This window comes from Paenibacillus doosanensis, from assembly GCF_025060755.1.
GTDB classification, from domain to species: Bacteria; Bacillota; Bacilli; order Paenibacillales; family NBRC-103111; genus Paenibacillus_S; species Paenibacillus_S doosanensis.
Window position 1 is genome coordinate 57,672 of sequence record NZ_JANYUY010000027.1, and the last position, 46,302, is coordinate 103,973.

Consider the following 46,302-nt stretch of genomic DNA (forward strand, 5'->3'; position numbering starts at 1 on the left):
TTGGACTGACGTACATTGCAGCTCCGCTTCGCCCATGCGAAGCCGAAAGCTCGCTTATAGTCGTCGGGCCGTTCCTCAGACAGCTTCCTGATAAAATAACAGCGGAAGGCGGCGCCATCGACCGCACCAACGCCATCGTTTTGAACAAACTGATGCAAAATATGAAGATCATGAGCTCGTCCCAAATTCAGACGGTGGCCAATCTGCTGTACCGGTTGGATGCTATAGAGCACGCGCCCCTGCACGTCGTCGAGGCACCGGGGAGCGCTGCGGCCAGCGGCGGAGGGGCCCGTCGCGCTTCGCGGCTGCATGAGCCTGACGATAACCAAGTGGAGCTGATCGGGCTGCGCTACCGGATTCAGAAAAAGCTGAGCCATGCGGTAGCATCGGGTCATAAAGCGGAGGCGCAGCGTATTATCGAACGCAGCCGTCATCTGTTCGACTTCTCCGAACGTTTTCCCGGACAACCTGTACGGGCCCTGAAAAATACGAGCATCGTCAACAACACTTTACTGCGAATCGCAGCGGAGAAAGGCGGAGTCCCTTCCTTGTATTTGCATCTGACCTCCGAATATTTCGCCATCCGGATTGAGAGCGCCGACAAGATCGCCGTGCTGGAGCTGCTGAACCGGCAAATGCTGGACGAATACTGCGATCTGGTTCAAACCCACTCGACGGCCCGGTATTCCCCTACGGTGCAAACCGCGGTCCAGCATCTGGCCGTCTATTATAACAAGCCGCTGCAGCTGCGGCGGCTGGCGGATGCTTGCGAAGTTCACCCCTCTCATCTTTCGCGGATATTCAAGCGGGAGACCGGTCTGACCTTAACCGAATTCCAGCATCGGCTGCGGCTGAACGAGGCCAAATTTTTGCTCAAGACCGAGGTTTGCTCTATTGACGATATCGCATGGCAGGTGGGCTTCGAGGACGCGAGCTATTTCTCGCGCGTGTTTAAAAAGCAGGAAGGAATATCTCCAACCGAATTCCGAAATTCGGAAACGAACAAAAAGGGAGAGCCTTGAAGGCCCTCCCATTCGCGGTTTGCCGATAATTATTCTTCCCTCTCAGTTTGCTGTCCCCAGCTTCCTCCCCAACCAGGCTGCTGTCCCCAGCCTCCGCCCCAACCGGGCTGCTGTCCCCAGCTTCCGCCCCAACCGGGCTGCTGTCCCCAGCCTCCGCCCCAGCCGGGCTGCTGTCCCCAACCTCCGCCCCAACCGGGCTGCTGTCCCCAGCCTCCGCCCCAGCCGGGCTGCTGTCCCCAGCCTCCGCCCCAACCGGGCTGCTGTCCCCAGCCTCCGCCCCAGCCGGGGTGCTGCCACCAGCCTCCGCCCCAACCGGGCTGCTGCTGTCCCCAGCCTCCGCCCCAACCGGGGTGCTGCTGTCCCCAGCCTCCACCCCAACCGGGATGATGCTGTTGTCCCCAACCTCCGCTAGGATGCTGCTGTCCCCAGCCTCCGCCTTGACTGCCGCCTTGGCCGGTTCCATGACTGCCCCCAGTAGTTCCAGTGCCGTGGCCGCCCCAATGTCCTACTCCGCGTTCAACCTGCTCTGTGAATGGGAAATCACTCATCTTGGTCACATCCATTCCTTGGAATCTGCTTTCATGGTTAAAAATATATGAGGACTTCTTGTACACATTGTCATTTTTTTTTTGAAAAAAAGCTTCCAATCGCAATCAAAGCGAATTGGAAGCTCATGGAAGACCGCGTCTGTCGCCCGATTGTCGGGCTACCTGCGCGGGGACACGGCCGTCTCCGAGGCGAGGCTCCAGCCTCCCGTCTCTTGCTGCAGCCGCCACAGCCTTGCATACAAACCGTCTTGAAGCAGCAGTTCTTCATGCCGGCCTTGCTGGGCGATGCGGCCCTGATCCATCACGATGATGTTGTCGGCTTTTTTGATCGTCTTCAGCCTATGGGCAATGACAATGACGGTCCTTCCCTTAATCAACCGGTCGATAGCCTTTTGAATCTCAGCCTCATTCTCAGGGTCGAGGGACGCCGTAGCCTCGTCCAGCAGGACGATCGGCGCATCTTTTAGAATGGCGCGGGCGATGGAAATCCGCTGCTTTTCGCCGCCGGATAACGTGCTGCCGCCCTCTCCTACGGGCGTATCGTAGCCTTGGGGCAGCCGCATAATAAATTCGTGGCAGCAAGCCTGCTTCGCGGCCTCCTCCAGCTCCTCGCGGGTTGCATCGCTTTTGCCGAACCGGATATTGTTGCCGATCGTATCTTGGAACAAGTAAACGTCCTGGAATACCATCGATATATTTCTCAATAGCGCTTCCGGCTCCATGTCTCTGACCTTCTCGCCGCCCATCAGCACTTCTCCCTCCGCAGGATCGTAGAACCGGGCGATAAGCCGCAGCAGCGTGCTCTTCCCGCTGCCCGACGGCCCGACCAATGCCGTAAGCGATCCCTCAGGCATCCGCGCGCTAACGCTGCGTAAAGTCACGTTCTCGTTATAGCCGAACGTCACGCTTTGAAGCTCTACATCATGCTTGTTCGAAGGAGGCGTCCGTTCTCCGGACATAACCGGCTGTTCGAGCAAACGGACGATCCGCTCGCCCGCCTGCTCATGATAGCGAAACTCGACATAGTTGACGAGCGCCGTCGTGAGCGGGTCGAACACCCGCGTCCCAATGATCAGGAACGTGACGAACACCGTCAAGTTCAGACTCCCGCCCATCAGCAGGTGAACGCCGGTCAGCGCCATCACCGTCAGCCCGGCCCTGAGGCAGGCGATAGCGCTCAGCACAATCGGGCCGAGCAATCCTTCAATCCGGATGCTGTGGCGCATCAGTTCCTTGAAGGACATCTCCAGCCGGACGAAGCTGTCCCCGGTCATATTATAAGCTTTGATCACACGGATGCCGTTCAAATACTCCTGCAGCCGGTTGGCCGCATCAATCTTGGCGCGCATGTGGCGGGCGCCGAGCTGCCTTTGAAAGCGCGAGGTGAATGCGAGCAGAAGGGCCGAGACCGGCAGCGCGGCGAACATGGCTATCGCCATTCGCCAATCCATGAACGCCAGTCCCGCGAAGGCCAGGACAGGCAGCACCAGCGCGCCGATCATCTGCGGCACCAGATGAGAGATGCCGTGTTCGACCATGGTGAAGTCGCCCATCATCATATTGGCGAGGTCGCCGGGATCTCGCTTGTTCAAATAGCCGAGCGGCAGCCTCCGCAGATGCTCGGCCAAATTGGTGCGCCCCTCCGCGGCGGCGCCGTAGGCTTCGCGGAATTGCGACCGGTAGGCGGGAATCTCCGCCCCGTACAGCAGAAGCAGCGCGAGAACCATGCCCGCGCACAGCCACCATAGCGCCGCAGTTTGCAGCGGCTCTCCCGGATGCATGAAGGGGGCGAAGATCAGTCTCGCCGCCGCCACCAGCAGTGCGAACGGCAATATGCCCGCTATGTTGGCAAGCAGCGTATACAGCACCGGCTTGATCAGCTTGCGGGGGTTGCCCGCCGTAATGAAGTGCAGCATGCTCATTGCCGGACACCTCCGGCTTCAATCTGCCACTCTGTCGCATCCGTGTACGCATGCCACATTCGGAAATACAAACCTTCGGCAGCGACCAGCTGCGGGTGCGTGCCTCTCTCCGCCAGCTTCCCTTCGCTCAGCACTAAAATCTGATCGGCATCCCGAATCGTCGACAGCCGGTGAGCGATGACGATGACGGTCTTATCTTGCATTAATTCTTTAAGCGCCAGCTGCATTTCCCGCTCGTTCTCCGGATCGGCGAAGGCCGTCGCTTCATCGAGCACGAGCACGGGAGCGTTCTTCAGGATCGCCCGAGCTACGGCCAGCCGCTGCTCCTCGCCGCCCGACAAGTAGACGCCCCCCTCGCCTATCAGCGTCTGATAGCCATGAGGCAGCTTGCTGATGAAGTCGTGGCATTGAGCCGCCTTGGCCGCCGCAATCACGTCCTCCGTGCGGGCATCCGGCCGTCCCGCCGCGATATTGTTATAGATCGTATCGTAGAACAGAAACGTCTCTTGAAAAACAAAAGCTACGGTGTTCATCAGCGCCTTCGTCTCCATGTCCCTAATATCAACGCCTCCGATCCGGATCGCCCCCTTCTCCACGTCCCAGAACCGCGGAATCAGATTGGCCGCCGTCGATTTGCCGGAGCCGGACGGCCCTGCCAGCGCCGTTACCTTGCCCTGCTCAGCGGTAAACGCGATTCCGGAGAGCGCCTCGGTACGCGAGGCGGAGCCGGCTCCTTCCGTCGCATAGCTGAAGGAAACATTGTCGAACGATACATCGTAAGCTTCGGGAACGGCCGGCTGCTCCGGTTCCTTGACGGGCTCGACCGCCAATATCCGGTCGATCCGCTCCACCCCTTCGTTAATGTCGCGCAGGGAAGAGGCCATATACATCAATTTGAACATCGGAGCCGATATGCCCGGGCTCATGACGAGAAAGAACAGCAGCACCGAAGCAAAAGCGATGTTGCCCGGCTCCCTGCTCAGCAAATATACGCCGACAGGAAGAACGAAAGCGGCAAAAGAACCGAGTGTGACCTTAAACAGCAGGTAACCGTTTTGAAACTGATCGGTGTACTTCAGGCAATAATCGCGGTAACTGATCATATCGGCATAAAATTTGCGGAAGGAATGAACCGTCTGTCCGAATACTTTGACCGCCGGCATCCCTCTGACGTACTGCACCGCCGAACCGTTCATTCTCTCCAGCGAGTCGTAATACCGCTTTAAGTTTTCCTTCGTCTTCTCCCCCGACATCAACCGCATCTGAATGCCGAACCCGAGAACGATCGGCAAAATGCACGCCAGCGCCAGCCAGACGTTCAAGTACAGCATCACGCCGATCATGACGACCGTTGTAACTATGGCGTGAATCAGGTCGGGCAGCTGATGGGCTACGAAGGTTTCTACCTTCTCGACGTTATGCTCCAGCGTCTTCTTGACGGCGCCCGTCGACGTCCCGTTCAGCCAGCCGAGCGGCAGACGTCCAATGTGGGCCGCCAGCTTGACGCGAAGCCCGAACAATATCCGGAACGCCGCGATATGCGCCGATAGGCCGCCCCCGTACATCATGAGCAAGCTTCCGATCAAAGAAAGCAAAGCGGCGACGCCCCAGCGGATCATCCGCTCTCCGTCCGCAGCCTCCGGCCGGGCGGCATGCTCCAGCAGCTCCTTCAAGATAAAATAAACGGAAACGTACGGCAGCAGCATCAGCAGCGCGCTTAGGGCAGAGAGTATGCCGGAGCAGATCAGCAGCCCCCGTCGTTCTCCTGCAATATCCAGAAGTCTGGCCATCCCCGTCTTTCGATGGTTCATCTGCATCATCCCCTTCTTATCCTCGCATCCGTTGGAGCGGTATTTCCACACGACCTTTGGCATCGATGACGGTTCGCATCAGCGGAGCGTCACCCCCTCCCGCCCCCTTCGGCGCGCAGCCGAACAATGAAACGAGCAGCACGACGGCCGAACAAACCTTCCAGCATGTTCCAAGCTGCACATGGTATCCCCTCTCGTTCGATCGATAATGGTTCTCATTTGAACATAACAGAGCATACTTGATCTGACGGGGAAGCCGCTACCGCGCGGCGGATCGCATTGCGGTTTGACGGATCATTTATGAGATTACTCGTAATAACCGCGGACCAGATCGGAAGGATTGATCCCGTACCGTTCGCGGAATATTTCGGCAAAATGACTAAAATTGGTGTATCCTACCATACCTGCCGCTTCGCTGACGCGAAGACGCCCGGAGAGCAGAAGATCTCTGGCCTTTTCCAATCGTTTGTCGCGCAAATAGGCGAAGGCGCTTTTTCCATACTCTTCCTTGAAGCCGATCTTCAGCTTGTAATCGTTCAGACCGACCATACGCGACAGCTCGATAAGCGAAGGAGGATGCGCCATCCTGCCGATCAGCGTCTCCTTCGCCTGCCGCACCTTTTCCCTGTCGCTTTTCGATAATGCCGCTTGGCGCGAGGAAGGAGAATCCGCGGGACGCTCGAATAAAAAAGCTTGCAAATAGAAAGCAAGCAGCTCCAAAGCTTTGCTCTCGACATACATGCTGCGCATCGCATTCGAATAGGGGCAATCCTTAAGCTGACGAAGGATGGCCAGCGTCCGCTCCCCAAGCGCGGTCCGAAAAGTTCGGAAAGCGGAGGAGCCGAGCAGCCCGGCAAAGGAAACTTGTCCCCTGGGGCCGGGAAATCCGGAAACCGCCTGCTTCATGTAGTCGTCGAACAGCGGCACCGGGATGCCGATGGCCAAGCTTTGAACGGCCTTTCCTTTTTTGTACAGAAAAGAAGCTTCGAAATTGCTCATCAAATGAAGGGAGCAGCTGCCCGGCCGAATATCGTGCCTCGCTCCCGAAACCTCGAACTCCCCTTCTCCCTGCATGCAAAAGCTCAACTCCATCATAGAGGCGTCCGATTGCAGCTCTATCGTGCGGTCGCTGCTAAAACGGCAGTCCGATTCTATGACGATCAGCCCCGAACGCGTCACCTGCCAATTCATATAGCCTTCGCCGACACGGGTGCCGACGGCTATCCGCTGCATCGCCTCGTCCGACAAACGGGGCAGCGACAATGCGTCGAAATAGCTATCGTAGATGGAATGAGTTACTGCGGCGCTCATGGCTTTTCGCCTCCTGTCTTTAATCCGGTTTTCCCATAGCGTTTACGATTTCTTCGATCCCGTCGATTTTGGCCAGTGCCATAGGACCTGCGATCGACGGATCGCTCAAATAATAGACGCGGTCGTTTTTAACCGCCTCGATGCTGTTCCATACTTTGTTGTCCTTTAGCGCCTCCTTGACGCCGCCTTGGATCGGATTCGACCAATTGTTAATGACGAACAGATGGTCGGGCCGGAGCGAAGACAGGCTTTCGAGGGATAACGTCCCGCCCTTCGCAGCGCCGGGGACCGGCTTCAATCCAAGCCCGCGGTAAAAAGGCTCGAAACGCTCCTCGGGCCAGCTGACGAACTGCTCTTTGCCGTTGTACATGACGAACAGCACCGACTGGTCGCTGCGGAAAGCGAGCTTCGCTCTATACTGCTCCGACTTGCGGTCGAATTCGGCAAGCACGTCGTCGGCCTTGGCTTCTCGACCGATCACTCGGGCGATCTGCTTCAATGTCTCCCGCCATTCTCCCGCCTGCGGCAGTACGACCGTAGGCGCGATCCGGCTCAGCTGCTCGTACTTGTCCGACATATCGTCGGCGGCTATAATGATATCCGGCTGCGATGCCAGCAGCTTCTCCATATCGACCTCCATACCGAGATCCATAATGGAATGGCCGGCCAGCCGTTTGTTCAGATTGGGAAAGTTACGGCTTACGGCCGTCATTCCCTGCGCCGCGACCGGGTACGTATCGAGCACCGCCAAATAATCGACGAAGCCGACGTAAGGCACGGCGATGTTGACCGGTCTTTGGGCGATCTTCGTATCTCCGTTCAGATGGTGAATAGTCCTTGCAAAAGAATCGGCAGACGCTTCCGAATTCGGCGCCGAGACCTCCCGATCGGCCATGGCCCCCGTATCGCGGACGCCGCTTCCGTCGCAGCCTGCCGCCAAACCTGCGGCGATTATAACCGCCGTCAAGCCGCTCCATTTCGTTCTTTTCCCCCGCATTGTTCACGCAGCTCCTTCTGTATGTTATCACCGCTGTTGCAGCGGGTTCGCGCCCGGTTCACAGCAAGCGAAACGCCGCAATCGAGAATAGTTCTCATTCAAGACGGCTTTATTAGCTTACTACGTTGCGCCTGAAGCGTTCTACCGCTGGAGGGAGAGCCCGTGACGGTTATACGGAGCCGCGCTTATCGTACGGAAGGAAAATCCGGTCTGCTTGGAGAGCCTTCGCCGCAGTGACGCCGCCGGACGAAAGCGCCAGGGTTGATTCCATACTTTTCCCGGAATGCCTCGGCAAAATAGCTCGGATTGGAATACCCTACCTCGCAGCACGCTTCGGTTACGCTCATCGATTCTTGCTGCAGCAAATAATAAGCTTTTTCCAGCCGTTTTTCCCGTAAATAACCGAACAAGGTCGTGCCGAACATCTCTTTGAAGCCGGCTTTCAGCTTGAAATCGTTCATGCCGATCATGCGGGCAAGCTCAAGCAGCTTCGGGGGTTCGGTCATGCGGCGCAGCAAAATGTCGCGGGCTTGCCGGATTTTTGCCATATCGGTCTTGGTCAGACCCGCGGCTTGCGCCTCCTCTTTGCCGTCGAACAAAAAGCGGCCGAACGCCGACGATAACAGCTCCAATATGCGGATCTCCAGTTCGAGGTTCCAAGTCTCCCCCGCGCACACCGCTTGCAGCAGCCGTCTGAGCACGACCGCAGGCGTTGGCTCGATCGGCCCGCTGAACATCCTGTACGAGCCGCCACCCGTAATTCGCCCGAAATCGAGCGTCCTGCCTCGGTCCGCTCCATCGATAAAATGATGGAAGGTCGCAGCCGGAATGCCGATTCCTACCATCGAAAACGGGACGCCGGCGCCAAATTCGAAGCGTGCCTCGGCGGAATCGACAAATTGCAGTATGCAGCTGTCCTGCGCATATTCGTAGCGCTCTCCGGTAATATGGGCGGTCCGCTCCCCTTGAAAGCAATAGCTCAGCTCGACCATGGGCGAATCCGTCTGGAGCTGAAGCGTATGGTCCTGATGCAACGTATAATCGGAGACGATCAGCTCCATATCGCAGCGGGGCACATAGCGGTATATCGCCCCCTCTCCGAGTTTCGGGGCAATCGGCATCGTTTCCGTGCGGCCGGTATGACGGCGCTGCAGCCCGAGGCTGTCAAAAAAGCGGTTAAAATTATGATGAAAATCCGCAGTTTGCTCCAATAGGGTTCACTCCAGGTTTTTATTTGAGAATGATTCTCATTCTTTTTCATTATATCGAATCCATTTCGGTTTGACTAGAAATCGAATTGCCTTAACGGTAAAAAAGACATCTTCGCAAGCTGAACTTCAGCTTGATCGAACGATGTCTTTTCAGTGCCTTTCCGTCTGACTTTCTAAGCGAAAAGCTTGCGCAGCCCTTCCGGAACCTCGCTGCTTTTGCGCGATTCGACCCCGATCGTCACTATCGTCACGGCGGCATCCGCGCACAGCTCCTGATGCTGATTATAAAGCTCCTGCTTCAGGACGAAGCTCGTCCTTCCTATTTTCTCGGGAACCGTAACGATAGTCAGCTTGTCCCCTTGCCTGCATTCTTTGCGGTAATTGATATTAATATTGACCGTCACCGTCTGAACGCCGAGCTCCTTAAGCACCTCATAATGCAGCCCGGCCGTATCGTACCATTCCTCGCGCCCCCACTCCAAATATTCCAAATACTTGGCGTTGTTGACATGTCCGTTTACGTCGATTTCCGTAGAGCGGACTATGATTTCCAGACTGACCTTCATCGCTCTCTGCTCCTTCGAGACTTGATAGTTGAGTAGTATTCGACCGTTCGGCCGCCTACCTGTCTTATTGTACTGCGAACGGAGCCGAAACGGAAAGTCGCAGCCGAAAGCCTCCCTCACACCGGTCCGACCTTGGGCCACGCAAGCTCGATTCCTTTGGCCGTCAACAGCTGCTGCAGCCCCTCCAATTTGCCGGAGTCCGCGCGCACCTCTCGCGGCGTGTATCCGTTATCCAGGCAATAGGCCGCCGTATAACCGGCCGCTTCGCCGATATTCCACTCCACGGGATGGAGCCTGTAGCAGCCGTTGGTGATGTGGGTCGTCCCGATATTTTTGCATGCCGCCAGCAGGTTGTCCACTCTTTTCGGAATGAGGCTGCCGAGCGGTATCTGGAACGGCACGGACGAAATATCGAGGAAGCTGCGTCCGCTCATGCTCGGATGCAAATCGATCCGATAGCAGCCGATGCCGACCGTATCGTGGAACGGCTCGGCTCCCAGGTCGCCGCGGACCTCCGTGCTTACATGCTGCTCCAGTACGGTGAATTCCGCCTGGATGCGTCTTGATTCGCGAATGTACGGGGCCTGAGCCATCCCGTCCTCGCTGCCCACGACATCGGGCCTCAGCCGCAGCCCCGGATAACCGTGCTTCCCGTCCGGCCGCGGAGCCTCGGTCTGAAGCCAGTACAGCAGCGAGTAGCTCAGCTGCTTGGCCGCCTCCAGATGCTTCTTCCTCTCCTCTGCCGGCACATCGTAAATGTTGCCGCGAAAATAATCGTTCTGCGCCCAGTTGACCAGCGTAATATCCGATGAATACGTTCCGGGAACAAAATTGCTTTTATCGGTAATCCGGCGATAAATGAACAGCGGATATTTATCCGTGCCCGGAAACAGCGTCTCTTCGGTCGGCTCCAAGGTCCGGGGATCGGGCGATATCCAGCTAAGCTGCGGATTCGGCCAGATGTCGGGCTGGTGCGTTCGCCAGAAATGATAATCTCTGGGCTTGTCTATCGTATGGTTTTCGCCTTCGAAATAATCCATCGCGAAGCAGTACGTGAACGCCTGAATATCCCGGGGATCGGGTTTCCCGTCCAACGCATGAGGCTCGCCGGTCTGGCTCTTCGCTTCCGCCCCTGTGACATACTCGACCCCGGCGAGCGGAAGCATGTCGCCGCATTCCGTCGCGTCCAGGAAATACGGCGCATGGATCGTCAGCTTATCGCCGCACCCGCTGCGGACCGTCACGGACCGGATAACGTCGCCGTCGGTCTCGGCTTTGACGATTTTACTTAACGTTTGAATCGTCAGCAAGCCGCTGTTAATGTAAGGAATGAGCATAAGCTGCAGCACGGCCAGCATAATGCGGGGTTCGGCGCAAAGCCGGCTGACTCCCCCGTTGCCGGGGTTCAGATAGAAGGCTGCCCGGCCGGAATCGGACAAGGGAAAATATTGTCGATAATAGCTTCTCACATGCTCGCGAAACAATCGGAAGCTTCGGGTGCAGCCGAACTGCTCGATCCATTTATGCTCGTCCGGCGGCACGGCCTGGCTTGTGAACTGACCGCCGATCCAATGATATTCCTCGGTCAGATACACCCTCTTGCCCATGCTGCAGGCCGCTAAAGCGGCCGCGCAGCCGCCGACGCCGCCTCCGATGATCGCGATGTCGACATGTACTTCACTGTTCATCACAACTCCTCCTTATCCCAATTTTGGTTATTTCATCCTTCCTTATTTTTAGACGCAAGCAGTCGGGTAAAGGTTGCACAAGTCCGAAGTCCGGATGAATTCGAAGCCAAATCCGGGGCTCTGCGGCCGCCGCGCCGTGCTCCCCGGACTTGAAGTGCTTCAGTGAAACGATCTCCAGAAGGAGCCGTTAACCGCGATCATATCCATAATCTCGCTGAACGGAATCGTGAACGTCGGGAAGCCGGCGACATACGGAGCGATATCGTACGGCTGGAAGTAAAGATGCAGAGCGTGCTCGGTGACATAGAACGGCTGATCCGGTTTGATGCCTTTATACGAATCGGGAAATACATAGGAGTACTGCGGGTCTTCCTTAATCTGCCTGCCGACGATTCCGCTGAGCACCTCCACATACGGACTGCCCGGTTTGAACAAATCTTTCAAATCGTATATCGCGCCGTCGGTCAGATCGATATGCGAATATACTTTTGTCGGCATGCCGTGAGCGGCTCCAAACGGGAAATTGTAGCCGTTGATCTCAAGCACGAGCAGATTTTTGCGAAAAAACGCCACATCGAAATCGCCGTTAAAAGAAGCATCCAGCTGCGTATGCGCAGGAACCGGCTTCACCTGCGCCAGCTGCTTCAGCCTCGCATTAACCTTCTGCTGGGCAGGCTGATCGCCCATTCCCTCCACCTGCGGATAATAAACCAGATAATCTTTATTCGGTTTATACTTCTCCTCCCGTACCCGGTAAGGCTCCCTTAACGGAATAACGGTGTTGGTCCGCCAAATCACTTGCCCCGCACGGTTCAAGTACGACAATCTGCGGTCTACGTTCGCCTGAATCAGATCGTCTTGAAGCGAGACGGTGCCGCTGCCGTTCAGGCGCGGGTAGCCCTGCGCCGCATGTCCGCTGCGGTCGATGAAGAACGTCTGGTTCCGGTCGTATACGGAAGCGAGTCCTTGATGATAATCTTCCACGTCGTAGTAACGGAAGTCGGTCAGCATCCGGCCGTTCAAATCGGCCATTGCATAGATCGAACCGAAAAAAGTCCGGTTGGGATCGATCGCCTTGCCGAGCGCCAGCCTCCCCTCGCCGGGCTGACGAATGTCGTTGTAGCCGGGCTGGACGACAAAGCGCCCTTGCTTATCGATGACGCCGTAGCGGGCGGTGTAGTTCTCCCCCGTATTGACGACCGCGCGCCCTTCCTGGAACGGCAGCGCTCCGGTATAAGCCGGCTGGAGGACGACCCGGCCCTGCTCGTCGATATAGCCGTATTTGCCGTTGACCGTCTGCTGAAACGGAAGCAGGCCGTCCCCCAGCCCTCCGACGAATGCGTAAGGATACGTCGCAATCCGGTTGCCGTTCAGCCCGATCAAGGCATACTCGTTATCGCGGATTTTGACGACCGCCTTGTTGCGGTAGAAATCCCCCGCATCCTGAAACTGCGCGGGAATTACTTCATTGCCTTGGGCGTCCAAATAACCGTATGTACTTGCCTCGACGCCCGCCTGCGGCACATGCGTAAACATCGCCCGGCCGTTCTGCATCGAGGCGATATATGAGTAAGCCTTCTTCGTGACGATGCGCCCGGATTCGTCCATCAGCTTGAAGCCCTGGCTGTCGATGACAACCGACCGTCCTTCGGAGAACTCGCCGATCGAATCGTAGATCGGCTGCACGACGTATTGCCCGGCAGCATTGATAACCCCGCTATGGCCGCGCACCTGCACGCGTCCCAAGCCGTTCTCCTGAAAATCGGAGGCATAGTCGTACTGCACCGGAATCGCAGGAGCTCCCCGGCCGTCGATATATCCCCATTTCGTCCCGTGAATCGTCTTGTACGAAACCGGAAACCGTTCGATCCGCCGAGTCTGCCTGTACGCTTCCAGCTGAAGCCGGATATCCCGGTCAAGCTGCTGCAGTTTTTCTCCGGCGACGGCCGCACCTCCCAGCCGATAAGCGCGATCTGCCGAGACGAGGGCCGCCTCGGTCATTCCGGTCCAATGCTGGGCTTCCGCCAAGTAATACCAATACAGCGGATGATCCGGCTGCTTGCGGACCAATTGTTCGTAGTAGCGGACAACCTTCGGATAATAAAGCGGGTATTTGTCCACCGCCGATATCCGCTGTCCCCGCCTCCACCGAATGATATCCACTCTGTACGCTTCCTCGCTGTCGCGTATCCAGAGCGCCAAATCGGCAAGCGAGGGCTGTCCGTCCCTCTCGGGCGTCGTCATCACTTCCATGAAGCTGAAATAGACGTCTTTGCCGGCGGTATCCTTCAGCCCTTCCTCCGTCCATTCGTAGACGGAAAGCCTGGATAGATCCGAATCGGGCTCTTCCTGCCAGCCGACGATCAAATTGCTTCGGTCCAGACTCAGCACCGGAGCGGCGGTCAGAACGCTGACCCGGCTGTACGGAAGAGCGACGTCGTCGGCCGCTCCCCAGCCGTAACCCAAATATTTCAACGCCAAAAGATGCAGTTCATGATCCAGACGGTATACCGCGGATATTTCCTGCATCTTGTCTCCGTCCAAATCCGCAGCGCATATCGCAGGAAGAGGATAGGAGCGTTGGGTCGTCACAAGCTCGGCGCCTTGCGGCAAGTACGCTCTGACGAGCTGTTCGATTTGCTTCTCGTTCGCGTTCATCATGGCACCCCTCTGCAAATTTCCCGTATTTCTGCTAATAGTATGCGGGTATGGGGGATATATGCATTGGAGCGGCGACAAGCGGGCCCAAACTTCTAAAAGCTGCGGGAAACCGGCGGCGCATGCCATTGTCCGCTTAATACCGAAGCTTGCGGCCAATAAAGGCGCAGCAGCAAATTGAACGGCCCCTTAGGCGCAGGCAGCCAGTTGGATTTCATATCCGCTTCAGGCTCCGCATGTTGGATGTACAGCTCAAGCGCCCCGTCCGTATTGTACCGGAGGCTGCCGAGATGCGGGCTCAAGGCGTAGCGCCCGATGCCGTTTTTGACGAGAAAGCCCTGCTCGTTATATAGGGTTAGCGACCAGAAGGCGGATACCGGAGGGAGCTCTGCGCTTTCGAAGCGCATCGTATATTGGTTGTTTCCGTTGAGCGGATTGCCGCTGCCGTCGATAAAACTGAAAGCGTATACCGCATCCTGCGGCACGTTCGCGCCGAAAATCTGATCCGCCGCCACCGCCCGGGCCAAATAATCCGTTCCGTAAGTGCCTATAGCGCTCAGCGGCATGCTCCAGCCGCCGGTCTGACTCTGCTTCACCCATTTGCGGGCCGCTTCCTCCAACGCTTCGGGCGCTTTCTCCGCCGCGCGGCGCAGCGCCTGCTGTCTTGCCGGGTCAAGACGGCTCATGTGAAAATCGGGCGAAGGAACAAGCCCCAGCGCCGCCAGCTTCGATGTCATCTGTGCCGTCTGAATAGCCGGATACGGGGGATTTCGATCCATAACGGACATCATCAGGTTGACAAACGATGCGGCATCCATCGATGCCACCAGCTCTTTGGGCGGATGACGGCTTATAATCATATGCCCCTCGGGCGCAGGATGCGAGATCGCGGAATGCTGCAGCCGGACGATATCAAGCTGCTGCTGCAGCGCGTGAACCTCCGGGGCATCTTGCGGACCGTTCGTCTGGATGCGCCCGATGATCCAGACGGTCCCGGTCGGCGCCTGGATGACGGGAATATTCGGCGGAAGCCGGTCCTTCCCTCCCGGTCCCGCTATGACGAAGTACTGCTCCCCGCCGCCCGTCGTGCGGGAGCCTATCGAAGCGAACACATTCGACCAGGCGTCGAGCATCGACAGCATGTAATAACGACCCTTCATATCCGGGACGTGCAGCAGCATCGGCCCTCCCTCCAGTTCCAGCCAGGCGGACGAATACAGCGTATCGACATTGGGCCGCACCACTTGCGTAAATTTAGGGGAAGCCGGTTCCTTTTGGTGAACAAACCGATTTTTCTCTGCCGTACTGACCGCTCCCGCTCTTCGCGTCACATCCATGAGCACCGGCGGGAAGCCGTAAATATATGCGTCCACGGCCATCGAATCCAGCGATTCCCGGGACAGCGCTTCATCCTGGGGGTGCGCCGGCGGCGCCGGACGGGCTGCCGCAACTTGTCTTTGCCAGTTCGTCAACATACTTGTGCATTCGCCTCCGCTCTTCGTCCGGATCAATTCACCGGATTTTTTTCCAGCGGATCGTACACCTCGAATATTTTGACGACGGGCGTCTCTTGAACCGCCGGCTCGACCTTTTGCTCGAACATCGGACCGAGAATCAAGCTGGCGGCATCGGCGTCCATGGCGGAATTCCAATAATTAATGGCTCCATACTCCCCTTTGGAATCGTCGGAAAAATAGACGTTGCCCCGGAATCCTTTTTGCTTGCGCGAAATGACGTTCAATTCGTCGAACAGCTTCTCCGCCGACTCTTTGCTGCCGGGAGCAAGGGTGAACAGAATGAGACGTACGTTCATAGCGACTCTCCTTTGATTCAAAATGACCTCGATGGTTCCTTCTCATCATACGCCGGTTGAAATGGGTTGGTGAGTTGGCGAAGCATCATTTGAACCGCATAAGACCGCCTAATGCGCAGGAGGCTGGACACTGACTTATACCCATACGGCGAACGGTTGCTCTTCACCAGCTTGTGCTCGCTTAGCGATTTTGCTTTATCGCCGTTTTTTTAGCGGCGGGAGCGTTCCAGCGCAGGCACAGGCTCCTCCGACTTCGCGGAGAGCAGAAAAGAAGGAAGCTCCTCGCGCAGCAGCCAGGTGATGAAGCACTTGCGGCGAGCCGTCTCCATCTGCTGAAACAACGTGTAGGCAGCATGCTGGAAAACAGCCGCAGGGTCTTCCTTGCCGTACACATGCTGCTCAACGCTCCACCGCACATCCTTCATTTGATCGAGATGCTCGGCCCAGTAGCGGTCGAGCATGTCCATATACGTCTGCCGCCACAGGGGAAGACGCTCTGCGGCGGCGGGATCGGCGGTCACCGCATGCCAGATGTCTCCCCATATCTGCAAGAGGCCCGGTACCCCGTGCAGCGCCCCTCTTCGATCTTCGGGGGCAGGCGAACCGCTCCGTTCAACCAGCTTGCGCAGATGCTCCAAATCCTTCTGAACGGAATGGGAACCGAGCCGCTTCATCTCCGATATGCCGAACTGAACATACCGGTCGAGCAACGGAAGCACTCGCTCCTTGAGCCACAGCTCGTCGCGAACGGAGTAGACGGTCTGCATCTGCTCACGGACCACTTCGTCGAACCATATTTGACGGCTGCGCGAACGCCCGGAAGCATGATGCAAACTGGCATGAAGCCGGTCGAATAATTGCCGGATTTCCTTCTCCGCTTTGCGGATCGGTTTGCGCGATTGCTTGTACATCTCTCTTTCCTCCTCGGCCCGCTCTTCGATCAGCGCGTCTTCGAGCGACAGAAACTTGCAGAATCGCCCGGGAGTATCCGGTCCACCCGAACAGGACTTCAGCCTCTGCAGCGTTCTGGCGCTTGCATGCATTTCAGCGGCTATGACGAATAAACCGCCCGCCGGGGCGTCCGCTTCCTCCTCCGGGGCCGCGGCGATACCTCCGACCGCCTCGCTGGCTGCCAGCGTAATCGCGCCCTCCCTGACGGCAGTCTTAAGCCATGCCGCATTATCGGCAGCGCCGGAAGGATAGAGCGCTGCGAACGGGAGCTCCGCTTCTCGCAGCCGCTCAGCCAGCAGCACCGCTTCGCTCAGCGTAGCGATCCCGATCAGCACCGGCTGTCCGCTGGCGTGGCGCCCGGCGACTTCCTCCACAAGCGCGGAGCGCTTCTCCTGCGCAGTCACGAAGATCCGCTCGGGATCTTCCTCCATCCTGCAGCCGGACTCGGACGGAATGGCGACGCAGCTCAGCTTGTACCAGCCGCTGATCTCTTCCGTTCCCTCTCCGAGCGGCCCTGTCAGTCCGGTCGCCTTTTTATACTGCGTAATATATTGATAAGCGGTCATTTCCGCCCGGATCGCGGACGGGCTTTCCTCCGGGGACGCCTCCGTGACCGTAACGGGCGTGAGCGCCTCGTCGAGCAGAACCGCGTCCGCTTCGTGAATAATCGCAAAAGCGGGCGGCCGCTGCACGCGCCCGAGCAGCGTAAGCGACAGATGATCGCGCAAATAATCAAGTCCGAACTGGCGCCAGTCTCCGTACGTCATGCTTTGCCTGTATGCGTTCTTCTTATCCGCCGGGGACAGCTCCTTGCCGTTCAGACCCGCCGTCAACCCGAGCAGTTCATAAACCGGGCTCGCCTGAGCATAATCCCGCTTTGCCGCGCACTCGCTTTCCGACATGACATGGACGCCGCAGTTCAACAAAGAATACCATGAAGCGGGAAGGGTCGCCGTGAGCGCTCTGTTCATTCCCGCGGGAAGCTCGGCGCAGTAACCCAGGGACAGCATCCAGCCTGCGGCCAGCTGCTGCTCCTGCAGCTCGGTTTGCCATACTCTGCGCATCGCTTCCTGGATCGAAGCGAACAGAACGTATTTGTTCTCCAACACAGCCCTGCTGTCGGGAAGCACGGCCCTGAGACCGGTCACGAGCTGAGACAATCCTCTGTCGTTGACGATTTTCAAACGAAGCTGCTGCTCGTGAATCCGGTCCAGATGATCGTCGATTTTTTCCTTTTTTAACCCCGCTGTCTGTCTAACCCATGCTCGCATGAAAAAACCATCTCTACTTTCTACTTATTGATCTGCCTGATATTGCGGTCTGCTTTTCATTATAACAACCGTTTCTAAACAAATTCTGAAACTAGAGAAGCGAGCGGATAACGAAATGGCGGCCGCTTCTCAGACCTATAATCTGAGGCGGCCGCCATTCTTGTTTTGCTGTTTCGTTAAACCTTGGGTTCGCGGGGATTTACCTTGCGATTATTTGAACGAAGCGTAGCCTTGGTCAGCCATAACGACGCTTCCGTTAATCGCTTCCGCTTCGTCCATTGAGATCAGGTAGACGGTATTAGCTACGGTTTCCGGCCGGGTCAGCTCGCCGCCCATCACTTTTTGCTTCATGCTTTCAAGCATGCCCTTATCCTTGAATCCTTGAATGATCGGCGTATCTACGGCGCCCGGAGCTACCGCTACGACGCGGATGCCGTATGGAGCCAATTCCAGCGCGGCCGACTTGCTCATCATGATGACAGCGCCTTTGGTCGCATGATAAGCGAAGGTTCCCGGCGACGCCAGAAACCCGAATACCGACGCCGTGTTAATAATGACCCCGCGGATACCCAGCTCCTTCATCGCTTTGCCCGCCGCTATAATGCCGTAGGCTACTCCATGCTGATTGACATTGATCGTGCGGTGGTACAAATCCATATTTTGCTCCAAGACAGGGCCCGCTCCGCCGATCCCGGCATTGTTGAACATGACGTCGATACGGCCGTATGCGGCGACGGCTTGCTGAACGAGGGCCTCCACGCTCTCCTGCTTCGATACGTCCACTTGAACGAATAGAGCTTCTCCGCCTGCCTGCTTGATCATTTCCGCCGTCTCCGCTCCGCCGGCTTCATTATAATCGGCTACGACGACTCGGTCTCCTTTTCGCGCGAAGGTCAGACAAGCTTGCCGCCCGATCCCGCTGGCTCCCCCTGTAATTACCGCTACACGCTGCGTTGCCATGCTGCGACGCCTCCTTCAAATCGTTATGTGATTATGGCTACATTGTATCCCTGATCACAATTTAAGTAAATTTATGCTTAGTTAATATTCATTAAGTTATATTTAAGTGAACAAATCCCCCAAACGTGACGTGATGCTCTGAAGCTTATTCCAATTACTTTCGGGGGAGCCCCCGGATACCCACAGGATATTGCTGCGCATCATTTCCTAAACAACAAAAAAAACAGACCCTCGGCGGATCTGTTCGTAAACGAATAACGGCAGCGGCGGCCGGGGATTCTATGAATCAGCGCGATTACAGCTTCTGCAGTTCGTGCTTTAATTTGTTGACGAAAATTTTGGCCGTGTTGGACAACCGCTTGTCCTTGGCTCCGACCCAGCTTAAATGAATCGGCACTTGAAGCGTCGGTTCCAGCTCGATGATGACGAAATCGTCCCGCAGATGCTCCGGCTGATTATAAAATGAGAAATCGATCCCGACGGTAATCGCCGCGCCGCCCTGTACCGCAATACGGATGGCGTCTTTATTATTGGTCGAAAACAGGATTTGCACCGGTCCGTAACGCTGCTCGATGCGTTCCATGTACCACTTTAAATAATCGTCGTTATACAGCACCAGCGGATGCTTGCTCAATTCTTCGGGAGAGATGCTTTTATTTAGGGCAAGCGCGGATTTGCGGCTGACGCACGCAACCATTCTGCCTTCCAGAAGCGGATCGATCGTTAACCCGGCGTGCTTCTCCCCGTGCTCCTCGAACATAATAATAAGCCCCATATCCAGCTTGTTATGGCGAATATCGTCGATAATCTCTTGCGTGCCTTTCTCGAAAAGCTCCAGCCGCACGTGCGGGTAATCCTTTTTGTAGCCGATTATCGCGTTCATATACAACGTCAGCGGCCCCGGAATCGTAGCCAGACGAAGCTCCCCGCGCTGCACGTTCGAATAGCTGACAGCCTCTTCTTTCAGCTCTTGAAGCTTGCCGAGCACCTCAAGCGCCTTGCCGATAATAACTTCTCCTTCGGCCGTAGGAGCCGCTCCCAGGCGGGATCTGGTAAACAGGGCAACTCCCAGCTCGGCCTCCAGATTCGAGATCGACTGGCTGACTGCCGATAACGTCACGTGAAGATTGTTCGCCGCCCCGGTCAAGGAGCCCGTCTTGGCCACTTCCACTATACATTCCAGCTGTTCCAAGTGCATTCTAGCCTCACCCTTTAGCCTAGCTTAATATACGATCAGCAGGTTTAACTGTCACTTCACTATAAATCAGTTGTACACTGATAGCAAGAACGTTATACGCAGTTCGTTCATTCGGCATTTCAGAGAGGAGACTTAAACTATGGTCGTCATTCATGCTCCCGTCAAGAGGAAGGCAATATCGGATATCGGCTGTTTGAAGCCGTCGATCAGGAGAACGCCGTTCTTTTTGTAGAAACATGGGCCGATTCGGCGGCGCTGGAACGCCATGCCCGAAGCTCGCATTTTACCGGTTTTGTCCAATCGGTTCAAGCCGATCTGGCGGGGCCCTTCCAACCCGAAATTTTTCATGTGGTCCGACATTAAATAGTTTCCGCAAGCCGGGCTCCGGTTCGATCCGCCCGCCGCACGTGGCGGCAGGCGGATATTCCCCGTACGTTAATTCATCTCATGGAGTAAAGCTTCTGCGTCGCGAATCAGATAGGAAGCGGCCTCGCTCGATATATGCTTTCCTTGCTGAGCTTTCACAAATTGGATAAAGCCGCTCAAATCATCCCGATCCAGCTTATGGCTTAAGCTGTCCGAAGTTCCGTTCGCTTTGATCCAGCCTTTATCGACGAACTTGCCTATGAGGGCTTGAATCGACTCCCGGCTTGCGGCGGTTTTGAAGCTTACGCTTTTGATGCTTTCATTGCCGGCAGAATCGGCCGCGTGGACGGTAAACAGGTGCTCTCCTAGCGGAAGCGCGAACATCTCTATATTATCCAGACTCTGAACATTTCGGCCGTCCAGTTGAATCAGGGCGCCGTTTTCTTGTACGCCGGACAAATTGTCCTGCACGCTGACCTGAAACGTTGCCGCCGAGGCGTCGCTAACGTACACCGAGTCTGTAACGGTCGAAGCGATATCGATGTTCGGCGGCGCAGTGTCGAGGTTGACCGTCAACTCCTTGACCGCTTCCGCATTGCCCGCGGCATCGGAAGATTTGTAAAATACGTGATACGTACCGTCCTGACTGAATGTAAGCGGATCGCGGTAAGCGGTCCATTCCGCTTCATTGTTGATCGTATATTCGGTGGATTGCACCCCCGATAAATCATCCTCGGCCTGAAGGCTGACCGTTACGGGCTTCACATACCAGCCGTTCAACCCTTCGGAGCCGCTTGGCGCGATAACCGCCGTCGTTTGCGGAGCCGTAAGATCTTGCCGTCCTTCGTCTCCATAGACGATAAACTCATAGCAGGAAGCGCTTCCTCCGCTGTAGCTGGAGCCGGTTACGGTCACTCTGACATACCGGTAAGTCTCGTCAAAGCTATCTGTCGTCAAGCCCTGGGTCGTATTCCCCGTCCTGTCCAGAATGGTCGTATAGGTCGCATCGTCGTTGCTGCCCTCGATAATATACCGGTACGACCTAGGGTAAGTCGTGCTGTTATACCAGTAGCTTTCGAGCTTCGTTATATTCATGCTGCTGCCGAGGTCGACCTTCCACCATTGAGGATAGCTGTTCGTAACCGCGGCCCATCGGGTAGCGGCATTGCCGTCGTTGGCGTTGCTGACAGCATTGCCCGCTTGCACCGAGCTGGCCGTAGCCGTCTTGCCCTGCGATACGATACCCGACCGGGTCGCCGCGCTGACCGGCACACTCCATATGCCCGCCCCGGCGCTGTTTGTGGCCCTTACCTGATACGTGTGGGCGGAGTTGGCCGCAAGCCCCATATGCGCATAGGGGCTACTTACGCCGCCGACTACCGCTCCGTCAACCAATAAGTCATAGCCCGCGGCTCCCGCCGACGCGTTCCAGCTAACATTAATCTGCGACATGCTCGCCGGCGCCGCCGTCAAACCGGTCGGCGCGGACGGCAAATTCGATGCCGCCGGAGCGATCGTAACGACCTGAGGATTGCCGGCGCCGAACTTCATGCCCTGCAGAGCGGCTTGACCCGCGACAAATTCGACGCCCAACGCGCTTGCGCGATTGACCAGCCTGTATTGGGCAATCCCGCTCAAGCTTGTGTTCGTGGCCGCAGCAATCACGGAAGAAGAAGACGCAGGCGTAAGATAGGCCGGAGCGGCGTTGCCGACTGGAAGAAGATACCACTGATCGCTGCCGGCTGCCGCTCCGTTGCCCCCGTTGGCGCCTGGATCGGCATCCGCGTCCGGCGCGCCGGAAATAACTGCCGCTCCCATCGCCCGCGTCGTAGCCGCCGAAGTCCCGGACACCTTCAGAACCATTCCCGTATCGACGTTCTGCAACCTGTAAAACCCGCTAGGCTTGGAAGGGTCGAATTCATCGGGGACGGGAATGAATTGCCACCGGTCGGACAAACCGTCCTTGAGCGCATGTCCGCCAATCGAAAGCGTGTAGGCGGCAGACGGAGTAATAGCGGCGTCATCCTGGTCCTTCGGCGGATTGTAAGCCGAGTAGTACGTCTGTCCGGGGCCGGGATCGGCGATGGAATAATTGATTTGTTTGCCGGACAGATCGGAGATCGTCCTGAACGAGTAACCGCTGACTTGCTGATTGGTCAAGCTGCCCGTGTCGATTTGTGACAAGTAGCTGCCTACGGTCGCGGGAAGTTTGCCTACGATTTTGAACGTATCCGGAGCGCCCAAATCGTCGGTCTCGTATACGTATCCGTCATAGCCGACGGAGCGGTATTTGCCGCTGTATACGTTAAAGGAAAAAGCGTTCTCGTATTGCGTGTTGACCGGAACGAACAGCCTTTGGGTCGCCGTATTTTTAAATATCGGGGTGCTGCCGCCGGGCGTTACGGAAGCCAGGTAGCCGGTCGAGTTGTTTTCTTGCTTGATGCTTATTTTGCCGCCGTCGACGGACACGGTCACGGCAGCGTCCAGAGCGGGGTCGGAGTAAGAAACGGAAGGAACGCTGTCTCCGTTCGCATTTTTTATCGTGCCGCTGACGGTATTGGCCGTATACGCGCTGCCTGCGGCATCTTTGAACGTAAAGACTCCGCCGCTCGGAATTTTTTCGTAGCTGATGTCAAGAGGCGAGCCGTCCATTCCGGTCCCCGTAAGCGTAAGACTGTCGGTCTCCGGTATATAGTTGACTGTAAGATTATGGTCGCTGCCGGCGCCCATCGGGCTTCCGATCCATCCTGCGTACCCTTTCAGCGCGGAGCGGGTCCATGTCCCGTTATACCATACATCCCATGAGCCTTCGGCCATCTTGGCGCTTATCGGAGAACGGGCGAGGCTGAAATAGGTCAGAATATTGCTGTAGCCCGGTTTCCAGTTGATATGGTTATTGTAGAGAACATAGAAGTACCCGTTGACGTTGTCGACGAAAAAGCGGGTGCCCGCTACGCCGTAAGACCAGGTTGAGCCCGGAAAATTACTCGCGGTGGCCGCTTCGTTGCCGTCGTTCCACGGCGAAGTGGCGACCTGGCCGATCAGCTTCCAGGTGCTGCCTTTATCGGTCGAGTAGGCGGCCAAGACGCGGTTGTTATGGAGGCCCGAGGCAATTCTCTCGTTCGTCGTCGGATTGCCCGCGGCAAACGGGTTGAACTGGTATTCATCGTTGGTCAGCGCATACCAATACCCCGTATCCGGGTCGATCCAGACGCCGATCCCGTCGTTATGGTCATCCTGATAAGGGGTCGGAATGCCGTATGTTTCGTCGAGTTTGTAATTGATCGTTCCCGGTCTGTTCCAGTAGGAATTATAGGTTGTGGCAGCGCCCCAATCGGTATTCAATGCTCCCAAGTCCGTATGGGTGTTGGATTTGATCCAGGAACCCCCGCTATCCGATTGCTCGTAATTCGCTACCGAGTACATCCAATGAAACTCTCCGTCCTTGTCGACGAAAGCCGAGCCCGCAATATCGGCTTTCCCTGAAGCGAGACCGGGAACTGTCGCTTGCTGCACGTAAGTCGGAAATTTCTCCGCCGCCGCATAAGCGGCGGGCAGCCCTCCCGCCGCCGGAACCGTTAGGAATGCGGCAAGCACCCATCGTGCCGCCAATTTCAGTTGTTTCGGAATACGCATACGATTACCTCCTCGTACAGTCATTGTCGAAGGCGCCTTCGTCGTCCTTCGTTTCGTTCCTCCGGCGGAGCATAATTCGGCTCCAAATGTCTCTGTCCAGACACGGCCGGCTATGCCCTGTTTGCTTGAGTCCTTCCGCATCACCTCCTTTCGGCGCTTCAAATCACAAATAAGGATAATTCTTGTTGATGACGAGCACGTTTACCCTCCATGGCAAACCCTCGCATGATCGGAACCGTATCATCGCAAAACCGTCATTCCGCTGCGTAAGAGGCAGCATATCCGTCGCATACTCGCCCGCTTTCAACGCTTTGTCCGGCTTCCAAACCATCTGCCCCGGGATCTCCGCCATCGTATAAGACGGCTCGGCGTTGTCCCCGGACACGATCAGCAGATCATATCTGCCCTTCGGCAGCTCGACGATTAATGCCGCTTCGTCCGTTCCGCCGATGAAATCCCGGCGAAGCAAATCCGGTTCTCCGCGGTCCGTCGCCGTGATCTTATCCGCGCTTTCCCAGCCGATGCCGCTGCGGGGCGTAAAGACGGTTTCCGCAGTTATTTTACGAAACGTTTGACCGGGCACGCCTTCCACGTGAATTTGACGCGGCAACGCCCGGTTATAATCTTTGACAAGCAGCTCCGGCTTGAGGCCAAAGTCGAGCCGATAGGCGGCGAGCTTCGACACGCGGGCGTTTCCGGCATAATAATCGAACGTGAAATGATCGAGCACCCGATAGTGATGCGTGTCCCGGTCTTTGCCGAGAAACACTCTCCGGCCCGTGTGCGCCTCGCAGACGCGCGGGCGGCTGCCTACTGCTGCTGCTGCGGCGCCGTTATCCGTTCGCGCCAACGGCTCGTCGAACAGGACTGCACTCGCCCGAGAATAAACCAAATACTCGCCGTCCCGAACCGTATCGAAGCGCAGGCATCCGTCTTTGCGGACATGCTCCGCCGCCGCTCGCGTCATCCCGTTCAGACGCATAACGATGACGTCCTCTTCTTCGCCGAACGGGCTTCGGAGCACGACTTCGCCGCCGGCTCGGCTGCGTATTCCGACCCAGGCCGTTCGTCCGTCTGTCATCCGGGCGCTAACCTCGAACCCTCCGACGGCCAACAATCCCCTGAAGGCGCAATCTGTCCACGGTCCGTAAGCACGAGACTTCTCCCCGGCATGATGATCGTACAGGCCGGCTGTGCGTTCCCGCTCGATCACGCCTTTCGGAACTGCCGGAAACGCCTCGATCACGCCGCCGACGCTTTGCAGCAGCATCTCGTTTACGGCGGCGACGATTTCGCCGGAAGCCTCCATCATGTGCGGATGGTACAGCGGTTCATTCGTGATGTTGCAATAATTCATCCAGCGCTCCGTCTCCTCCGCGAACAATCCGTTGCATCTCAGCGACAGGTCGATGCCTTGCTCGTACAGCAGTCTAAGCGCGGTATCTCCTTTGCCCAGACGCGAGGCGGCGCAGGATAGCCAGCCGAATTGGAACATGCCGAACTCCGTGTTTTCCTCAGCATAGCGAAGCGTATTGGCCGCCCGCTGCCGAAGCGCCGGCGCGCTGTAACGATTGATTTCCCCGATCGGATAAATCGGCATAAGCAGCGACGGATGGCGCAGATGCAAGTCGGCCGGCGCCCACTCGGAGTCGAGCAGCACGTCGCCGTAACGCGCGGAAACGGCGGTCGGATAAGGGGCGAGCCGCTCGGCGATCGCCTTCCATCGGCGCCGGTCTTCCGCCGCCTCACCGAGCCGCTCGTTCGCCTCCGCCGCCATATGCAGCAAATACTTGACCGACGACAGCGTACATGTCGAGTTGCGCGTGAGCGGTCCCTGCTCCGGTGAAATATCCGGGAACATATCATACCGATCCCTCCCGGCGTCATATTGCAGATAGCCTTCGAAAAACCGCGCAATCCGCGCGAACAGCGGGTATGCCTTCTCCCGCAAAAAGCTCTCGTCCATGCTGTAACGGTAATAATCCCATACCAACTGCGCGCACCACGGCCATATGCTGAAATACAGCGCATGCGGGTAATCCCCGGCCAAGCCGTTCAGTCCGTAAAACTGCTTCGCCATCCGCTCGGCATTGTCCGCATAAGTAAACAGCCCTTCATGGAACGCTTCCGCGATTTCCAAATGGTTGGCCGTATACAGCGGCCAAAAAGCGGCTTGAATGTTGACGTCCCAATACCACATGCTGCCCCATTTGGTCGGCTGCTTGATGTCCCACAACCCGTTTAGTCCGCATGCCTGCTCGCGCATCGCGCCTCCGTTGCCGCTGCTGCAGGCGATCGCGTACAGATTAATATGCCATAAGTCCTCCAGCAGCTTGTCGGGCAGTTCCACAGACGAACGCCGCCGGAAGCTCCGCCAGTACTCCCGATGATGCGCCTTCATGTCCGCAACCCTCCCGGCGGCCCGATTCAACCGCTGCAATGCGGTATGCAGCAGATCGTCCGCCTGCTCCTCCGTCACCACCGCGGTAAGCAGCGTTATGCGTTCCCCTGCTTCGCGAAGCTGTATACGGATGCCATCCGCTGCGCATTCCGCGCTTCCCTTCGCTCCGATCAGCTTCATCATCACGATGAACGAGAACGGTCCGTAGCGGTCCCGGTCCTCCCCGTCGGGATAGAAGGAGCCTGTGTAGTAAAAGGCTGACTCGTCATACGAATGATAGGTCACGCTCATGTCCGCATACCGCCGCACCGGAATCGTCAGAACGACCGTGTCTGCTAGCGTACAGGCAGTTTGTCTGATTTCGGTCACGACGATATCGTTATCCTGCGCAACGATCGTGCTAACCTCCAGCTTCTTGCCCTGCTTCTCCATAATGAAGCGCACGTCCGCTCGCTCCGTATCAAGCTGCAAAGCGTACGAATCCGGCTCCTCCAGCTCCGCCGACGGATGCAGACGGATTTCGCCGGTCGGATAATGGGAGACGCCTCCGGGCGGCTTGCCGTATTGGCGGTGCATGCTGCTGTCCGACAAGGCGTCCCCGTACAGAAAGATCGGCTCCTCTCCCGGATCGCGGTACATCTCCTTCGCCCTCCGCTTAAGCTGTTCGAAGGTACGGCCGTATTGGCTGCCGTAATCGGGTCCTTCTCCATGCGCATATTTTTTGCTGTACCGATGAAGCTTGCGGTAATACACCTCGTAATGATTGAGCGCGAACGTCAGCTTATGGTCTTCGAAATAAATCATCCCGCCAAAATGTCCGTTGCCGAGCGGCAAAGCTTCATTCCAGCCGCTCGGCGCGTTGTCGTACGTAACGATTGTCACACTAAGCTCCTCCTACCCTTTAATCGCCCCGATCATGACGCCTTTGACAAAATATTTTTGCAGGAACGGATACAGGCAAATGATCGGCAGCGTCGACACGATGATCGTCGCGTATTTGATCGTCTCCCCGATGGCATACTTGTCGTCGCTGGCGGAGCCGACCATCATCGAATCGGTGCTGTTGGCAATCAATATATCGCGGAGCACGAGCTGGAGCGGGTACTTCTCGCTATTGCGCAAATAAACGAGCGCACTGAAATAAGAGTTCCAGTGGCCTACCGCATACCACAAAATCATAACGGCGATGACGGGCATCGACAGCGGAATGACGATACGGAATAAAATCGTCCAATCGCTGGCGCCGTCCATTCTCGCCGATTCCTCCAGGCTGACAGGAACGCTTTGGAACGAGGTTCGCATAATGATCATATTGAACGTATTGATCGCGCCGGGAATAAGAAGCGCCCACATCGTGTTCATCATGCCGAGTTGATTGACCAGCAGATAACTCGGAATTAACCCCCCGCTAAATACCATCGTTATTACAATGAAGAACATAATGGCATCTTTGAAATATAAGTTCGGCCTGGACACCACATAAGCTCCGATCGCCGTCATGACAAGATTGATTGCCGTCCCCAGCACGACGTATAGAAGCGTATTTTCGTAGCCTTTTATGATCATCGGATTGCGAAACACCGCCTGGTAAGCGCTGAGATCAAAACCGGCCGGGCCGAGCAGCAGCCCGCGATTTTGCAGAAAGGACGTCGCTTCGCTAAGCGATGCAAACAAAACGTATAAGAACGGATAGAGTGTGACTATACATAAACCGATCATTAGGAGCGCGTTCAAATAGCCGAACGCTCTTTCCCCCGCGGTTGGTTTCATAAACGTAGCTCCTCACCAAAGTTTGTTCTCGCTGAGCCGCCTGGTAACACTATTGGCCGCCACGATCAGAATAAAGCTGACGACCGAGTTGAACAGTCCGACGGCCGCCGTAAAGCTGTAGCTCGCCTCCAGCACCCCTTTGCGGTATACATACGTCGAGATGACGTCCGCCGTCGAATACGTGAGCGGATTATAAAGCAACAGCACCTTCTCGCTGCCGACCGACAGCATGCTGCCCATCTGCAAAATGAACAAGATGGCAATCGTCGGCATAATGCCGGGAATCGTGACATGCAGCGTCTGCTTCCAACGACCCGCCCCGTCGATCCGAGCGGCTTCGTACAGCATCGGATCGATCGCGGAGATCGCCGCCAGATAAATGATCGAGCCCCAGCCGACGCCTTGCCAAATGCCGGACGATACGAACAGAAACCGGAACCAGCCCGCTTCTTTCAGGAAGTCGATCGGCTCTATGCCGAAGGAGGCGAGCAGTTGGTTAATAAGACCCGTGCGGCCCAAGAAATCGATCATCATTCCGGCCACTACGACGATCGAGATGAAGTGAGGCAAATAGGAGACGGTCTGTACGAGCCGTTTAAACATGCTGCTGCGGATTTCATTAAGCAGCAGCGCGAGCACGATGGCCGCCGGAAAGCCGAACAGCAGCTCATACAAGTTGATCAATACCGTATTCTTGAGGAGCCGTCCGAAATAAATTCCGTTGAAGAAGCTTTCAAAATGCTTGAATCCGGCCCACGGGCTTCCCCAAATCCCTTTTGCCGGCTGGAAGTCTTTAAAAGCGATTTGCAGGCCGTACATCGGCCCATAATGAAATATGACATAATAAGCGATGACAGGAAGCGCCATCAAATAAATGTTCCAATGCCGCTTCCAATCGGCGCGTATCGTTTGCAGTACTGCCGGGTTGCCGTTGCCTCTCGCCATCGTTGCTCCCAATCCTTTCCGTCCGGAATGGGCCTTGCCGGGGAAAGCAGACGTATGTGCGCTCTCTCCCGGCCTCGCCCTCCTGTTTAGCGTTTGTTGAAGCGCTCGAGCGCCGTTTGCTGAATTTGAATGGCGTCGTTAATGCCCATGCTTTGAATTTTTTTGACGTACTGGTCAAAGTTGTCGATCGGCTCCACGCCCATAATGAATTTGAGCAGCATTTCATCCTTGTACGTATTGATATCCGTCATGATAGAGGCGAATTTGCTGCTCTCGTCCTGCGTCGGGGTCACGAGCGGCATCTTGCGTTCGGCGGTCGGTTTGGCCCAAACGGACAGCGCGTCCTTCTGCTGCGGAAGCGCAAGATATTGCACTTGGAAATTGTCGCTGAGCACGAACGGCGCGCTCCAAGTCGCACGGGTATATTTGGCGATCGCTTGCTGAGAGCTGATGCCGTTCGGCGGGTTCAATACTTCAGGCTTTAATACGGCTTTGCCGTCCTGCATCGTATAGCTTTCGCCCTCGATACCGTAGTTGAACAGCTGCTCGCCCTTGTCTCCGTAAGCGTAATCCAGCCATTTAACCGTTTCGACCGGGTTTTTGTCGCTTGTCGTAATAGCCGCGCCGACACCGTTGAAGGCGAAGTCCTTTTGACCCCAAATCGCTTTGTCTCCGGGCTTGAGAACAGGATAAGGAGCGGCAACCAGATTAAAGCTCGGATCTTTATCCTTCATCAGGCCGGCATATTTGCCGATGCCCCCGCCGTTGAACGCGGCCGTCGCGCCGAGCACATTCGTCGTCATTTTGTTATCGAGCAGCTTGGCATTCGGCGCCGCGAAATCTTTATCGAGCAGCCCTTCCTTGTACCATTTGTTCATCGTAGCAAGAAAATCCTTGAATTCCGGCTGAATCGGGCCGAACTTCACCTTGCCGTTATCCTGGTAAAAGCTGTTATTAATGCCCCATGCTCCGAGGAAAGGCGCATCGGTGTTGAGCAAATCTTTATCGAGGTTGATCGGAATTTCATCCGCTTTGCCGTTGCCGTTCGGGTCTTTCTCTTTAAACGCTTTCAACACGCTGTACCATTCGTCGATCGTCGTCGGCATCTTCAAGCCGAGCTTGTCGAGCCAGTCCTGACGAATCGCAGGGCCGAAAAACACTCGAACCTTATCGTCGCCGCGCAAAAACGGGAACGCGTAGAGGCTTCCGTTATCCGTCGTAATCTGCTTCTTCCAATCGGGATGATCGGCAAGCAGCTTCTTCAGGTTCGGCGCATACGTATCGATGAGCTCGTTCAGCTTCACGATTTTGTTATCCTGAATCGCTTTCTCCGGACCGCCCGGGTAATCGGTCCATGCGTATTCGATCACATCCGGCAGCTCGCTTGAGGCGATCATCAGGTTAAACTGCTCCTTCGCCTGCGCGGTATCGAGCGGAGGATGCTGGAATTCGACCTTCACTCCGGTTATTTTCTCCAGCTCCTTATACATTTCCATATCCGCATAGGTCTTCATCTGCGCTGCGGCCGCCGGGTGATTCGCCACCCAATAGGTCAGATGAGTCAGCTTCGGCGGCTGCGATTCCTTGCCGTCCTGTGCCGATGTTTGCGGCGTTTCTCCGCTTTGTCCGCTACATGCGGCAACCGCAACGGCGAGCGCGGAAACCGACAGGATCAAGCTCGCCTGTTTCATTTTTTGGTTCATTGCTTTGCCTCCCTCGTAAAATGGCTGAAACCGAAACTTGTCGTTGCAGCTTTCGATTCCAAGTGTAAGCTCCGAAAGCCGGTACTGCCTACTCTCTCCTTTTCATCTGCGTTGTACTTTCGTAAGAAATCCGGTTTTGCATAAAAAAAATCGGTCCGACATTAAAAATCGTCGGTAGACGGCGCACGGGAACCCCTCGCTTCAGAACGCTTCTCCGATGCAAGCCTCCGCATAAGAGGCAAGAAAAAAGGCAGCCTCATGGAGACTGCCTCTATTCGTCCGGCACGGCCGTGTCCGGGGCGATCGTTTCCCGGTATTTCCCGGGCGTAACTCCTTCCAGCTTCTTGAACGCGCGGATGAAGACGACGTCGTTGTTATAACCGATCAGCTGCGCGATTTGCGCGATCGTCAGGTCACGATTGTCCATTAGCCTCTTCGAGGCCTTGATTCTGTTGTTCGTGATATAGTCGAGCAGCGTTTGCCCTTGATTTTTCTTAAAAAACGTCGAAATATATTGCGGCGTCATATGGAAACGATCCGCGATCATCGCAAGGCCGAGATTCGGATCGTCAAGAGCGCGATCGATGAAAGCGACCATGTCCTGGAGCAATTGCGTGCGATGATCGGATCGTTCGACATTGAACGTGCGGGTGAGCGTTTCATACAGCTCCTTCGTTTTCAGCTGCATCCCTTCCGCCGTCGAGTGACTGAACACCGCTTTGATCGGGTCGAAATCCTCCCCGAGCACTTCCTGCTGATTCGTATTCGTCGAGTTGACGATTTTCAGAAACGTGCTTATCACATTGAAAAATAAACATTTGCCGAGCTCCGGCGTAAAGCCGCCGGAATCGAAGTTCATCGAGTATATTTTATCGAGCAGTTTTCCGACATTATCGGCATCGCCGCTGCGCACGAAGTTGGTCAGCTGGACTTCCATTTCAAGCGGATAATAATAATGCTGCTTGGTGCCGGCGATATCCTGAAAATGAATGATCGCGTTCTTTCCTAAGATCAATCGGTATTCCAGAGCCGCAAGCGCCTCCGGATAGGAATCCCGGATCGCTTTGGGTCCTTGGTGAATACCTCCGGCGGCGACGGTGATGCCGATTTTGAACCTTTGCGAAACGAGGTCGTATAGCGACTGGACGATATCCCGAATGTCGGTCTCCGCCTTCTCCTCCGGTTCCGGCTGCAAATTAATGAGAAGCGCCAGCCGTTCCCGGTCCAACTCGACGGGAAACCCTTTGTGGGGCGGCTTGATCAAGTCGACGCTTATATTGGATACGATAAACCTCGCCAGCGCCCACTGCTGCTCGCTGTCTTCGGACAAGTGCTGAATATCCTCGATTTGAATCAGCACAACGGCGAACCGGTCGCTGATTAACGCCAGATCCATAAATCGCAACGAATCTTCGTTCTCCGCAGATACGTCCACATCCATGTGCCCGTGCAGAAGCCGGGATAAATAGTTCGCCCGAATGAACGGCGTTTGCTTGGTCAGCGTGCTGCGCAAATGGTTTTCTTCATGAATCGAGCCTTCGAACGTCTGCCTGATAAACTCGTACTCGTCGAAGGAAGGCCGTCCGCTCATACGTTTGCCGCGCATTATCGCGTTCACCGTTTTTTGCAGCGGCTTATAGCTGCGGTATACCCCGGCGATTACAGCTAGCAGACCGGCGATCAAGCACAAGATGAACAAGCCGAGAGACCATGTTTGAATTTGATTGACCTGCTGCATGAACACATCGTTCGGCGTGATCGATACATATTTAAAGCCCGCTTTTTGCGAGGACACGAACGATACCATCTGATCGACGCCTCCGAGCTTGTAGCCGAACGGCGCGTCGGTATGCTCCATCCGCTTCAGCAGCTCTCCCGGAAACGGCGTTGCGCTCGTGCTCATGATCGTTTGGCCGTCGTTGTCGATAATATAGATGGCGCTGTGGCTGGCCGATTCCAGCTGGGCGAACATCCCCTTGATTTGATCGACATCGATCAAAACGACGAAATTTCCGAGGTGATCGGCCGGCGAGCTGACGGGAAGCGTCTTCACATATACAATGACTTCCTTCGGAAACGTTTCGATGCTTGCCATCGGATTCAATCCCCGGGCCAGAGAAGCGACCGGCAAGTAGGACACTTTATGCAAGCCTGTCAGAAGCCCCTGCTTCCACTGCTCGTACGGCTGCCCTTGAAACGTGTAATAAGTCGAATAAAACGTGTGCGAATCGGTGAGCAAATCGGCCTTGACAATTTTATCGCTTCGCGCGAAATAGACGAAATAATCGAAAATAAAGCTGCTGGTCATGCTCCGGTAACGCGTCATTTTATCCCGCATGAACTCGACAAACTGGTAATCGTCGGCGCTGCTTGCATGATCGGAAATTTTCAGCATATAATCCAGCTTGGGATCGAACACGACTTGGCGCGTTAGATTATCCACTTCCGACAGTTTGTTGTCGAGCAAAAGCCTCAGCTGCTCCAGCATGGCCGCATTGGAGCGGTTCGTGCTCTTTTCCAGACTCTCCTCCACCTTCGCATATAAAAACAGCCCCATAGCCATCGGAATAAGCAGAATAAACAGGTTGGAGACGATCAGTGTCTTAAGCGCGTTTCTGCGATTGCCAAACAAGCGTACATTAAGCCGTAATTTCAAAGCCTTTCACGTCCAATCCTGAAGTTCCGTTTCGCCGTTTGCGCAAGCTGCGGCCTTCGCCCCGGCGGTTCCCATTTTCCAATAAAAGTGCTATCAAAATCTTATCATCATAAAAAAATTCTGTAAATGCCAGGATATGGATTCGCTTTTTCATGCATACATTGTTATTTGCCGCCGTTCTTGTCAATACTGGAAAAATAAGCGGAGAACAGGGAGAGGAACTGCCATGAGAAATTCAGGGGTTTGGGCGGAGCGGTTCAAGTCGTTGATGTTTCGCAACCAATTCGTATTTTTTCTGCTGATCCTGCTGTTGATCGGCCTAAATATTTTGGTGCTGACAAAAGTTAACTTTATATTCAGACCTTTTCTTGTTTTGGTTAAAACCGTCCTGCTGCCGATTATTTTGAGCGGAATTATGTACTATTTGCTGAATCCGGTCGTCGCTTACCTGGAGAGCAAAAAAGTTCGCCGCGTCTATTCGATTATCGTGCTGTATTTGCTGATTCTGGGCATTCTCGCTTTAATTATCGTCACGGTCATTCCTCTGATCCGCCAGCAAATCTTAAGCCTCGTGGAAAATTTGCCGGCTTACAGCGAGGTTATCAAGCTTCAATTCGAGCAGCTTATGGGTATGAAGCTGATCAATCAGCTTGCGCAAGCGATCAATTATAACTCCGACGATCTGATTAATTCGATCTCGCAGCGGGCCAGCTCTATGCTGAATCATACGTGGTCGAGCTTGAGCGGATTTCTCGGGGCGCTGACTGAAACGATTCTGGCTATTGTCACCGTGCCGTTCATCTTGTTCTACCTGCTCATTGACGGCAAACGGCTTCCCCCGTACATCTTGCAATTCGTGCCGATCGTCATTCGCGATCAAACGTTCCGGGTTATGAAAGAAATGAGCCATCAGATCAGCTCCTACATACGCGGACAAATTATCGTCAGCTTCTGCATCGGCTTCCTGCTGTTCATCGGTTACCAAGTAATCGGTCTCGACTACTCTCTTGTGCTTGCGGTAATGGCCGCCTGCACCAGCATCGTACCGTACCTCGGGCCCGCAATCGCCATTACGCCTGCGCTCATTGTAGCCAGCGTCACTTCGCCGGTTATGCTGCTCAAAATGATCGCCATCTGGACGATCGTTCAACTGATCGAAGGCAAATTCATCTCGCCGCAAATTATGGGCAAAACACTGCACATTCATCCTGTGACGATTATCTTCGTCATATTGACGGCCGGGAACTTGTTCGGGATCGCCGGAATTATTCTTGCCGTACCCGGCTATGCCGTGCTTAAGGTTATCGTCACCCATTTGTTCCTCTGGTTCAAGTCGCGCTCCGGTCTTTATGAAGCTCCGAAGTAACTCCGCAGCAAAAGCCTGCGGCTAACCGCTTGCGAAGCGCGGCTGCTGCGAAGGCCGAATCGTTCGACAGCCATAGCGGTAAGGTTCTACCGGCCTGCATTATGAAAATAGCCGATCAATTGATCGAGGCTCAGATCGAGCATGGAGTTCAGCCGCATATCGTATGCCTCGAAGCGAAGCGGCCTCGTCAAGTCGTTGGGCACAATGACGGTATGGAGTCCGGCCGCTTTGGCCGCCGCCGCTCCATTCGGCGAATCCTCGAAGGCAACGGCTTCCGCCGAGCCGATATTCAGCCGCGCCAGCGCCTTGATATACAGCTCGGGGTCCGGCTTCACGCGGACGGCGTCTTCGTGGGTGAGGATACAGTCGAACTGCTCCGTGAGCTTCAGCTGCTCCAGATTGGGCATGACCCAATCCAGCGGAGCGCTGGATACAAGCCCCGTGAGCAGCCCGAGCCGCTTGGCCGCGCTCAAATATTCCTCAACGCCGGGGCGGGCAAATTCATGCTCCATCAGCTGATCGTAGTAGCTCCTGCGCTCTCGCCTGGCCGTCTCCAGATCAAGCCCGGTCCGGCTGCCCATTCCTTGCAATAAATGGTCGTAAGGATTAAACGAATTCGCTTCTCCTCCGATCCGCACGAGGTATCGTTCCAACGGCAGCTCGGCTCCATAGGCCCGATACAACATCCGAAACGATTCGTACTCCTTCGTTTCCGTATCGCGAATTAGTCCGTCGAAGTCAAATAATACGGCCCGAATCATCCTATCACCCTTTATCACATTATCAAATTACTGCTTTAATTAGTTAAAATATCGCAGCATACGGATTATTATATTCCCCTTTCCATCATCTGTAAAGAACGGCGTCGCGAAACAAGCGGCTTTCAGTCTGTTGTATAGCCGATGAAACCACCAGCCGGTTTACGGGCGCGTTCGCTCTTCCAGCTCGGCCAGATAGCGGTAAGCTTCCTCATTCGTCTGCCCGCACATGTCCGGCGACGGCTGCAGGCTGCCGCAAACCGCCGGACGCTCCGGCTTACCGAACAGCGTGCATCGATTATCGTCCGTCAGCTGGATGCAGCGTACCCCGGCAGGCTTGCCTTTCGGCATGCCGGGAATCGGCGATGAAATCGATACGGCAATACAGCATGCGGCACATCCCAAACGGCATTCCATGGTCGGTTCGCTCCCTTGTTCGCAATATCGGCTTTCGCAGCGTTACTGCGCTGGCGTTGGTATCATTAAGCCATTGTTCGTCCGGTAAGTCAAGCGGGCAGCCTGCCCGACAAGAAAAAGCTTAACCGCTCTTCCCACAGGGAAGAACGATTAAGCTTGAAATGACGGTTATTAAATGCTCTCCTGCTCGCGGATAAAGGCGAGCAGGTTATCGCAGCCGGCGCTGACCAGCTCGAATACTTCTTCAAAATTCCCGGTATAATACGAATCGGGCACATCGCTTCGCCCGCTAGGCGGGACGAAATCGAGCAGCTTCTTCAGCACGGCGCGGTGCTCCTGCCCGCTCCCCGGCAAAACCCGCAGATTATCGATATTGCTGGAATCCATAGCGATAATGTAGTCGAACGACTCGAAGTCGGCCGCTGTCGTCTGCCTGGCGCGAATGCCCGCATAATCGATACCGTTGCGCTGCAAAATGCGGCGCGTTCCTTCATGAGGAGGTTGTCCGACGTGCCAGCTTCCGGTTCCCGCCGAATCGGCGGCAATCCGGTCCTCAAGCCCGGCTTCCTTCACCTTGCTGCGAAACACCGCTTCCGCCATCGGCGACCGGCAAATATTGCCCAAGCATACGAATAACACCCGGATCATGGAATTCACCTGTCTTACGAAAGAATCGCTTTCTGCTGAACTTCGACCATCCAGCTGAACGGATCTTCCTGAGCCCCTTGCTGAATGGAGGTCAGCGTGTCGTACAGCTTCTGCGACAGCTCGCCGGTATGTCCTCCGTTGATCAGCATTTGATGTCCGTTCCAGTACAAATCGCCGATCGGCGAGATGACCGCGGCCGTACCTGTGCCGAACGCTTCCTCCAGCGTCCCGTTCGTGTACGCCTCGTAAATTTCATCGATGCTGATTTGACGCTCAACCACAGGAACATTCCAATGCTTGAGCAATTGGATCATCGAATTTCTCGTAATGCCGTCGAGAATGCTGCCGTTCAATTCCGGCGTATAGACAGTGCCTCCGATTTTGAAGAACACGTTCATACTGCCTACTTCTTCGATATATTTTTGATGAACGCCGTCCAGCCAGAGCACCTGCGAATAGCCTTTGCTGGTCGCTTCCTCTTGGGCTTTCAAGCCGCCCGCGTAGTTGCCGGCCGTCTTCGCGTTGCCTGTACCGCCTCTAACCGCGCGCACATAGTCGGATTCGACATAAATTTTAACCGGATGAATGCCTTCGGCGTAATAAGCACCGACAGGAGACATAATGATCATGAAGTGGTAGTTATGCGACGGCGCAACCCCGAGCGTTGCTTGGGTAGCGATAACGAACGGGCGAATGTACAGCGAATTGCCTTCTTGCGAAGGTACCCAGTCCTGATCGACCAGAATCAGCTGCTTCAGCGCTTCCAGAGCCAGTTCTCCGTCGACATCCGGAATGCTCAAGCGGGAATTGGAACGATTCAAACGCAAGAAGTTTTGTTCGGGACGGAAAAGCAAGATACGGCCGTCCGCCGCTCTGTACGCTTTGAGCCCCTCGAACACCGTTTGGCCGTAATGAAACACTTTGGCCGCAGGGTCCATCATGATCGGCTGGTAAGGAATGATACGCGGATTAATCCAGCCTTTTCCCTCTTCATAATCCATAATAAACATATGATCGGTAAAATATTTGCCGAAACCGAGCTGATTTTCATCCGGTTTTTGCTTTGGAGCGGTAGTGCGTTCGATTTTGATAGAGTTAGCTGTCATTCCGATACATCCCCTTATGAAAAATACTTATTTAGTTGAATCGTATCACTTGATTAGGTATATTAAAAATATCTGTTTTATGGGGTTCCCATACCTTTTAGGTATCACCAAACTTGGAGGCTATTATGGATATTCGACAAATGCGCTATTTTCTCGCTATTGCCAGGGAAGGGCAAATTACGCGAGCGGCCAAGGTGCTCAATATGGAGCAGCCCCCCCTCAGCCGTCAATTGAAGTTAATGGAGCAAGAACTGAACGTCACTCTCTTCGACCGCAACGGGAATAAGCTCAGCCTGACACATGCCGGCGAACTGCTCCAGCAAAAGGCCGAGAAGCTGCTCCAGCAATTCGACGAGGCGATTCAGGAGGTTAGGGAGCTGGAGGAAGGCATGCAAGGCATGCTCTCGATCGGTTCCGTCGTCTCCTGCATCTCGCTTCTGCCCAAAGGCATCGAGCTGTTCCGCGCCAAATATCCCGAGGTCACCTTCAAAATATTGGAAGGCGATCATTTCCTGCTCGGCTATCATCTGGAGAAGCGCAATATCGAGCTGGTCGTTGCGCGGCTGCCGTTCGAGTCCGCCTCCGAAACGAACTTTTCGGTCCTTAAGCTGCCCTCGGACCCTTTCGTGGCGGTAATCCCGCGGCAGTGGAGCAGCGATCCGCACAAAGAAACGATGCATGTGCAGGAGCTCGCTCAGTTTCCTCTGCTGACGCTGAAGACGGACAAAACGACGGGACTGCATGAGAAAGTCATGAACGAATGCAAGCGGCACGGCTTCGAGCCGCAGGTCATTTGCGAATGCTCCAGCGTCGCGATTATTATGGCCCTCGTGGAAGCAGGCATCGGGATTACCGTATTCCCGAAGTCCGTCATGGCTTCGTTCCCTCTGCCGAACATTCAGGTGCTGACGCTCGTCGACGCCGATTTTCAATCGGAGGTCGGCCTTCTCTGGCTGAAGGACCGCTACTTGTCCAAGAGCGCACGCCATTTTATCGATATTTTCTCCGAAAACTTGCCTTTGTAATGAACGGCGCGGACAATTCGCCCGAAAATCGACTTCAACCGAGCTGCTGCAAGCAGTTCTAGCTTCTGGGCGCCCACAGCATGACGGATACGCCGACGATACAGATTGCGGCGCCGAGCCAATCGTACAGATCCGGCGTCTTGCGGTCGACGAGCCATCCCCATAGCACAGCCATCACGACAAAAACGCCGCCGTAGGCCGCGTACACCCGCCCAAAGCTCGGAAAGCTTTGCAGCGTAGGCAAAATACCGTACAGGACAAGGATCAAGCTGCCCGCAATGCCATACCCTACCGGTTTGGATTCTTTAAGCCACAGCCATACGAGGTAGCCGCCCCCGATTTCGGCCAAACCGGCCAGTATGAATAAGATGATCGCCAACAGCATGGATGCGCTCCTTTCCTATCGACATAGCTTCATCTTAATGGAAAGCGTCACGAATTGGCAAGCTTCGGCAAGCTATTGCTTATTGCGCCATCGTGCGCTATGATTAAAGGAATTGTTCGGATTAATTTCATATCGACGTTTTCTAGGGTTCCGCAGCTTGCTTGCAGCCGGCTGGCCTGGTCCGAGAGAAAACGCGCATAGCTTTTAGAAGCTTGCGTACACGGAGGGACAAAAGCCCGGGAGGATATCTACCGATATCTTTCCGGGCTTTTGTCTCGTCTTGGGAATCCTAGTCCCAAGCAGCATTTTACAAAGGAGCTGTCGTTGTTATGAATCGAAATTGGTGGATGGTGTTTATTGCAGGCTTGTTCGAAATCGCCTGGGTGATCGGCTTGAAGCATTCGCATCATGCGCTGGCTTGGTGCGGTACGGCGGCCGCCGTGCTGATCAGCATGGACCTGCTCATCCGCGCCTCCAAGCGGCTGCCCGTCGGCACGGCGTATGCCGTGTTTACGGGGATCGGCACGACCGGCACCGTCGTAACGGAGATGCTGTTCTTCGGCGAGCCGTTCCGCATCGCCAAGCTGCTGCTTATTCTTCTGCTGATCGGCGGCGTTATCGGTTTGAAGATGATTACGAAACCGGCCAAAGACGGCCAAGGCCAAGGAGGCGTGTAAATCATGGCATGGATTGCGCTTATTCTCGCCGGGCTATGTGAAATCGTCGGCGTATCCGGCATTAGTAAAGTGAACCGCAAAAAATCGCTCTCTTCTTATGTTACTCTCGTCGGAGGCTTCCTGCTAAGCTTGTTCTTCTTGTCCGTAGCGATGAAATCGATCTCTATGGGAACCGCCTACGCTGTCTGGACCGGCATCGGCACCGTCGGCAGCGCGCTGCTCGGCATGCTGCTTTACGGGGAGTCGAAGGAATGGAAGCGGCTGTTGTTCATTGCGATGGTGCTTGTGGCCGCCGTCGGATTGAAGCTTATTTCCTGATAATCAGCCGGAGTCCAATTAGCGCTGCGATGTCCGCTAAGGAAGTCAAATACTCGTCGAAGCTTCCACTTCGAAACACGCTTCCCGATTTAAGGCTTGATAGCAACAAAAGAGCGGCTCCCGCCGCTCTTCCCGTTTTCCGCGCCTTTATTTAATTCACCTGCACCGCCGCGGAAGCGACCGATTTCCCGTCCTGCTGCCGCGACAAATAAAACAGCATAAACCAGATCAATACGAAGCCTACGATTTGCGCGAATGTGATGCCTTGATGGAAGACCACCCAGTTCACCAGCACGCCGACCGCCGGAAAAAACAGCTCAGCCAGCGTAGCGTAAGACGCCTTCGTGCCGGAGAGCCCGCGGTAATACAGCAGCAGGCTGAGCAGTCCGGGCAAAAATGCTTGCAGCAGCAAATTGACGGATACGCCGAACCAATCGCCGGTTTGAGCGGGCCAATGCCAGCTGTCGCCGTTCACCCAGGTTGTGGCCAATAGCAGCGGCAGCGCCAGAAGAAACCGCAGCGCCGTAACGGTTTCGAACGGCATTTTATCGAGCAATAGCCGTCCCATCACGGTCGAACCGCCCCACAGCGCCGCTGCTCCGATGGACAATAATCCGCCGGCTACGCCGAAGCTGGATGCGCCGTCGAAAGGAAACGACGCCCCGAACGTAAGCAAATACGTCCCGGCCAGCGCCATGATCACGACGATGAAGAAGCGTCCCGGCAGCAGCTCCTTGAGAATCCATCTGGCCATCAAGATTGCAAACAGCGGCTGAAGCTTCTGCAGCAGCAGCACCCCGTTCAGATTGCCGTGAGCGAAAGCGGAGGTAAACATGATCGTTGCAATGGCCGAGCCGCCCCAGGAGATGAACAGCAGCGCCGCGATATGCTTCCACGTCAGTCCTTTTAACGTTTTGCGGTATATCCATAATACCGGTACGGAATAAACCATCAGCAGCACATGCTCCAGGAGCACGATTTGCGACGATGTGAAAAATTTCAGCAGCAAAATCCGGAATAAGGGGTCCACACCCCATAAAGCGGCACCCAGCGCGATAAGCCACACGCCGCTGCGGGTCCCTGCCCCGGCATGTTCAGATGATTGAGATGATAACGTACGTTCCATAATCTTGAACCTCCTTTATTTTGAAAAGGAAGCTTCGAAAAGAAGTCAGCCCCGTTACCAAATAAAAATGATAACGGGGCATAAGAAAACAGGCATGTCTCCAAGCCGTTTTTTTCACAAAGAAAACAACGCACTCGAAAAGCAAGCTCGTTCTGACCTTCTCCCATCCGGACTGTACCGTCGGCCTTGGATTTTCACCAAATCAGTCGCCTGAAACCGTCTTAAAGCGGTATCTGACGAGTCGCGGGCTTGAAGCTGCAAGCAGCCTTTCACCGCCGGTCGGGAATTTCACCCTGCCCCGAAGATCCTTATTCAATTAGTTTGCATTTTATCACACGATTCGACATTACACAAGATACTAACTTAAAATTAGTTAGTGATTTTTCGTTGTATGCGGATACAAACCAAAGGACAAGGAATATGAGAATACAACGCCGAATAAGGAAATGGATTCATTTTACAGATATAACATGAACGGTTATCTCGGTTAGCTCGTTTGTTCGCTGAGCGAAATGGATTCAAAACGGTTAAAAAAATTCGGGTGGTGTTATATTGAACTCAAGCGAGAAATGGCATCGTCATTTAGGCGCATACGGGATTTGTGTATTTGAAGAAAAACTATTAGTCATCCAAAAGGGCAACGGTCCCTACGTTGGGCGATATGATCTTCCTGGAGGCACGATTGAACCTAATGAAACGGTAACGGAAGCCGTAAAAAGAGAGTTTATTGAAGAAACGGGAATTACCGTAAATATCCGGAGAAATCTCGGTGTTTGCGATTTTCTAATCCCTTACGAACTCCCCAGAAGAGGCACTACGCATATTCATCATGTTGCCGTTATTTATTTGGTCGAGCACATCTCTGGAGCAGCAATCGAGAATCCGCAAAAATTCGAAGGGCAGGATTCTTTAGGGGCGTGCTGGGTACAAATCAACGACATCCATTCTGCTAATTCCTCTCCCCTGGTTATGCAAGCAAAAGAATGGCTAAAGACGGGACAATTGCCGTTTGAATCTCAGCGGTTGGATGACTGGATCAAAAAAACGCCCGCACCTCCCCATCCATAACATCAGGAAGATTACGAGCGATAAATTTGAACTCCTATCGGGGCCAAAGTCAATGCTCCAGCACCGAAGCCGCGCCGGCCGCGGGAAGCCGCTTCTTCTGGATCGCGCTCAGCCGGGTGTAAAATCCCGCAGCGGCCAGCGTCAGGCCGATCGTAATGCCCACCCAGAACCCGAAGGGGCCGAGCCCCGTATGGGCCGCGAGTCCGTAGCCGACCGGGATACCGACGCCCCAATAAGCGACAAGCGCCGTCACGAACGGCACCGTCACGTCCTTGTAGCCGCGCAGCACGCCCTGCAGCGACGCTTGCGCCGCATCGGACAGCTGATACACGATCGCGAAGATGAGAAATTGCTTCGTCAGCGTCACGACATCGACATTGTCCGTGTACAAATAGGCTATGGGCTCGCGGAACATATACAGGAAGACCGAGCTGACGCCCAGAATGCCCATGGCCGACAACACGCCGAGCCGGCCGTACTGCCGGGCGTCTTCGGGACGGCCGCCGCCGACCTCGTAGGCAACGAGAATGGTTAACGCCATGGAGATGCTGAGCGGCATCATGAACAGCAGCGTCGTGAAGCTGATCGCGGCCTGATGGGCGGCAATCGTGACCGTATCGAACATCATCCCCATCAGCAGCGTAACCATCGAGAAGATGCTCGCTTCGAAAAATACGGAAAGCCCCATCGGGACGCCGATTTTGAGCTGTTCCTTCCATCCTTTCCAGGACGGGGCGAACCAATCGATGAACAGCCGGTACCGCCGGATGGCCTCCACCTTGAATGTCATCGCGGCGCTGACGAAGAAGATGAGCCAATATGTCGTCGCCGTAGCGTAGCCGGTGCCGATCCCTCCGAGCCTCGGAAAACCGAAATGCCCGAAAATAAGCATGTAATTCAGCGCGACGTTAAACGGCACGGCAAACAGCATGATCGTCATCGTAATCTTCGTATAGCCGTGCGCATCGAAAAAGTAGCGGAGCACATTCGACGCGAATAAAGGAATAATCCCGATGCATAAGCCGATCAGGTAATGCTTCGCAATATGGTATACACCCGGGTCGAGATGCATCGCTTGCAAAATCGGGTTCAGTAAAGCCGCTCCTCCGGCAAGCACGATCAGCGCCAGAACGACGGATAAATAAAGCGCCTGGGTGACGGTTTTCGAAATTCCCTTATACTCTCCCCGCCCGTATAATTGAGCGATCATCGGCGTAACCGCCATCAGAATTCCGTTTAAGCCTATTGAAACGGGCATCCACAAGCTGGCTCCTATGGCTACGCCCGCCAGATCATTCGTCCCGGCTCTTCCCGACATCATCGTGTCGAAGAGCGTCATCGCATTATAGCTAATCTGAGTGACGAGAATCGGACCTAATATGGTAAGAAACAGTACGATTTTTTGTTTCAATGTTTTCGCGTGATACATGAACTGTTTTTGCCTCCGTGTCTGTATACCGGCAAATAGGACGACAAAACGAGAAGACCTCAGACGAGGTCTCCGGGTCTTTGGACATATGGATGATGCCATTGGAATGACGCTGCCGCTATACCGTTTGTTCGCTATATTCTACAGAGCGCGGCCCCATACGTCAATAGCTTTATGCCGAAATTCCATTATTTATACTTGCGCCAATCCATGGAGCTTTGCTCAAGCAAATAGCCGAAATCCTTCTCCCGCCGTTTCTGCTCGGCCTTGCGCGCTTCCTCCGCCTGCTTCCTGTTCTTCTCGCGCTGCTCCGCTTCGGCTGCCCTCATCTGATCGGCCTGCGCTTTCAATTGATTGAGAACGTCCGGGTTCAATAAATCCTTGAGCGTAGCCGGTTTGTCTGAAGACGGTTGAGCCGAAGCTGCTTGCGGTTTCCTCTTCTTCACCATTCGAATCACCTCATTAGACGATGTACGGTCCGATATTGCTCGAATTCGAACACCTTACACGTATGGTACTGCTCCGATACGCTCATGTCAAATAGACGCCTGCCTGCGGCTGAGATCAGAGCGCCCTTCCCTTGTGTTAGATCCGCAGATCGGGGCGCACAAGCAAGAGGCCGTCGCTCTGCCGTGGGAACGGCATGAGGACAGCCTCTGCTGATTTATTTACTAACGACGGATGCTAGGCTTATTTGCCAAGGAAAGAATTGAGCATCCATACATGCTTCTCAAGTCCCGAATGAATGCCGAGCAGCATATCTCCCGTCGTTTCATCCTGCAATTCCGCCGCAAGCTGCATGCCGTCCTTCAGCTCTTGGATGACGATGCGGAAGTCCTGAACGATGGCCGCGACCATCTCCTCCGCCGACTCGCCGCCCTCAGCGTCGCGTACGCTGGCTTGCTCGACGATCTCTTTAATGGTAGCGGTCGGCTTGCCGCCCAGCGCCAGCAGGCGCTCCGCCAGGTTGTCCACATGAAGGGCCGCTTCCGTATACAGCTCCTCAAACTTGAGGTGCAGGGTGAAAAATTGATGGCCTTTGACGTACCAATGGAAGTTATGAAGTTTAATATGAAGAACAGACCAGTTAGAAATTTGACGATTCAAAACAGTGTGCAATTGTGTGCTCATGTCAGGTTCTCCTCCCATTTTACATTTTTTTCTTCAGGAACACTTCTTAGTATAACGAAGTCACGTAGGGTGTTCAAGCTTCGCCAGCTTAGACGGCAGCCGCCGTCTCCGCGTTCTCCAAGTAGCGCTCCGTGTCGAGAGCAGCCATACACCCGGTGCCGGCGGCGCTGATGGCCTGGCGGTAACGGCTGTCCTGAACGTCGCCGCAGGCGAAGACGCCCGGAATATTCGTCTCGGTCGTGCCCGGCTTTACGAGCAGGTAGCCGTGGTCGTCCGTCGCCAGCTGGCCGCCCAGGAAGCCGGTATTCGGCGTATGGCCGATGGCCACGAACACGCCGTTCGTCTCAATAATTTCGTCTTCTCCGGTGTCATTGTTGCGTACCTTCAACCCGGTAACGCCTTGCTCGCCGCTAACGACTTCCAGCGGCGTCCGGTTCAGGCTCCAGCTGATTTTGCCGTTCGCGCGCGCCCTGTCCTGCATAATCTTGGATGCGCGCAGCTCGCTGCGGCGGTTGACCAGCACGACCTCGGAGGCAAAGCGGGTCAAATAATTCGCTTCCTCCATCGCGGAGTCCCCTCCCCCGATCACGATAATCTTCTTGTTGCGGAAGAAAAATCCGTCGCAAGTAGCGCAGGTGCTGACGCCGCGGCCGACGTTCTCCTTTTCCCCTGGGATGCCCAAATATTTGGCGGAAGCTCCGGTAGATACGATAACGGATTCAGCTTGAATTTCGCCCAAGCCTTCAACCTGCAGAGTGAACGGACGTTTGGACAAATCGACCTGGTTGACCCAGCCGGATTTGAACTGCGCTCCGAAACGCTCCGCCTGCTTGCGCATATTATCCATTAATTCCGGTCCCATAATGCCTTCGGGAAATCCGGGGAAGTTCTCCACCTCCGTCGTTGTCGTAAGCTGTCCCCCGGGTTCTTGACCTTCGATCACCAACGGATTTAAATTCGCTCTGGCCAAATAAATAGCGGCGGTCAATCCTCCCGGACCCGTTCCGATAATCACTGTTTTATACATCGTATATATACCTCCTGTTTCTTTATATTTAAACTAAGTATAAATATTTCTTGTAACAAATCATACCATTCAGACTACCCTATTGCATGAAGATTTGATGAAGACCGAATGAAGGTTTCATGAAGACGAAACGGCCGGTGAAAACCGGTATAAAAGTTCCGCGTTAGTCCACTATATAAAGGAAAGTCCAGCGGTATGATGTCAAGTCCCCGAATCGGTCGAATTGGAAATTTTCTTGGCTGTAACAGCTGGGAGTGCCGAAAAAAGGACAGCTCAAACTAAACCCAGCGAAAAATCGAGATAATATCCAGATTTTAACTGGGAATTATGCCAGGGACTTTAGCAAAGGAGGCGTTAATCCTTCGCAGGCGTCACCTTCTTCCGTGGCGTATAGAGTTGGCCGTTGCGTAGCAGCAC

Annotated in this window: 37 protein-coding genes, 1 pseudogene and 2 riboswitches (1 of these 40 cut by a window edge); of the genes and pseudogenes, 7 read left to right on the top strand and 31 right to left on the bottom strand. The window is 55.1% G+C overall.

The window, feature by feature from the left end; all coding sequences use genetic code 11:
* Window positions 1–1,022, top strand: the 3' portion of a protein-coding gene (locus tag N0M98_RS19335) for a helix-turn-helix domain-containing protein (RefSeq protein ID WP_259618876.1). Its footprint begins 280 nt before the window's first position; 1,022 of the gene's 1,302 nt are visible here — the last part of the coding sequence; its start codon lies beyond the left edge, outside the window; its stop codon occupies window positions 1,020–1,022.
* Between the two features lie 29 nt (window positions 1,023–1,051).
* On the opposite strand, the gene N0M98_RS19340 is transcribed toward N0M98_RS19335, so the two are convergent.
* The 15 genes and pseudogenes from N0M98_RS19340 to N0M98_RS19410 all read right to left on the bottom strand — a co-directional run bounded on the left by N0M98_RS19340 (window position 1,052) and on the right by N0M98_RS19410 (window position 19,927).
* Window positions 1,052–1,570 (bottom strand): hypothetical protein, encoded by a 519-nt coding sequence (locus N0M98_RS19340; RefSeq protein ID WP_259618877.1) that lies wholly within the window; start codon window positions 1,568–1,570, stop codon window positions 1,052–1,054.
* A 158-nt stretch (window positions 1,571–1,728) separates the two neighbouring features.
* Window positions 1,729–3,492: an ABC transporter ATP-binding protein gene (locus tag N0M98_RS19345; protein WP_249863147.1), complete on the bottom strand. Its 1,764-nt coding sequence runs from the start codon at window positions 3,490–3,492 to the stop codon at window positions 1,729–1,731.
* An 11-nt stretch (window positions 3,493–3,503) separates the two neighbouring features.
* Window positions 3,504–5,303: pseudogene (locus N0M98_RS19350) on the bottom strand (ABC transporter ATP-binding protein); the annotation flags it as partial.
* 16 nt (window positions 5,304–5,319) lie between these two features.
* Window positions 5,320–5,484: a hypothetical protein gene (locus tag N0M98_RS19355; RefSeq protein ID WP_259618878.1), complete on the bottom strand. Its 165-nt coding sequence runs from the start codon at window positions 5,482–5,484 to the stop codon at window positions 5,320–5,322.
* Between the two features lie 125 nt (window positions 5,485–5,609).
* A complete protein-coding gene (locus tag N0M98_RS19360; protein ID WP_259618879.1) occupies window positions 5,610–6,614 on the bottom strand; it encodes a helix-turn-helix domain-containing protein in 1,005 nt (334 codons plus the stop codon).
* A 19-nt stretch (window positions 6,615–6,633) separates the two neighbouring features.
* Window positions 6,634–7,611: an ABC transporter substrate-binding protein gene (locus N0M98_RS19365; protein ID WP_259618880.1), complete on the bottom strand. Its 978-nt coding sequence runs from the start codon at window positions 7,609–7,611 to the stop codon at window positions 6,634–6,636.
* Window positions 7,612–7,796: 185 nt separating this feature from the next.
* Window positions 7,797–8,822 carry a helix-turn-helix transcriptional regulator gene (locus N0M98_RS19370; RefSeq protein WP_259618881.1) on the bottom strand — a complete coding sequence of 342 codons (1,026 nt, stop codon included), beginning with the start codon at window positions 8,820–8,822 and terminating at the stop codon, window positions 7,797–7,799.
* Window positions 8,823–8,995: 173 nt separating this feature from the next.
* Window positions 8,996–9,388 (bottom strand): acyl-CoA thioesterase, encoded by a 393-nt coding sequence (locus tag N0M98_RS19375; protein ID WP_249863144.1) that lies wholly within the window; start codon window positions 9,386–9,388, stop codon window positions 8,996–8,998.
* Between the two features lie 116 nt (window positions 9,389–9,504).
* A complete protein-coding gene (locus tag N0M98_RS19380; protein WP_259618882.1) occupies window positions 9,505–11,076 on the bottom strand; it encodes an FAD-dependent oxidoreductase in 1,572 nt (523 codons plus the stop codon).
* Window positions 11,077–11,235: 159 nt separating this feature from the next.
* Window positions 11,236–13,737: a WG repeat-containing protein gene (locus N0M98_RS19385; RefSeq protein WP_310944021.1), complete on the bottom strand. Its 2,502-nt coding sequence runs from the start codon at window positions 13,735–13,737 to the stop codon at window positions 11,236–11,238.
* A 92-nt stretch (window positions 13,738–13,829) separates the two neighbouring features.
* Entirely contained in the window at window positions 13,830–15,209 is a 1,380-nt protein-coding gene (locus N0M98_RS19390; RefSeq protein WP_259618883.1) for a DUF1254 domain-containing protein, read from the bottom strand.
* Window positions 15,210–15,241: 32 nt separating this feature from the next.
* Window positions 15,242–15,547: a hypothetical protein gene (locus N0M98_RS19395; protein ID WP_249863141.1), complete on the bottom strand. Its 306-nt coding sequence runs from the start codon at window positions 15,545–15,547 to the stop codon at window positions 15,242–15,244.
* Between the two features lie 209 nt (window positions 15,548–15,756).
* Window positions 15,757–17,769 carry a preprotein translocase subunit SecA gene (locus N0M98_RS19400; RefSeq protein ID WP_259618884.1) on the bottom strand — a complete coding sequence of 671 codons (2,013 nt, stop codon included), beginning with the start codon at window positions 17,767–17,769 and terminating at the stop codon, window positions 15,757–15,759.
* A gap of 210 nt (window positions 17,770–17,979) precedes the next feature.
* Window positions 17,980–18,729, bottom strand: coding sequence for an SDR family NAD(P)-dependent oxidoreductase (locus tag N0M98_RS19405; RefSeq protein WP_249863139.1), 750 nt, complete (start codon window positions 18,727–18,729; stop codon window positions 17,980–17,982).
* Window positions 18,730–19,024: 295 nt separating this feature from the next.
* On the bottom strand, window positions 19,025–19,927 hold the full coding sequence (locus N0M98_RS19410; protein WP_249863138.1) for a LysR family transcriptional regulator: 903 nt from the start codon (window positions 19,925–19,927) through the stop codon (window positions 19,025–19,027).
* A gap of 189 nt (window positions 19,928–20,116) precedes the next feature.
* On the opposite strand from N0M98_RS19410, the gene N0M98_RS33915 reads away from it, so the two are divergent.
* On the top strand, window positions 20,117–20,290 hold the full coding sequence (locus N0M98_RS33915) for a putative quinol monooxygenase (protein WP_375295505.1): 174 nt from the start codon (window positions 20,117–20,119) through the stop codon (window positions 20,288–20,290).
* A 72-nt stretch (window positions 20,291–20,362) separates the two neighbouring features.
* Here N0M98_RS33915 and N0M98_RS19420 read toward each other — a convergent pair whose 3' ends face one another.
* The 6 genes from N0M98_RS19420 to N0M98_RS19445 form a co-directional block, all read right to left on the bottom strand.
* Entirely contained in the window at window positions 20,363–23,929 is a 3,567-nt protein-coding gene (locus N0M98_RS19420) for an OmpL47-type beta-barrel domain-containing protein (RefSeq protein WP_259618885.1), read from the bottom strand.
* A 163-nt stretch (window positions 23,930–24,092) separates the two neighbouring features.
* On the bottom strand, window positions 24,093–27,212 hold the full coding sequence (locus tag N0M98_RS19425; RefSeq protein ID WP_259618886.1) for a glycosyl hydrolase family 95 catalytic domain-containing protein: 3,120 nt from the start codon (window positions 27,210–27,212) through the stop codon (window positions 24,093–24,095).
* A 12-nt stretch (window positions 27,213–27,224) separates the two neighbouring features.
* Window positions 27,225–28,100 carry a carbohydrate ABC transporter permease gene (locus N0M98_RS19430; RefSeq protein ID WP_249863134.1) on the bottom strand — a complete coding sequence of 292 codons (876 nt, stop codon included), beginning with the start codon at window positions 28,098–28,100 and terminating at the stop codon, window positions 27,225–27,227.
* 12 nt (window positions 28,101–28,112) lie between these two features.
* Window positions 28,113–29,045: an ABC transporter permease gene (locus tag N0M98_RS19435; protein WP_259618887.1), complete on the bottom strand. Its 933-nt coding sequence runs from the start codon at window positions 29,043–29,045 to the stop codon at window positions 28,113–28,115.
* An 86-nt stretch (window positions 29,046–29,131) separates the two neighbouring features.
* On the bottom strand, window positions 29,132–30,748 hold the full coding sequence (locus N0M98_RS19440) for a type 2 periplasmic-binding domain-containing protein (RefSeq protein ID WP_249863132.1): 1,617 nt from the start codon (window positions 30,746–30,748) through the stop codon (window positions 29,132–29,134).
* A 271-nt stretch (window positions 30,749–31,019) separates the two neighbouring features.
* A complete protein-coding gene (locus N0M98_RS19445; protein ID WP_259618888.1) occupies window positions 31,020–33,404 on the bottom strand; it encodes a helix-turn-helix domain-containing protein in 2,385 nt (794 codons plus the stop codon).
* Window positions 33,405–33,630: 226 nt separating this feature from the next.
* Here N0M98_RS19445 and N0M98_RS19450 point away from each other — a divergent pair, with 226 nt between their 5' ends.
* Window positions 33,631–34,770, top strand: a complete 1,140-nt coding sequence (locus N0M98_RS19450; protein WP_249863129.1) for an AI-2E family transporter — start codon at window positions 33,631–33,633, stop codon at window positions 34,768–34,770.
* 86 nt (window positions 34,771–34,856) lie between these two features.
* Here the strand turns inward: N0M98_RS19450 and N0M98_RS19455 are convergent, their stop codons facing one another.
* The 4 genes from N0M98_RS19455 to N0M98_RS19470 all read right to left on the bottom strand — a co-directional run bounded on the left by N0M98_RS19455 (window position 34,857) and on the right by N0M98_RS19470 (window position 37,699).
* Complete coding sequence (locus N0M98_RS19455; RefSeq protein ID WP_259618889.1) at window positions 34,857–35,531, bottom strand: HAD-IA family hydrolase; 675 nt, start codon at window positions 35,529–35,531, stop codon at window positions 34,857–34,859.
* Between the two features lie 159 nt (window positions 35,532–35,690).
* A complete protein-coding gene (locus tag N0M98_RS19460) occupies window positions 35,691–35,945 on the bottom strand; it encodes a YkgJ family cysteine cluster protein (RefSeq protein WP_249863127.1) in 255 nt (84 codons plus the stop codon).
* A gap of 171 nt (window positions 35,946–36,116) precedes the next feature.
* A complete protein-coding gene (locus N0M98_RS19465; RefSeq protein WP_259618890.1) occupies window positions 36,117–36,593 on the bottom strand; it encodes a low molecular weight protein-tyrosine-phosphatase in 477 nt (158 codons plus the stop codon).
* Between the two features lie 14 nt (window positions 36,594–36,607).
* A complete protein-coding gene (locus N0M98_RS19470) occupies window positions 36,608–37,699 on the bottom strand; it encodes a branched-chain amino acid aminotransferase (RefSeq protein ID WP_259618891.1) in 1,092 nt (363 codons plus the stop codon).
* A 125-nt stretch (window positions 37,700–37,824) separates the two neighbouring features.
* Here N0M98_RS19470 and N0M98_RS19475 point away from each other — a divergent pair, with 125 nt between their 5' ends.
* On the top strand, window positions 37,825–38,724 hold the full coding sequence (locus N0M98_RS19475; RefSeq protein ID WP_249863124.1) for a LysR family transcriptional regulator: 900 nt from the start codon (window positions 37,825–37,827) through the stop codon (window positions 38,722–38,724).
* A gap of 58 nt (window positions 38,725–38,782) precedes the next feature.
* On the opposite strand, the gene N0M98_RS19480 is transcribed toward N0M98_RS19475, so the two are convergent.
* The gene (locus N0M98_RS19480) at window positions 38,783–39,109 is read right to left on the bottom strand and encodes a YnfA family protein (protein WP_259618892.1); all 327 of its coding nucleotides are present in this window, start codon (window positions 39,107–39,109) and stop codon (window positions 38,783–38,785) included.
* Window positions 39,110–39,240: 131 nt separating this feature from the next.
* Window positions 39,241–39,354, top strand: a riboswitch (guanidine-I (ykkC/yxkD leader).
* Between the two features lie 84 nt (window positions 39,355–39,438).
* On the opposite strand from N0M98_RS19480, the gene N0M98_RS19485 reads away from it, so the two are divergent.
* Both N0M98_RS19485 and N0M98_RS19490 read left to right on the top strand, forming a co-directional pair.
* A complete protein-coding gene (locus N0M98_RS19485; protein WP_259618893.1) occupies window positions 39,439–39,786 on the top strand; it encodes a DMT family transporter in 348 nt (115 codons plus the stop codon).
* A gap of 3 nt (window positions 39,787–39,789) precedes the next feature.
* Complete coding sequence (locus N0M98_RS19490) at window positions 39,790–40,104, top strand: DMT family transporter (protein WP_259618894.1); 315 nt, start codon at window positions 39,790–39,792, stop codon at window positions 40,102–40,104.
* Between the two features lie 151 nt (window positions 40,105–40,255).
* On the opposite strand, the gene N0M98_RS19495 is transcribed toward N0M98_RS19490, so the two are convergent.
* Complete coding sequence (locus N0M98_RS19495) at window positions 40,256–41,230, bottom strand: DMT family transporter (RefSeq protein ID WP_259618895.1); 975 nt, start codon at window positions 41,228–41,230, stop codon at window positions 40,256–40,258.
* A 151-nt stretch (window positions 41,231–41,381) separates the two neighbouring features.
* A riboswitch (FMN riboswitch) is annotated at window positions 41,382–41,540 on the bottom strand.
* Between the two features lie 242 nt (window positions 41,541–41,782).
* Between N0M98_RS19495 and N0M98_RS19500 the strand changes: the two genes are divergently transcribed.
* Window positions 41,783–42,298: an NUDIX hydrolase gene (locus tag N0M98_RS19500; protein ID WP_259618896.1), complete on the top strand. Its 516-nt coding sequence runs from the start codon at window positions 41,783–41,785 to the stop codon at window positions 42,296–42,298.
* A gap of 49 nt (window positions 42,299–42,347) precedes the next feature.
* On the opposite strand, the gene N0M98_RS19505 is transcribed toward N0M98_RS19500, so the two are convergent.
* The 4 genes from N0M98_RS19505 to trxB form a co-directional block, all read right to left on the bottom strand.
* Window positions 42,348–43,727, bottom strand: a complete 1,380-nt coding sequence (locus N0M98_RS19505) for an MATE family efflux transporter (protein ID WP_259618897.1) — start codon at window positions 43,725–43,727, stop codon at window positions 42,348–42,350.
* Between the two features lie 188 nt (window positions 43,728–43,915).
* A complete protein-coding gene (locus tag N0M98_RS19510) occupies window positions 43,916–44,176 on the bottom strand; it encodes a YqkE family protein (RefSeq protein WP_259618898.1) in 261 nt (86 codons plus the stop codon).
* A 241-nt stretch (window positions 44,177–44,417) separates the two neighbouring features.
* Window positions 44,418–44,858 (bottom strand): Dps family protein, encoded by a 441-nt coding sequence (locus N0M98_RS19515; RefSeq protein WP_259618899.1) that lies wholly within the window; start codon window positions 44,856–44,858, stop codon window positions 44,418–44,420.
* An 88-nt stretch (window positions 44,859–44,946) separates the two neighbouring features.
* Window positions 44,947–45,885 carry a thioredoxin-disulfide reductase gene (gene trxB / locus N0M98_RS19520; RefSeq protein WP_259618900.1) on the bottom strand — a complete coding sequence of 313 codons (939 nt, stop codon included), beginning with the start codon at window positions 45,883–45,885 and terminating at the stop codon, window positions 44,947–44,949.
* Window positions 45,886–46,302: the final 417 nt, after the last annotated feature.

Excerpts from the sequence above, each read along its gene's own strand:
- N0M98_RS19340 (WP_259618877.1), bottom strand. The coding sequence starts at position 1,570 with ATGAGTGATTTCCCATTCACAGAGCAGGTTGAACGCGGAGTAGGACAT.
- N0M98_RS19345 (WP_249863147.1), bottom strand. The coding sequence starts at position 3,492 with ATGAGCATGCTGCACTTCATTACGGCGGGCAACCCCCGCAAGCTGATC.
- N0M98_RS19360 (WP_259618879.1), bottom strand. The coding sequence starts at position 6,614 with ATGAGCGCCGCAGTAACTCATTCCATCTACGATAGCTATTTCGACGCA.
- N0M98_RS19365 (WP_259618880.1), bottom strand. The coding sequence starts at position 7,611 with ATGCGGGGGAAAAGAACGAAATGGAGCGGCTTGACGGCGGTTATAATC.
- N0M98_RS19375 (WP_249863144.1), bottom strand. The coding sequence starts at position 9,388 with ATGAAGGTCAGTCTGGAAATCATAGTCCGCTCTACGGAAATCGACGTA.
- N0M98_RS19380 (WP_259618882.1), bottom strand. The coding sequence starts at position 11,076 with ATGAACAGTGAAGTACATGTCGACATCGCGATCATCGGAGGCGGCGTC.
- N0M98_RS19385 (WP_310944021.1), bottom strand. The coding sequence starts at position 13,737 with ATGATGAACGCGAACGAGAAGCAAATCGAACAGCTCGTCAGAGCGTAC.
- N0M98_RS19390 (WP_259618883.1), bottom strand. The coding sequence starts at position 15,209 with ATGTTGACGAACTGGCAAAGACAAGTTGCGGCAGCCCGTCCGGCGCCG.
- N0M98_RS19395 (WP_249863141.1), bottom strand. The coding sequence starts at position 15,547 with ATGAACGTACGTCTCATTCTGTTCACCCTTGCTCCCGGCAGCAAAGAG.
- N0M98_RS19400 (WP_259618884.1), bottom strand. The coding sequence starts at position 17,769 with ATGCGAGCATGGGTTAGACAGACAGCGGGGTTAAAAAAGGAAAAAATC.
- N0M98_RS19405 (WP_249863139.1), bottom strand. The coding sequence starts at position 18,729 with ATGGCAACGCAGCGTGTAGCGGTAATTACAGGGGGAGCCAGCGGGATC.
- N0M98_RS19410 (WP_249863138.1), bottom strand. The coding sequence starts at position 19,927 with ATGCACTTGGAACAGCTGGAATGTATAGTGGAAGTGGCCAAGACGGGC.
- N0M98_RS19420 (WP_259618885.1), bottom strand. The coding sequence starts at position 23,929 with ATGCGTATTCCGAAACAACTGAAATTGGCGGCACGATGGGTGCTTGCC.
- N0M98_RS19430 (WP_249863134.1), bottom strand. The coding sequence starts at position 28,100 with ATGAAACCAACCGCGGGGGAAAGAGCGTTCGGCTATTTGAACGCGCTC.
- N0M98_RS19435 (WP_259618887.1), bottom strand. The coding sequence starts at position 29,045 with ATGGCGAGAGGCAACGGCAACCCGGCAGTACTGCAAACGATACGCGCC.
- N0M98_RS19440 (WP_249863132.1), bottom strand. The coding sequence starts at position 30,748 with ATGAACCAAAAAATGAAACAGGCGAGCTTGATCCTGTCGGTTTCCGCG.
- N0M98_RS19450 (WP_249863129.1), top strand. The coding sequence starts at position 33,631 with ATGAGAAATTCAGGGGTTTGGGCGGAGCGGTTCAAGTCGTTGATGTTT.
- N0M98_RS19455 (WP_259618889.1), bottom strand. The coding sequence starts at position 35,531 with ATGATTCGGGCCGTATTATTTGACTTCGACGGACTAATTCGCGATACG.
- N0M98_RS19460 (WP_249863127.1), bottom strand. The coding sequence starts at position 35,945 with ATGGAATGCCGTTTGGGATGTGCCGCATGCTGTATTGCCGTATCGATT.
- N0M98_RS19465 (WP_259618890.1), bottom strand. The coding sequence starts at position 36,593 with ATGATCCGGGTGTTATTCGTATGCTTGGGCAATATTTGCCGGTCGCCG.
- N0M98_RS19470 (WP_259618891.1), bottom strand. The coding sequence starts at position 37,699 with ATGACAGCTAACTCTATCAAAATCGAACGCACTACCGCTCCAAAGCAA.
- N0M98_RS19475 (WP_249863124.1), top strand. The coding sequence starts at position 37,825 with ATGGATATTCGACAAATGCGCTATTTTCTCGCTATTGCCAGGGAAGGG.
- N0M98_RS19480 (WP_259618892.1), bottom strand. The coding sequence starts at position 39,109 with ATGCTGTTGGCGATCATCTTATTCATACTGGCCGGTTTGGCCGAAATC.
- N0M98_RS19485 (WP_259618893.1), top strand. The coding sequence starts at position 39,439 with ATGAATCGAAATTGGTGGATGGTGTTTATTGCAGGCTTGTTCGAAATC.
- N0M98_RS19490 (WP_259618894.1), top strand. The coding sequence starts at position 39,790 with ATGGCATGGATTGCGCTTATTCTCGCCGGGCTATGTGAAATCGTCGGC.
- N0M98_RS19495 (WP_259618895.1), bottom strand. The coding sequence starts at position 41,230 with ATGGAACGTACGTTATCATCTCAATCATCTGAACATGCCGGGGCAGGG.
- N0M98_RS19505 (WP_259618897.1), bottom strand. The coding sequence starts at position 43,727 with ATGTATCACGCGAAAACATTGAAACAAAAAATCGTACTGTTTCTTACC.
- N0M98_RS19510 (WP_259618898.1), bottom strand. The coding sequence starts at position 44,176 with ATGGTGAAGAAGAGGAAACCGCAAGCAGCTTCGGCTCAACCGTCTTCA.
- N0M98_RS19515 (WP_259618899.1), bottom strand. The coding sequence starts at position 44,858 with ATGAGCACACAATTGCACACTGTTTTGAATCGTCAAATTTCTAACTGG.
- trxB (WP_259618900.1), bottom strand. The coding sequence starts at position 45,885 with ATGTATAAAACAGTGATTATCGGAACGGGTCCGGGAGGATTGACCGCC.